The sequence below is a fragment of the Desulfovibrionales bacterium genome (assembly GCA_028715605.1).
GTDB lineage: Bacteria > Desulfobacterota > QYQD01 > QYQD01 > QYQD01 > QYQD01.
Window position 1 is genome coordinate 1 of record JAQURM010000006.1, and the last position, 57,671, is coordinate 57,671.

59 protein-coding genes, 3 tRNA genes and 1 pseudogene (1 of these 63 running past the window's edge) are annotated in these 57,671 nt (G+C 49.9%); 30 read left to right on the top strand and 33 right to left on the bottom strand.

Translation table 11 applies throughout. The annotated features are described in order from the left end of the window. Positions 1-806: 806 nt before the first annotated feature. Positions 807-1,574 (top strand): hypothetical protein, encoded by a 768-nt coding sequence (locus PHT49_07520; protein MDD5451726.1) that lies wholly within the window; start codon positions 807-809, stop codon positions 1,572-1,574. Between the two features lie 100 nt (positions 1,575-1,674). On the opposite strand, the gene PHT49_07525 is transcribed toward PHT49_07520, so the two are convergent. The 19 genes and pseudogenes from PHT49_07525 to PHT49_07615 all read right to left on the bottom strand — a co-directional run bounded on the left by PHT49_07525 (position 1,675) and on the right by PHT49_07615 (position 16,913). Beyond that, the gene (locus PHT49_07525; protein ID MDD5451727.1) at positions 1,675-1,995 is read right to left on the bottom strand and encodes a TusE/DsrC/DsvC family sulfur relay protein; all 321 of its coding nucleotides are present in this window, start codon (positions 1,993-1,995) and stop codon (positions 1,675-1,677) included. Between the two features lie 204 nt (positions 1,996-2,199). Continuing rightward, on the bottom strand, positions 2,200-3,495 hold the full coding sequence (locus PHT49_07530; GenBank protein MDD5451728.1) for a replication-associated recombination protein A: 1,296 nt from the start codon (positions 3,493-3,495) through the stop codon (positions 2,200-2,202). 62 nt (positions 3,496-3,557) lie between these two features. Next, complete coding sequence (locus tag PHT49_07535; protein MDD5451729.1) at positions 3,558-4,274, bottom strand: ABC transporter ATP-binding protein; 717 nt, start codon at positions 4,272-4,274, stop codon at positions 3,558-3,560. Continuing rightward, positions 4,267-5,037: an ABC transporter ATP-binding protein gene (locus PHT49_07540; GenBank protein ID MDD5451730.1), complete on the bottom strand. Its 771-nt coding sequence runs from the start codon at positions 5,035-5,037 to the stop codon at positions 4,267-4,269. The genes PHT49_07535 and PHT49_07540 overlap by 8 nt, the downstream gene beginning before the upstream one ends. A gap of 6 nt (positions 5,038-5,043) precedes the next feature. After that, complete coding sequence (locus tag PHT49_07545) at positions 5,044-6,102, bottom strand: branched-chain amino acid ABC transporter permease (protein MDD5451731.1); 1,059 nt, start codon at positions 6,100-6,102, stop codon at positions 5,044-5,046. Positions 6,103-6,107: 5 nt separating this feature from the next. After that, positions 6,108-6,995 carry a branched-chain amino acid ABC transporter permease gene (locus PHT49_07550; protein MDD5451732.1) on the bottom strand — a complete coding sequence of 296 codons (888 nt, stop codon included), beginning with the start codon at positions 6,993-6,995 and terminating at the stop codon, positions 6,108-6,110. 17 nt (positions 6,996-7,012) lie between these two features. Beyond that, a complete protein-coding gene (locus PHT49_07555) occupies positions 7,013-8,155 on the bottom strand; it encodes an ABC transporter substrate-binding protein (GenBank protein MDD5451733.1) in 1,143 nt (380 codons plus the stop codon). A gap of 134 nt (positions 8,156-8,289) precedes the next feature. Next, the gene (locus PHT49_07560; protein ID MDD5451734.1) at positions 8,290-8,562 is read right to left on the bottom strand and encodes a hypothetical protein; all 273 of its coding nucleotides are present in this window, start codon (positions 8,560-8,562) and stop codon (positions 8,290-8,292) included. A 135-nt stretch (positions 8,563-8,697) separates the two neighbouring features. Beyond that, positions 8,698-9,054 (bottom strand): MerR family transcriptional regulator, encoded by a 357-nt coding sequence (locus PHT49_07565; protein ID MDD5451735.1) that lies wholly within the window; start codon positions 9,052-9,054, stop codon positions 8,698-8,700. A 167-nt stretch (positions 9,055-9,221) separates the two neighbouring features. Next, positions 9,222-9,509, bottom strand: coding sequence for an integration host factor subunit alpha (locus tag PHT49_07570; GenBank protein MDD5451736.1), 288 nt, complete (start codon positions 9,507-9,509; stop codon positions 9,222-9,224). After that, entirely contained in the window at positions 9,506-11,950 is a 2,445-nt protein-coding gene (pheT, locus tag PHT49_07575) for a phenylalanine--tRNA ligase subunit beta (protein MDD5451737.1), read from the bottom strand. The genes PHT49_07570 and pheT overlap by 4 nt, the downstream gene beginning before the upstream one ends. 23 nt (positions 11,951-11,973) lie before the next feature. Further along, positions 11,974-13,005 carry a phenylalanine--tRNA ligase subunit alpha gene (gene pheS / locus PHT49_07580; GenBank protein ID MDD5451738.1) on the bottom strand — a complete coding sequence of 344 codons (1,032 nt, stop codon included), beginning with the start codon at positions 13,003-13,005 and terminating at the stop codon, positions 11,974-11,976. 19 nt (positions 13,006-13,024) lie between these two features. Continuing rightward, positions 13,025-13,369, bottom strand: coding sequence for a 50S ribosomal protein L20 (gene rplT, locus PHT49_07585; protein ID MDD5451739.1), 345 nt, complete (start codon positions 13,367-13,369; stop codon positions 13,025-13,027). A gap of 322 nt (positions 13,370-13,691) precedes the next feature. Continuing rightward, positions 13,692-13,889 (bottom strand): 50S ribosomal protein L35, encoded by a 198-nt coding sequence (gene rpmI, locus PHT49_07590; protein MDD5451740.1) that lies wholly within the window; start codon positions 13,887-13,889, stop codon positions 13,692-13,694. Between the two features lie 38 nt (positions 13,890-13,927). After that, positions 13,928-14,446, bottom strand: a complete 519-nt coding sequence (gene infC, locus PHT49_07595; GenBank protein ID MDD5451741.1) for a translation initiation factor IF-3 — start codon at positions 14,444-14,446, stop codon at positions 13,928-13,930. 44 nt (positions 14,447-14,490) lie between these two features. Continuing rightward, a pseudogene (gene thrS / locus PHT49_07600) lies at positions 14,491-16,206 on the bottom strand (threonine--tRNA ligase). Between the two features lie 196 nt (positions 16,207-16,402). Next, positions 16,403-16,477 (bottom strand) — tRNA-Val (locus PHT49_07605). Positions 16,478-16,718: 241 nt separating this feature from the next. After that, positions 16,719-16,794: transfer RNA gene (locus tag PHT49_07610), tRNA-Lys, on the bottom strand. A gap of 42 nt (positions 16,795-16,836) precedes the next feature. Then, a tRNA-Arg gene (locus PHT49_07615) sits at positions 16,837-16,913 on the bottom strand. A gap of 350 nt (positions 16,914-17,263) precedes the next feature. On the opposite strand from PHT49_07615, the gene PHT49_07620 reads away from it, so the two are divergent. Then, positions 17,264-17,581 carry a TusE/DsrC/DsvC family sulfur relay protein gene (locus PHT49_07620; protein MDD5451742.1) on the top strand — a complete coding sequence of 106 codons (318 nt, stop codon included), beginning with the start codon at positions 17,264-17,266 and terminating at the stop codon, positions 17,579-17,581. An 80-nt stretch (positions 17,582-17,661) separates the two neighbouring features. Here PHT49_07620 and PHT49_07625 read toward each other — a convergent pair whose 3' ends face one another. Both PHT49_07625 and PHT49_07630 read right to left on the bottom strand, forming a co-directional pair. Beyond that, complete coding sequence (locus PHT49_07625; protein ID MDD5451743.1) at positions 17,662-20,037, bottom strand: radical SAM protein; 2,376 nt, start codon at positions 20,035-20,037, stop codon at positions 17,662-17,664. Between the two features lie 264 nt (positions 20,038-20,301). Then, positions 20,302-22,038 carry a YcaO-like family protein gene (locus PHT49_07630; protein MDD5451744.1) on the bottom strand — a complete coding sequence of 579 codons (1,737 nt, stop codon included), beginning with the start codon at positions 22,036-22,038 and terminating at the stop codon, positions 20,302-20,304. 263 nt (positions 22,039-22,301) lie between these two features. Here PHT49_07630 and PHT49_07635 point away from each other — a divergent pair, with 263 nt between their 5' ends. Then, positions 22,302-22,787 (top strand): metallophosphoesterase family protein, encoded by a 486-nt coding sequence (locus PHT49_07635; GenBank protein ID MDD5451745.1) that lies wholly within the window; start codon positions 22,302-22,304, stop codon positions 22,785-22,787. A gap of 97 nt (positions 22,788-22,884) precedes the next feature. Next, positions 22,885-23,064 (top strand): hypothetical protein, encoded by a 180-nt coding sequence (locus tag PHT49_07640; protein MDD5451746.1) that lies wholly within the window; start codon positions 22,885-22,887, stop codon positions 23,062-23,064. A 220-nt stretch (positions 23,065-23,284) separates the two neighbouring features. On the opposite strand, the gene PHT49_07645 is transcribed toward PHT49_07640, so the two are convergent. Continuing rightward, positions 23,285-23,992, bottom strand: a complete 708-nt coding sequence (locus PHT49_07645; GenBank protein MDD5451747.1) for a hypothetical protein — start codon at positions 23,990-23,992, stop codon at positions 23,285-23,287. Between the two features lie 103 nt (positions 23,993-24,095). Further along, complete coding sequence (locus PHT49_07650; GenBank protein MDD5451748.1) at positions 24,096-24,506, bottom strand: hypothetical protein; 411 nt, start codon at positions 24,504-24,506, stop codon at positions 24,096-24,098. Between the two features lie 166 nt (positions 24,507-24,672). Here PHT49_07650 and PHT49_07655 point away from each other — a divergent pair, with 166 nt between their 5' ends. Beyond that, positions 24,673-24,816 carry a hypothetical protein gene (locus PHT49_07655; GenBank protein MDD5451749.1) on the top strand — a complete coding sequence of 48 codons (144 nt, stop codon included), beginning with the start codon at positions 24,673-24,675 and terminating at the stop codon, positions 24,814-24,816. Here the strand turns inward: PHT49_07655 and PHT49_07660 are convergent. Together PHT49_07660 and PHT49_07665 are read right to left on the bottom strand one after the other, a co-directional pair. Beyond that, the gene (locus PHT49_07660; protein ID MDD5451750.1) at positions 24,810-25,373 is read right to left on the bottom strand and encodes a hypothetical protein; all 564 of its coding nucleotides are present in this window, start codon (positions 25,371-25,373) and stop codon (positions 24,810-24,812) included. The genes PHT49_07655 and PHT49_07660 overlap by 7 nt on opposite strands. A gap of 380 nt (positions 25,374-25,753) precedes the next feature. After that, entirely contained in the window at positions 25,754-26,764 is a 1,011-nt protein-coding gene (locus PHT49_07665; protein MDD5451751.1) for a serine hydrolase, read from the bottom strand. A gap of 194 nt (positions 26,765-26,958) precedes the next feature. Here PHT49_07665 and PHT49_07670 point away from each other — a divergent pair, with 194 nt between their 5' ends. Beyond that, positions 26,959-27,876, top strand: a complete 918-nt coding sequence (locus PHT49_07670) for a 50S ribosomal protein L11 methyltransferase (protein ID MDD5451752.1) — start codon at positions 26,959-26,961, stop codon at positions 27,874-27,876. Positions 27,877-28,074: 198 nt separating this feature from the next. Here the strand turns inward: PHT49_07670 and PHT49_07675 are convergent, their stop codons facing one another. The 3 genes from PHT49_07675 to PHT49_07685 all read right to left on the bottom strand — a co-directional run bounded on the left by PHT49_07675 (position 28,075) and on the right by PHT49_07685 (position 30,404). Next, the gene (locus tag PHT49_07675) at positions 28,075-29,214 is read right to left on the bottom strand and encodes an IS630 family transposase (GenBank protein ID MDD5451753.1); all 1,140 of its coding nucleotides are present in this window, start codon (positions 29,212-29,214) and stop codon (positions 28,075-28,077) included. 102 nt (positions 29,215-29,316) lie between these two features. Next, positions 29,317-30,165, bottom strand: coding sequence for a hypothetical protein (locus tag PHT49_07680; protein ID MDD5451754.1), 849 nt, complete (start codon positions 30,163-30,165; stop codon positions 29,317-29,319). Continuing rightward, on the bottom strand, positions 30,165-30,404 hold the full coding sequence (locus PHT49_07685) for a helix-turn-helix transcriptional regulator (protein MDD5451755.1): 240 nt from the start codon (positions 30,402-30,404) through the stop codon (positions 30,165-30,167). Before PHT49_07685 ends, PHT49_07680 begins: the two co-directional genes overlap by 1 nt. 86 nt (positions 30,405-30,490) lie before the next feature. On the opposite strand from PHT49_07685, the gene PHT49_07690 reads away from it, so the two are divergent. Further along, complete coding sequence (locus PHT49_07690) at positions 30,491-31,369, top strand: DNA adenine methylase (GenBank protein MDD5451756.1); 879 nt, start codon at positions 30,491-30,493, stop codon at positions 31,367-31,369. 151 nt (positions 31,370-31,520) lie between these two features. On the opposite strand, the gene PHT49_07695 is transcribed toward PHT49_07690, so the two are convergent. From PHT49_07695 to PHT49_07715, 5 genes are all read right to left on the bottom strand, one after another. After that, positions 31,521-31,898, bottom strand: coding sequence for a hypothetical protein (locus tag PHT49_07695; GenBank protein ID MDD5451757.1), 378 nt, complete (start codon positions 31,896-31,898; stop codon positions 31,521-31,523). A 35-nt stretch (positions 31,899-31,933) separates the two neighbouring features. After that, on the bottom strand, positions 31,934-32,503 hold the full coding sequence (locus PHT49_07700; protein ID MDD5451758.1) for a hypothetical protein: 570 nt from the start codon (positions 32,501-32,503) through the stop codon (positions 31,934-31,936). After that, a complete protein-coding gene (locus PHT49_07705) occupies positions 32,500-32,826 on the bottom strand; it encodes an SWIM zinc finger domain-containing protein (protein ID MDD5451759.1) in 327 nt (108 codons plus the stop codon). The genes PHT49_07700 and PHT49_07705 overlap by 4 nt, the downstream gene beginning before the upstream one ends. Before the next feature lie 277 nt (positions 32,827-33,103). Beyond that, positions 33,104-34,396, bottom strand: a complete 1,293-nt coding sequence (locus tag PHT49_07710; GenBank protein MDD5451760.1) for a metallopeptidase TldD-related protein — start codon at positions 34,394-34,396, stop codon at positions 33,104-33,106. Between the two features lie 235 nt (positions 34,397-34,631). After that, entirely contained in the window at positions 34,632-36,023 is a 1,392-nt protein-coding gene (locus PHT49_07715) for a TldD/PmbA family protein (protein MDD5451761.1), read from the bottom strand. Positions 36,024-36,501: 478 nt separating this feature from the next. Here PHT49_07715 and amrB point away from each other — a divergent pair, with 478 nt between their 5' ends. From amrB to PHT49_07830, 23 genes are all read left to right on the top strand, one after another. Beyond that, positions 36,502-37,302: an AmmeMemoRadiSam system protein B gene (gene amrB / locus PHT49_07720; protein ID MDD5451762.1), complete on the top strand. Its 801-nt coding sequence runs from the start codon at positions 36,502-36,504 to the stop codon at positions 37,300-37,302. A 314-nt stretch (positions 37,303-37,616) separates the two neighbouring features. Then, entirely contained in the window at positions 37,617-39,020 is a 1,404-nt protein-coding gene (gltX, locus tag PHT49_07725; protein MDD5451763.1) for a glutamate--tRNA ligase, read from the top strand. A 200-nt stretch (positions 39,021-39,220) separates the two neighbouring features. Further along, positions 39,221-39,739: a DUF177 domain-containing protein gene (locus PHT49_07730; protein ID MDD5451764.1), complete on the top strand. Its 519-nt coding sequence runs from the start codon at positions 39,221-39,223 to the stop codon at positions 39,737-39,739. Between the two features lie 18 nt (positions 39,740-39,757). After that, positions 39,758-39,937: a 50S ribosomal protein L32 gene (gene rpmF, locus PHT49_07735; GenBank protein MDD5451765.1), complete on the top strand. Its 180-nt coding sequence runs from the start codon at positions 39,758-39,760 to the stop codon at positions 39,935-39,937. A 182-nt stretch (positions 39,938-40,119) separates the two neighbouring features. Continuing rightward, positions 40,120-41,187 carry a phosphate acyltransferase PlsX gene (gene plsX, locus PHT49_07740; protein ID MDD5451766.1) on the top strand — a complete coding sequence of 356 codons (1,068 nt, stop codon included), beginning with the start codon at positions 40,120-40,122 and terminating at the stop codon, positions 41,185-41,187. A 34-nt stretch (positions 41,188-41,221) separates the two neighbouring features. After that, entirely contained in the window at positions 41,222-42,202 is a 981-nt protein-coding gene (locus PHT49_07745; GenBank protein MDD5451767.1) for a ketoacyl-ACP synthase III, read from the top strand. Between the two features lie 27 nt (positions 42,203-42,229). Next, complete coding sequence (locus tag PHT49_07750; GenBank protein MDD5451768.1) at positions 42,230-43,387, top strand: acyl-CoA dehydrogenase family protein; 1,158 nt, start codon at positions 42,230-42,232, stop codon at positions 43,385-43,387. Between the two features lie 225 nt (positions 43,388-43,612). Next, entirely contained in the window at positions 43,613-44,395 is a 783-nt protein-coding gene (locus PHT49_07755) for an electron transfer flavoprotein subunit beta/FixA family protein (protein MDD5451769.1), read from the top strand. Positions 44,396-44,405: 10 nt separating this feature from the next. Further along, positions 44,406-45,602: an electron transfer flavoprotein subunit alpha gene (locus PHT49_07760; protein ID MDD5451770.1), complete on the top strand. Its 1,197-nt coding sequence runs from the start codon at positions 44,406-44,408 to the stop codon at positions 45,600-45,602. Next, on the top strand, positions 45,599-46,345 hold the full coding sequence (gene fabG, locus PHT49_07765; GenBank protein MDD5451771.1) for a 3-oxoacyl-[acyl-carrier-protein] reductase: 747 nt from the start codon (positions 45,599-45,601) through the stop codon (positions 46,343-46,345). The genes PHT49_07760 and fabG overlap by 4 nt, the downstream gene beginning before the upstream one ends. Positions 46,346-46,389: 44 nt before the next feature. Continuing rightward, the gene (acpP, locus tag PHT49_07770) at positions 46,390-46,623 is read left to right on the top strand and encodes an acyl carrier protein (protein MDD5451772.1); all 234 of its coding nucleotides are present in this window, start codon (positions 46,390-46,392) and stop codon (positions 46,621-46,623) included. 98 nt (positions 46,624-46,721) lie between these two features. After that, complete coding sequence (gene fabF / locus PHT49_07775; protein MDD5451773.1) at positions 46,722-47,963, top strand: beta-ketoacyl-ACP synthase II; 1,242 nt, start codon at positions 46,722-46,724, stop codon at positions 47,961-47,963. A 1-nt stretch (position 47,964) separates the two neighbouring features. Continuing rightward, positions 47,965-48,420 carry a ribose 5-phosphate isomerase B gene (rpiB, locus tag PHT49_07780; protein ID MDD5451774.1) on the top strand — a complete coding sequence of 152 codons (456 nt, stop codon included), beginning with the start codon at positions 47,965-47,967 and terminating at the stop codon, positions 48,418-48,420. A gap of 52 nt (positions 48,421-48,472) precedes the next feature. Then, positions 48,473-49,744 (top strand): serine hydroxymethyltransferase, encoded by a 1,272-nt coding sequence (locus tag PHT49_07785; GenBank protein MDD5451775.1) that lies wholly within the window; start codon positions 48,473-48,475, stop codon positions 49,742-49,744. Positions 49,745-49,746: 2 nt separating this feature from the next. Further along, a complete protein-coding gene (locus PHT49_07790) occupies positions 49,747-50,187 on the top strand; it encodes a cytidine/deoxycytidylate deaminase family protein (protein ID MDD5451776.1) in 441 nt (146 codons plus the stop codon). Between the two features lie 23 nt (positions 50,188-50,210). After that, on the top strand, positions 50,211-50,684 hold the full coding sequence (nrdR, locus tag PHT49_07795) for a transcriptional regulator NrdR (protein MDD5451777.1): 474 nt from the start codon (positions 50,211-50,213) through the stop codon (positions 50,682-50,684). Then, the gene (ribD, locus tag PHT49_07800; protein ID MDD5451778.1) at positions 50,685-51,791 is read left to right on the top strand and encodes a bifunctional diaminohydroxyphosphoribosylaminopyrimidine deaminase/5-amino-6-(5-phosphoribosylamino)uracil reductase RibD; all 1,107 of its coding nucleotides are present in this window, start codon (positions 50,685-50,687) and stop codon (positions 51,789-51,791) included. It begins immediately after the preceding gene. A 109-nt stretch (positions 51,792-51,900) separates the two neighbouring features. Further along, complete coding sequence (locus PHT49_07805; GenBank protein ID MDD5451779.1) at positions 51,901-52,563, top strand: riboflavin synthase; 663 nt, start codon at positions 51,901-51,903, stop codon at positions 52,561-52,563. A gap of 19 nt (positions 52,564-52,582) precedes the next feature. Continuing rightward, a complete protein-coding gene (locus tag PHT49_07810; GenBank protein MDD5451780.1) occupies positions 52,583-53,788 on the top strand; it encodes a bifunctional 3,4-dihydroxy-2-butanone-4-phosphate synthase/GTP cyclohydrolase II in 1,206 nt (401 codons plus the stop codon). Between the two features lie 116 nt (positions 53,789-53,904). After that, positions 53,905-54,393 (top strand): 6,7-dimethyl-8-ribityllumazine synthase, encoded by a 489-nt coding sequence (gene ribE, locus PHT49_07815; GenBank protein MDD5451781.1) that lies wholly within the window; start codon positions 53,905-53,907, stop codon positions 54,391-54,393. Positions 54,394-54,525: 132 nt separating this feature from the next. Continuing rightward, a complete protein-coding gene (nusB, locus tag PHT49_07820; protein ID MDD5451782.1) occupies positions 54,526-54,951 on the top strand; it encodes a transcription antitermination factor NusB in 426 nt (141 codons plus the stop codon). A gap of 2 nt (positions 54,952-54,953) precedes the next feature. Further along, complete coding sequence (gene leuS, locus PHT49_07825; GenBank protein ID MDD5451783.1) at positions 54,954-57,452, top strand: leucine--tRNA ligase; 2,499 nt, start codon at positions 54,954-54,956, stop codon at positions 57,450-57,452. Between the two features lie 22 nt (positions 57,453-57,474). Further along, positions 57,475-57,671: the 5' end (the start) of an LptE family protein gene (locus PHT49_07830; GenBank protein ID MDD5451784.1), read on the top strand. It continues 319 nt past the right edge of the window; 197 of the gene's 516 nt are visible here — the first part of the coding sequence; its start codon is at positions 57,475-57,477; the stop codon falls past the right edge of the window.

The following is a 57,671-nucleotide window of genomic DNA, read 5'->3' on the forward strand; positions in this document are numbered from 1 at the left end:
TCAGGAGGCAGAAGAGCAGATCGAAAGCGAATGTATGGTTTTTGAAGAGGCCAAACCCTATCTGGTAAGACGCTGGAGTATTTTGTAGAATAAGCTTTCAGCTATCAGCGATCGGCAAGATGAGCAACATAACCTATGGACAGCGCTTCATCCGGTAATTATGCGCCGGTTCATTCCTGGTCAGGTTCAAGGCTCTATAAAGGAGAAAGAACAGGGGGCCTTCTTTTTAAATAAGGTTTGTTTTTTAGATAAGTTAAAGTATATTACTTATGAAAATTATCCTGACAGGTCTTGACCAATGCGAACCAGTACTAAAAAAGCCGCAATAAAACTTCCAACTAAAATAAGAATAGTATGTCCTACTTGTGGCAATGATACAGATTTCTATGAGGTTGCCGAAGGAGTGATCCTTACCACACGCTACACACAAAATGAGGACGGTAGTTTTACGCCTATAAGTGATGATTCACAGGTATTTGGTGAGATTAAATTCTATTGTGGCGAATGTGATGAGGATTTAACCCAATTTCATAAGCATTTTCTGGAAATGCTCTTTTAACCTTTATCCAAAAAGCGATGAATTCTTAAAAAGTCAAAATTGTGACGGCACAGTAAAAAGCTCCAGTTGCAAGGCGTGCAAATCCTGACGAATGAGGCGTAGTTATAGCTACGCCTCAGTGACGAAGGATGCCGCGCAACGCAGCAAATGGACTTCCAACGAACTCATGAAGTTCGTTGCTCATAGGATGCCGCTTGCGGCATAAGTCAGCTTCTTACGAAGCCGTCAAAAAGCGAGAAAGACAGGAATGCATTCCCGAACGGTTATCACCGACATGAAAACCTTCTCCGAGAAATATTATACCTTAACCAGGGGCGATATAGTGGTTGGACTCCTCAACCTTAAAAAAAATGAGGAGGCAAAATTTCTCCATCTGGTTGAAAATGGGGTCAAGTTGTTCCCGCCGGCCCTCGCTCAGGCTACCAGCCGTTCAAAGGCCGCACAAGTCTATGTCCTGGGCAACGTTATGGTAGGGCATACCTTTGTAGCCAGGGATAAACGAGATTTAATTGAGCAGATTACCAACTATAATGCCCATAACATTAAGGAGGTGGTTACCAAACAAGATCGACTCAACTGCGGCCTGGGCATTAACTTCTGGCCGTCTATTGAGGCGGTTTACAATCATGCGTCATTAGGCCTGATGGAATTTCCCTTTGTTGTCCAGCCGTTTGTTAAAAATGTCAGAGACATCAGGGTAATAATTATCGGTGATTATGTGGAGGCCTATGAGAGGATCAACCCATACAATTTCCGCCACAACCTCTACTTTGGAGGAGAAAGTCGCCCCTACACCTTAAGTAAAAAAGAACGGGCTTTTTGCCTCAGGGTAATGAGAAAGGCGCATTTTCCATATGCCCATATCGACCTTATGCTAATAAACGACAACGAGCTATACTTATCTGAGATAAACCTTCGGGGCGGGCTAAAGGGGTCTCGGATTAGGCCTGATAAGTACATACCATTAATCAACAAAGTCCATCAGGATTTTATTAAAAGACACCTGAGTTCCTGATCTAAAAGCGTCTCCGCAACAAAAAAAAAGGCATAGGCCTGCTTTTTTCCGGCAGACCTATGCCTTTTTTGTCTCTCTTTCCTACAGAAGATAACGCTGGTTATACGCAGCCGGTCGGCTTCGGAAGGCCAGCCATCTTACAGGCTCCCTTACCCGGTCCGGAGGGGAAAAGCTCATAGATCTTCTTAAGTGGATAGCCCGTTACCTTAGAAAATATCCTTACCATTGGGGCAATGCCGTTTTTCTTGTAATAGTCCTGCAAGAAATTGACACACTTCCAATGTTCATCGCCTACCACAGGGATACCTTCTATGTCCTTTACATAATCTACCCAGTTTTCATCCCATGCGCTGAGCCCCGCGGCCAAGAAACCGTCTTCATCTACCTCGTAGGTTTTTCCTTTGTGATCAATCGTTGCCATTTATACTCCTCCTTTTTATCTTTTAGCTTTTAGATGTTATCTCGAATAAAAAATGAACTGTACTTCATTTGCTGAAAGTCTCATTACTATAGCCGGAAAACTTTGTCAAGAGTTAAAAGAGAGAAAATTTACTTCCAGTTGGAACTTTATGTAATTACGTAATTTTTATGGGATATGAATTATCACCCCTATCTCCCTTTAAGTTTATGTTTTGCCACCTCCGGTACTGGGCTGAAATGAGGCCAGATATTCGCGCCACTTTTTTAAGCGCTCACCGATAATCTTCTCCATACCTCGCTTAGTCGGACGGTAATAAATACGCCCTCTTATTTCCGGCGGCAGGTGTTCTTGCGCTACCAGGGCCTCGGGAAAGTCATGGGCATACTTATAGCCGCGTCCGTACCCCAGATCCTTCATCAGTCCGGTCGGGGCATTACGGATATGTAGGGGGACAGGCAGGCTTCCGGTTCTGGACACGTCCTTTTGCCCTTCCAGAAAGGCTATATATACGGCATTGCTCTTCGGAGCCGTGGCTAAATATAGAGCGGCCTGGGCCAGGGCCAGTTCTCCTTCCGGGCTGCCCAGGGCCTGGTAGGCCTGCAAGGCGGCCATGGCTACCTGCAGGGCCTGGGGATCGGCGTTACCCACATCTTCGGATGCAAATCTTATCATCCGGCGGGCTATGTACAGCGGCTCTTCTCCGGCGGCCAGCATCCTGACCAGCCAGTAGAGGGCGGCATCCGGGTCGCTCCCCCGGAGGCTTTTGTGGAAGGCGGAGATGATATTGTAATGCTCTTCCCCGTCCTTGTCATAGGCGAGCGCTTTCTTCTGTACCGCTTCTTCCGCCAGATTGAGATCGATATGGCGAACCCCTTTCTCATCCGGCGAGGCCAGCAAGACAGCTACCTCCAGGCTGTTTAGGGCAAAGCGGGCATCGCCCTGGGCGGCGGAGATGATGAACTCAAGGGCCTCCCCGGATAAATTAACACGAATATCTCCCAGGCCTCTTTCTTTATCCGTAAGCGCCTGTTTGAGCACTTCTTTAAGATCGTCTTCAGTAAGTGGTTTTAAAACAATTAGCCGGGAACGGGACAAAAGCGGGGGGATTATCTCAAAAGAGGGATTTTCCGTGGTGGCCCCGATGAGGGTGATTAATCCGCTTTCTACATGCGGCAGGAAGGCATCCTGTTGGGCCTTGTTGAACCGGTGAATCTCATCGACAAAGAGGATAGTCTTTCTCCCGCCGGCTTTTCTTTGGGCCTCGGCCTCGGCCACTACCGCCCTGATGTCCTTTACCCCGGACAGTACAGCCGAAAAGCTGACAAAATAGGCCTCGACGGCCCGGGCCAGGATATAGGCCAGGGTGGTCTTGCCGGATCCGGGCGGCCCCCAGAAAATAAGAGAAGGTATCTCTTTGGCCCTGAGCAGGCGGGGGATTAATTTCCCCTCTGCAAGCACATGCCTCTGCCCAATGACCTCGTCTATAATCCGGGGTCGCATGCGGTCAGCCAGAGGAGCTGATTTACCTGTGCTATACATAACTTAACGAATGGATAATCGGCCTACATTAATGTAATCTTACCCAGATATGCTTCTTGAACAACGGGATCAGCCCGAAGTTTCTCTCCGCTTCCCTCCAGTATTATCCGGCCGGTCTCCAGGACATAGGCTTGATGGGCCAGGCGTAGGGCGGCATTGGCATTTTGTTCCACCAGGAGGATGGTCGTCCCACGCGCATGAATTTGCCGCATAACCGTGAATACCTCGCTCACCAGTCGCGGAGAAAGCCCTAAAGACGGTTCATCCAGCATAAGAAGCCTTGGTCTGCCCATCAGGGCGCGACCCAGGGCCAGCATCTGTTGCTCGCCCCCGGAAAGCGTCCCGGCCTGTTGATACAGGCGTTCCTTCAACCGGGGAAAGGTGGAAAAGATCCACTCCATATCTTCTTCTACTCCCTCCCGGTCCCGGCGGAAATAGGCGCCCAGCTTGAGATTCTCCGAGATGCTGAGATTGGCAAAGACCCTCCGTCCCTCCGGCACCAGGGTGATACCACACCTCGCAACCCAGTGCGGGGCAAGGCCCTTAATCTCCCTTCCCTCAAACTGGATGGATCCTTTCTGAGTCTTAACCAGGCCACAGATAGTCTTTAAAATACTGCTCTTGCCTGCGCCGTTGGCCCCGATAAGGGTAACTATCTGGCCGGCCTTAACCCTGAAACTTATACCCTTGAGGGCCTGGATGCCGCCATAGCTTACATGAATATCACCGATCTCAAGCAACTTCCGGTTCTCCTAGGTAGGCCTCTATGACCTGGGGATTATTTTGTATCTCTGCGGGAATCCCTGTGGCGATGGTCACTCCATGATCGAGGACGATGAGATGCTCACATAATCCCATCACAAAACGCATATCGTGCTCGATAAGGATAATAGCCAGGCCGTAAGCCTCGCGGATGGAATTTATAAAATCCATCATATCACCTGTTTCCCGTGGGTTCATTCCGGCTACCGGCTCATCTAAAAGGAGCAGTCTGGGATTAGTAGCCAGGGCCCGGGCTATCTCCAGCTTGCGTTGCTGTCCATAGGCCAATGTCCCGGCCTTCTCGTCGGCCACATTATCGAGCCGGACCTCGACCAGGATTTCTCTAGCCATACTCCGCATCTTCTTTTCTTCAGACTTGTAGCGCGGCAGACGAAAAATCGCCTCCCATAGACTGGAACGAAGACGGCCATGGTAACCGATCATTGTATTTTCCAGGACGGTTAGGTCATTAAAGAGACGAATATTCTGGAAGGTGCGGGCAATGCCTCTGGCGTTTATGATATGGCTTTGCGTGCCGGTGATGTCTTTACCCCTGAAATAAATTTTCCCTTCAGTGGGTAACAGGCGGCCCGTAATCATATTAAAAACCGTAGTTTTTCCAGCGCCGTTCGGACCGATAAGACCGATTAGATCCCCTTCTTTCACCGTTAGGGAAAGATCGCTAACGGCCATAAGTCCCCCAAATTTCATGGTCAGATGTTCGGCCTTAAAGAAGGACACGCGCCCTTACCCTCTTCTTTTTCCTATTTTTAGAAATCCGCAGAACCATTCCCAGGAAAACTCGCGGCGGCCCATGAGCCCCTGCCGGGCAAAGATCATAACCAGGATAAGCATTATGGAGAAAACAACCATACGCATCCCCGGTATGCCCGGGATATTAAGGGGCCCGATAGCCATCGGTTCTTCTACGGCCCTGAGCCATTCCCCGGCATAGGTAATAATTACAGCCGCGATAATAGAACCGGTCATACTTCCCAGCCCGCCGATGACGATTATGACCAGGAGATTGAACGTCAGAAAAAAACTAAAAAGGGTAGGAGAAATAGTGGTAATCAGATGGGCCATAAGCCCACCGGCCATGCCGGCGAAAAAGGCATGAACTACAAAGGCCAGCATCTTGTGACGGAATACATTGATCCCCATAGCCGCGGCGGCTACTTCATCCTCCCGAATAGCCTGCATGGCCCGGCCAAAGCTGCTTTTGACCAAGCGGGTGACACAAAAAACAGTGAAGACAGCTACCCCACAGGACCACCACAAGTTCGTATATTCGGGCAGGCCCTTAAGTCCAAGGGGGCCGTTGGTTATACTCTGGGCATTATTGGCTACTACTCTGACCACCTCACCAAAGCCCAGAGTAACTATAGCCAGATAATCTCCGCGCACCCTGAACACCGGAAAGGCCATAACAAATCCCATGAGGGCAGCAAAAACGCCGCCTATCAAAAGGGAAGGCAGGAAGGGCAGATGCAGGACAGAAATCGGCCATATAATGGGTTCGATGATAAAAGACAGTTCCTTTTCAGCCGGGCTGATAGTCAAAAGGGCCGTAGTATAGGCGCCCACAGCCATAAAGGCATTCGGTCCTAAAGAAAACTGACCGGCCACCCCATTTATAAGATTGTAGCTGACTGCTAATGTTACAAAGATGGCAGAGACATTTAAAATGCGGATCTGATACTCATCGGCCTGGTTTTGAACCTGAAGTAAAAAAGCAAACATGCCTGCCAGCACGCCATAGGTACACAGTTTGTATATCCATTCCCGCCGATGTTGGTCGGACATGACTTCTAACCTATCGTATCCTTTCCTGCCAGACCAGTAGGTTTAAAGAGTAAAATGAGTATCAAAAGGATAAAGGCAAACGCATCCCGATACCCGGCCAGAGACGGCAAAAAAGCCACCAGAAGGATCTCCGTTATCCCTAATAATAATCCGCCCAGGACCGCCCCGTGGATATTTCCTATACCACCGATAACTGCGGCCACAAAGGCCTTAAGCCCGGGAATAATGCCCATGAGCGGATTTATCTGGGGATATTTCATGGCCCACATGATCCCTCCTGCCGCAGCCAGGGCCGAACCCACGGCAAAAGTCAGGCTGATAACGCGATTTACGTCAATGCCCATAAGCTGAACCATCTCCATGTCTTTGGCCACAGCACGCATGGCCGCCCCCACCCTGGTTCTATAGAGTAGTAAAAAAACCAGCGCCAGAAGGAGGGCGGTGACTACCGGCACCCATATACTGAGACTGAAGATATGCACTCCAAGCATCTCATAGGTCTTATTCAAAAAATCCGGGCGGTAAAAGGCTCTGGGCCGGCCGCCAAAGACCACGATCCCCAGATTTTCGAGAAGAAAGGAGACACCGATGGCAGTAATTAAAGCCGAGATGCGTGGGGCATGGCGCACTGGCCGGTAGGCCCCAAGGTCAATAAGGATACCGAATAGCGCCGTAAGCAAGATAGCCATAATAACCGAAAGCCACCAGGGAAGGGCATAGACGGATATGCCGAAATAGGCAAAGTACGTGGATATCATGAGGATATCGCCATGGGCAAAATTAATAAGACGGATTATCCCATAAACCATAGTATAACCTATGGCTATAAGGGCGTATAGGCTCCCCAGGGAGATGCCATTCAATAGCTGCTGTAAAAATAAAGAGAGGTCCACGTGAGTAATTGATGCACTTACCAGGGCTTAACTATCGTAAGATATCTGAATTGTCCGCCGCTTACCTGTAAGATAACCGCACTCTTTACTGCATTGCCGTCCGGTCCAATTTTTATTACCCCGGATACACCGCTAAACCCCATGGTTGAGGCCAGAGCGGTTCGGATGGCGTCGCCATCGGTGCGGCCGGCCCTTTTTATAGCATCCAGAAGGACAAAGTAGGCATCGGCGCCCAAGGCGTGGAATCCGCTCGTCTCCTCGTGCCTGGTTTTTTTGAAGAACTTCATAAATTCTTTGGCCAGGGGTGTCGCGGCCCCTTCCGGTGCAAAATGGGCCAGGAGATAAAGCCCTTCTACGGCCGTACCGCCTATTTTTATCAACTCCGGGGCCTGTGCCCCATCTGCGGATAATATGGGTATGTTGAGGCCGAGTTCCTGCGCCTGGCGGGCAATAAGGGCGTCCTCAGCATAATAATTAGGTAAATAAAGGAGATCTGATTGTGATGCCGGGATACTTGTCAGTTGAGCCGAAAAATCCTGGTCTCCGGTCTGGCAATAAGCTATAGATACTACCTTGCCACCTAGACGAGTAAAGGCCTTTTTGAAATAACTGGCCAGTCCAACGCAGTAATCCTGGGCCCGATCCACGATTACAGCCACCCTCCGGGCTTTAAGATTCCGGTAGGCAAATATGGCTGCCGCCTCACCCTGAAAAGAGTCAATAAAGCAGACCCGAAACACATACTTCTTATTCTGAGTCACCAGCGGCAGTGTAGCCGTCGGGCTGACCATCGGAATCTTCGCCTTCTCGCTCAGGGCTACTCCGGCCATAGTATTTGAACTGGTGGCCGAGCCAATAATGGCCTTGACTTTTTCTTTCTTGAGAAGCCGGCTTACGGCATTGGCCGCCTCTATCCGGTCGCTTTTTTCATCCACTAAAACGAGTTCTACCGGGCGGCCCAGAACTGTAGGATGCATTTGATGGGCTGCCTGGATACCAGCCCACTCCATTTGACCAAAGGCCGCCACCGGACCGGTCATGGGGAGATAGACACCGATACGAATCGGCTCACCGGCCAAGCTTAAGGATGGCAAAAATAATGGGAGACAAATACAAAAGAAAACAGAAACCGTGACTAAATAGATTGCCTTTTGTTGCAATTTGTCACCCCTTTCATAGCACTCAGCTATCAGCGTTCAGCCTAACCTATTGTTTAGCTTGGTTTTAGCTGAGAGCCGGTGGCTGAGTGCTGACCGCACCATCCGGAAAGCTTGGCTTTCCGGATGGAAACTAATTAAAACGGCACATTCAGCTTAAGAAGAAAAGACCTTACCCTGTCTATAACCCCGGTAGATTGTTCCGATTCTTCTTCCATCTTTTTGTTGATATTAGATATATCCTCCAGGGATTGCTCCCCTTCACCTGCCCCAGATTTCTCTTGCCCGCTTTCCACTGAAACGGCAATCCCCGAAGAAATACTGTCTCTCCGTTCAGGGGTAGTTGTACAGGCTGCGCCCCCGATAAGTAGAACCAGAGCTAAAACACATATACAGTGACGGCCGATCATAGAAAATTATAAATGTACCAATCTCAACTAAAACCAAGATAAACAATAGGTTAGGCTGAACGCTGATAGCTGAGTGCTGACAGCTCATTCGGAATTTTCGGATTTTCGGATGGACACAAGTTATATCTACCCTTGTTACTTACAAAACATCCGCTGCAGATATGACAGCTCTTTTTTTAACTCTGTCAGCAAGGCTCTGATCTTACTATCTTCACTATCAAGGAAACCTATCTCCAGTTGGCCCCCCTTGCCCTGGGCCAGGGCCTTGCGCGCCCCGGCTATGGTAAAGCCTTCTTCATAGAGCAGCCTCTTTATCTCCATTACCAATTCTAAATCTGACTTCCTGTAGAGTCTCTGGCCGGAGGGAGGGCGATATGGCTTGATTTCACTAAACTCTGACTCCCAGTAGCGAAGCACATGCGGTTCTACCCCCGCAATCTGACTAACCTCGCCGATCTTAAAGTAACGTTTGTCCGGGATGGAGTTATTCATGGATTAGTCAGTGCTGACGGCTTCGTAAAAAATCCATTTGCGGCGTTACGCGGCATCCTTCGTCACTGCGGCGTAGCTATAACTACGCCGCATTCCTCAGGATTTGCGCGCCTTGTAACTGGAGCTTTTTACTGTGCCGTCTAAGCTTTGAGTTCATCAGTGATGATTCATAATTTTTTATTAAGGGCATCTCGCAGCTTTCTACTGGCCTTGAAGGTAACTACAGATCGGGGTGATATCTCTACTGTTTCTCCGGTACGCATGTTCCGTCCCGGCCTTGCCCTTTTCGCCCGAACCTTCAAGATGCCAAAATTCGCAATCTTGACACTATCTCCCTTTAACAGCTCCTCTTTAAAGGCATCAAATATTGATGTAACCAGCTCAGTAGTCGCCTGTCGGGGGAAGCCGATCTTGTTATGAATATGCTCTACAATGTCTTTTTTGGTCAGTGTCATTTTAGCCCTTCCTGCAACTCCGTTATTTTTTGTTCCCTTAATCTTCCATTAAACCTGGATAATATATCACTTACTATTTGTTGGTGGACAGCATTTACTTCTTCATCCTCCAGTGTCTTCTCTGAAGAACGGTAAATCACCCGCAAGGCCAGGCTCTTATATCCTCGCTCAATTTGCCTGCCCTGATAGACATCAAATATAAAAACATTTTCCATTATATTCCCACCCTGCTCATTAATCACGCGCAAAATCCGGCCGGCAGGAACATCTTCGGGAACGATAATAGCCATATCCCGCATCACAGCAGGATAGCGGGGGAGCGGCTTAAAGACCTTTAGGCCTTTATAGGCTTCGACTAAATCGTCAAATGATAACTCAAATATAAATACCTTTTCTTTTACGTCAAAGCCTTCACAGACAGAGGGATCCATCTCACCCACAAAACCCAGCGTCTTTGGGCCAAGTACGATACGGGCAGACGCCTCTCTCCTGAGATAAGGGGCAGATTCCACCGCCTGGTCCAGCCTATAACCGGAGATGCCCAGGGCCTGAAAAACGGCCTCCATACCGCCTTTTATATCAAAAAAATCGACTCCATCCCCGGGAAAATGCACCCCCTCCGGATAGCGCAGACCGGTACACATACCGGCTAAATAGGTCTTTTCTACTGGCTGCCGGCCTTCCCCCTGGTCAATAAAAATTTTGCCTATCTCAAAGAGGCGCAGGTTGCTATTCCACTTGTTAAGGTTACTGCATACGGTAGAAAGGAGATTGGGGATAAGAGAAGTCCTCAGCACCGACTGTTCTTCGGTCAACGGGTTTAAAAGGTTTACGTGTCTATTTCGCTCGTCTGTCCCGGAGATTTTCAAGAGCCTTGTCGCCCGCTCATCCATAAAGCTGTAGTTAATCACCTCGTAAAATCCGAGGCCGTTGAGGACAGAATGGCAGGTATTGGCAACGGTATGACTCTTTATCCGGGCCGGGGTCGTCAACGAAACAACGGGGAGTTTTACCGGTATTTTTTCGTAACCATTAAGGCGCGCCACTTCCTCTATGAAATCGACTTCCCGGCTGAGGTCACCACGGAAAGACGGGGATGTCGCCAGAAGGGTGTCTTTTCCTGCCTCGCGTACTTTGATGCCGATGCTCTCCAGTAACCGGCGTATCTCGCTTTTTTTCAGGTCGCTCCCCAAAAGGCGGTTAACCTGACCTACACGTATGGGGATAGGTTTTCTTTCCTCCGGTCTGGAATAGACATCGATACGGCCTTTTAAAATTTTTTCCCCGCCCGCTTTTGCCATGAGAGAGACAGCGCGATCCAGAGCTGCCCCCACTCCATCCATATCTATGCCCCGTTCGAAGCGGTATGAAGATTCGGTGCTCAAATTTAGCCGGCGGCTGGTGCGGCGGACAGAAATAGGGTCAAAATAGGCGCTCTCAATAAAAACCGACCGGGTTTCCGGGGTTATTTCAGAATTTATACCTCCCATAATTCCGGCCAGGGCGACGTTTTTCTCCCCATCCGCAATCATGAGCATATTTTCGGAAAGAGTTCTTACCACCCCATCCAGGGTGGTGAATGTCTCATCATTTCGGGCTTGATCGACTATAATACGCCTTCCGGCCAGGCGTTCCAGATCAAAGGCATGTAAGGGCTGGCCATATTCCATGAGAACGTAATTGGTAACATCGACTATGTTATTGACCGGGCGGATACCTACCGCCAGGAGGCGTTTACGGAGCCAGAGAGGCGATCCGGCTACCGTCACACCCCTTATGATCCGGCCGGCATAGCGGGGGCATAGATCAACGGCCCTAACCTCCACTGATACTGCCTGGTGGATGTCTTCGCCCTTTTCTGAAATATTTATTCTGGGATAACGCACCTTCTTATGTAAGATGGCCGCCGCCTCACGCGCAACTCCCAAAACGCTCAGACAATCAGCGCGGTTAGGGGTCAGCCCTATTTCCAGCACATAGTCTTCCAGCTCCAGGGCCCGGGCCAGGGGAAGCCCGGATTCCATGTCACCGGGTAAGATATAGACTCCGCTCTTATTCTCACCCAGACCAAGTTCGGCTGCCGAGCAGAGCATGCCCTCAGAATACTCGCCCTTTATAGTGGTCCCGGAGATTCTTAATGGCCCGGGCAGGACGGCTCCCTCTAAAGCCAGCGGCGCCTTATCTCCGATGCGGATATTTTTCGCCCCGCAGACCACACGGTATGTATTTTTGCCGGACACAACCCGGCACAGAGAAAGGTCTTCAGCATGGGGATGCGGGAGAATATCTGTAATGTGGCTGACCACTACCTGACCCAGGCCTGCATCATAGCGCGTCAGGTTTTCCACCTCCAACCCGACCATGGTCAGGCGTTCGGCCATGTCTTCCACGGGGATGTCAATGTCCACAAATTCTTTAAGCCAGTTCAGCGTAACCCGCATAGTATTACAGCCTGATTTTAAGTCTAAAATTGATTGAGAAAACGGAGATTATTCTCGTAGAAAAGACGGATATCGTCAATGCCGTACTTCAGCATGGCTATGCGCTCTATGCCCATGCCAAAGGCCAAGCCGGTAATTTCCTCGGGGTCGTAACCGACCATACGAAAGACTTCGGGGTCAACCATGCCGGCGCCCATGACCTCTAACCAGCCGGTTTGAGAACAAACCCGGCAACCTGAACCACGACAGATCACACAAAGGATATCTATTTCCGCGCTGGGTTCGGTAAAAGGAAAAAAGCTGGGACGAAAGCGGAGGGAGGTCTGTTCATCGAAAATCTGATGGATAAATATGGTCAATATCCCTTTAAGGTCAGCAAATGAGACACCTTTATCGACCATAAACCCTTCCACCTGATGAAACATAGGGGTATGGGTGATATCCGAGTCACAGCGATAAACCTTGCCCGGCGCAATAATTCGCACCGGCGGCCGTTGCCTTTCCATGGTGCGCACCTGTATCGGAGAGGTATGAGTGCGCAAAAGGACGTTTTCAGAGATATAAAAAGTATCCTGCATGTCCCGCGCCGGGTGATCGCGCGGGATGTTCAACGCCTCAAAATTATAATAATCAAGTTCCACATCCGGCCCTTCGGCCATAGCAAAACCCAGTCTTTCAAATATATCGCATACCTCGCCGGTGATCTGGGTTATAGGATGGAGCTTGCCCGGGGGTATAAACCGGCCGGGTAACGTAATGTCTGTCTTTGGACCTGCCTGCCCCTCAGAGGAAACCCTTGTCTGCCAGGTATTAAGGGCGGTCTCTATCTCCTTTTTAACGGCATTGGCCAACTGCCCGATACGCGGCCTGAGTTCTGCCGACAGGCCGCCCATCTGCTTTAACAGCTCAGGCAGGATTCCTTTACGGCCCAGGTACTTAATGCGAAGCGCTTCCCATTCCTCCCGGCTCTTGACCTCCGGGATGGCCTTAAGCGCCTCGTCTCTTATTTTTTGCAGCCTTTCTTCCATCAGATAAGGATCAATCTCAGATTTCAAATTTGAAATCTGAGATTGATTATCGCGCCGTCCTGGCAATTTTTGCAAAGCAGGCCGGATCGCTTATAGCCAGATCAGAAAGGATCTTACGATCCAATTCTATCCCCGTCTTCTTTAATCCACCCATCAGCCTGCTGTAAGAGAGACCGTTTAGCCTGGCCGCCGCATTGATTCGTGCAATCCAGAGGGCCCTGAATTCCCGCTTCCGCACCCTGCGATCACGATAAGCATAGGTCATAGCGCGCTCTACCGCCTCTTTGGCCGTGCGGAAGATTTTGCTCCTTCGTCCCCAATATCCTTTGGCCAAAGCCAGTACCTTATTTCTCCGTCTCCTGGCCTTAAAACCCCTTTTCGCTCTTGGCATAACAGTACCCTTTCTTTAAACTCGTTTTGTTAAATAAATAGTTTCCATCCGGAAACCCAAAGATTCCGGATGCAGCAGTCAGCATGAAGCCGGTTCACCGTTCACTGTTGACCGTTTACCGAAAGAAAATGTCGGACAACGGTTGACGGTTAACGGATAACAAACATGCTGATCGCTGAAAGCGTGAAGCCGGAAACCGAAGTTTCCGGGTGAACACTTAACCACACAAATAAAGTGCGGCATAGCCGCAGCTTCAAAGCTTATTGTCCGTTGCCTCCAGGATACCACTCTTCAGACCAGACTTCCAGAACCCATCCAGATATCAAAGATAGGGTATTATCTGTCGGATATTTTGGGCATTGGACTCATCAAGCACGCTCGAACCGCGCAGGCCTCTCTTTCGTTTGCGTGTCTTCGAGGTCAATATATGGCTGCCATAGGCCTTAAACCCTAAGATTTTGCCTGTACCGGTTACCTTAAAGCGCTTGGCAGCACCCCGATTGGTTTTAATCTTTGGCATCTCTCCCCCTAATCTAATAATCTAAAATTTCAAATGCACTACGTCTTCGGGGCAACTATCATCACCATGTCCCGGCCTTCCATCTTTGGTTCGTATTCTATTTTCCCGACGTCCTCTATCTCGGCGCGAATACGATTTAGTATTTTTACGGCCTGGTCGGAAAAGGCGATCTCACGCCCCCGGAAACGAATGGATACCTTAACCTTGTCTTTATCTTCCAAAAATCGGCGAATATGACGCAACTTAAACTGGTAATCATGCTCATCGGTCTTGGGCCGGAACTTGACCTCTTTTACCTGTATAACTACCTGCTTTTTCTTGGCCAACTGGATTTTTTTGCTCTGCTCGTACTTGAATTTGCCGTAGTCCATAACCCGGCAGACCGGCGGTTGAGCTGTAGGAGCTATTTCCACCAGATCAAGCCCTTCTGCCTCCGCCAATTTCAAGGCTTCGTCAAGGGGCTTAATCCCCAGTTGCGTCCCGTCTGCGCCGATTAACCTTACTTCCTTAGCGCGTATCTGCCAATTAATTCTAACCTTTTTCTCTATACTATCCACCTCCCCTTATGATGCAAATAAAAGTTCTCGGAAACATATCTATGCTACTGATAATTTCTGCATTTATCCTGAACCATGGCCACAAACTGATTTACCGGCATGGCCGAAAGATTTTCCCCGTTCCTGAGGCGAACCGTCACACTGTGCGAGGCGACCTCCTTGTCCCCGATAACAAGCATATATGGAATCTTCTGCATCTGCGCTTCCCTGATCTTTAGGCTCAGTTTTTCGTTGCGGAAATCTCCTTCCGCCCTGAGGCCTGCATCCATAAGCTCCGCCAGGACGCCCCGGGCATAATCAATCTGTCTGTCCGTAACCGTCATGATTACAGCCTGTACCGGCGCTAGCCAGGCGGGAAAAGCGCCGCCGTAGTGCTCTATCAAAACGCCGATAAACCGCTCCAGCGCCCCCAATATTACCCTGTGGAGCATCACCGGCCTATGCCTTTCACCATCTGCCCCTACGTAAACCAGGTCAAACCGTTCCGGCAGGGTAAAGTCGCACTGGATAGTGGCGCACTGCCAGCGCCGATCCAGGGCATCCTTAAGCTTTATGTCGATTTTGGGTCCATAAAACGCGCCTTCGCCCTCATGGACGGCAAACGGAATATCCTTGTCACGCAGGGCGCCCGTGAGGGCTGCGGTGGCCCGCTCCCAGTCTTCATCGCTACCGATGGACTTTTCCGGCCTGGTGCTGATTTCTACCTCATAATCAAAACCGAAGATGCCCATGACATAGGTGACGAAATCGATTACGCCTTTTATCTCATCATTCAACTGCTCCGGCATACAAATAATATGCGCGTCATCCTGGGTAAACTGGCGAACCCTTAAAAGGCCGTGCAAGACGCCCGATTTCTCATGCCGGTGCACCGTGCCCAGTTCAAAGAATCGCAGCGGCAGGTCCCGGTAGCTCCTTACCCTGGATTTGTAAATGAGCATGTGGGCCAGGCAGTTCATGGGCTTGATACCGTACTGCTGACCGTCTATCTCCGTAAAGTACATATTCTCGCGATAGTTGTCAAAATGACCGGAACGCTTCCAGAGATCAAGTTTCAATATCTGCGGCCCCATCACCAACTGGTATCCGCGCTTCAGATGTTCCCGCTTTTCAAAATCCTCAATAATATGTCTCAGCATGGCCCCGCGCGGATGATAAATTATCAGCCCCGCCCCTGCCTCATCGCTTACGCTGAACAGGTCCAGCTCCTTGCCCAGGCGGCGGTGGTCGCGCCTCTTGGCCTCTTCAAGCTTCTCAAGATAGTCCTTGAGGACCTTACGATCAAAGAAGGCCGTTCCGTAGATGCGTTGCAGCATCTTGTTGCGCTCATCTCCCCGCCAATAAGCGCCGGCCACGCCGGTCAACTTAAAGGCCTGGACCAATCCGGTAGAGGCAATATGCGGTCCACGGCAGAGGTCAATAAAGCCCCCCTGCCGGTAAATAGAAACGATTTCTTCGGGTATATCCCGAAGAAGCTCGACCTTATATGGTTCATCCAGCCGCGTAAACAATTCAATAGCGGCTTCCTTAACCAACTCTTCCCGCTGGAATTGCCTGTTTTCAGCGATAATCTCCCGCATTCGCCCCTCAATGCGCTCCAGATCCGCGGGCGTGAAGGTCCCTTCATAATCAAAATCATAATAGAACCCGTGTTCTATAGCCGGGCCGATGGCCATCTTAACCGACGGGAATAAGTCTTTTACCGCCTCGGCCATGATATGCGCGGTGCTGTGCCTAAAGATAGCCAGTTCCTCTCCCGTGGTCGTATCTCGAGGAATAGCCATCTCTCTGCCATCGGAGCTGGTTATGGAAATAAGATTTTTTCCCATTTTTTCAGTTAAAAGGGCATCTTACTGTCTGATGACAACAAAGATGCCCTCTAATCCGCCCGTAAATTTAAAACATATAATTGCTTAGAGGTTGCTCCCGGCTATCGCTTGCGGATGTTTATTCAAATGGTAGGCACGGGCGGTTTCGAACCGCCGACCTCTACCGTGTCAGGGTAGCGCTCTCCCCCTGAGCTACGTGCCTGCATCAAAAACAAAACCAGGATATAAAAACCATCATTTGGTAACAATATTTATGCGGTATGTCAAGGAAAATGTCAAATAATGTTAATGCAATATCCTATATAGTTATAGCCATGGCCGGCAATCAGGCGGCAGGGTGGAGGGGGCGAAGGGAAGGGGGGCTGTTGTAATTTAAATTTTTGGTCCAGGTATCAAAATTAGAAACGGCTATAAGCCAGTTGCTTATAGCCGTTTGATCTTACTGGTGGGCCGTGTAGGAGTCGAACCTACGACCTACTGATTAAGAGTCAGTTGCTCTGCCAATTGAGCTAACGGCCCGGGTTGAACCGCGAAATTTAATAAAAGTAGCAGACTAAGATTTGGCACGCCCGGCCCGACTCGAACGGGCGACCTACGGATTCGAAGTCCGGCGCTCTGTCCAACTGAGCTACGGGCGCCAAGCATAACATTGCCAAGGTGGTGGTTTTTTTAACATCTTTGTCTTGATAAGTCAACCCTTAGTGCTTCTGATCTGGGTTTGGTTGCAAGAAAATATGTGACTGTAGAGGCTCTTGCACAACTCCAAGATTGTCATTCCCGCAACGCTTTTGAGCGGGAATCTGGTTTTATTCATGTAAAGACCATATCCCCGATTAAACCCTCGGGGATGACAGAAAAAAGCGCCTGGAAATGTTTGGATTACCCACTTGAAATGAGAAAGAACTAAAATTTTACTGGAAAACTTAGCACGATATATGCTAAAAATAGTTGCAACAATATCATAAATCTCATCGGAGAGGGATTACTTATGCCGAGCGTATCTTATAAAGACAAGCGATTCGAGGTTAACATAGAAGGCTATTTGAAGACTTTCGATAGCTGGACTGCGGAATTCTCCCAGGCCATCGCCAAACAAGAAGGGATAGAAGATTTAACCGATGAACACTGGCTAATAATTGAATACGTGCGTAACTACTATGCCAAACGTGGCATTGCTCCTATGATTTTAAAGTTGCAACGAGATCTCAAAATTTCCATTTGGCGAATACATGAACTTTTTCCTACCACGTCTGAGAGGGTTATATGCAAGATTGCCGGCCTGCCCAAGCCAACCGGTTGTATCTGAGCATTAATCGCTGGACTGCCCGGCCCCAAAAAATGTCAAACCGTCCTGCCTGTGCGGTGCCTGACTGTGAGCGTTCTCGCTCAGGCAGGCACGCAGACAGGGCTGGCCATTTTAATTCTCTGCTCTTCCCTTAAGAGAGAATACCTGATCTGGCCGTCCAGAAATTTTTCTTTTAATTCTTCCACTACTTCCATGGCTTCGCCTTTCTTCTGGTAGATATCCAGAAGGCAATAAAGGACTCGCAGGTCTCGCTCATTATATATTTTTTTTAAGATCTCCAGCGCCCGATCATAGTCTTTAAGACTCAAATAACAACGAATCTGCTGAATCAGGCCCTCGTGGTCCTGCCGCCCGGTCTTATTTATAAGCTCCAGGGCAAATTCAAATAGTCCGCCATCCATAAGGACGCGGATAACTTTCGGCCCCAGGCCGTCCATCGTAAAAATTTTCTCCGCGACCGTCATGGCCTCGGTAAACCTTCCCAGACAGAGATATTTACTAATAAGGTCCAGACCCCGCTGCGGGCTTTGCATCAATTCTTCGGGGTTAAGCGATCGTAACCAGATGTAGTATAAGGCCTCCTGGGTCTTTCTGAGAGAATCGAGATCATCCGGTTGGTACGTGTTGCAGATGCCGAGAGAAGGGATGTCTTCAATCCCCTGGACAAACACAGGTTCCATTACTTTATGCACCCTTATCATGAAGGTGGCATCTTGTCCGGCCAGCTCCCGGTCAGGATATTCATGAGGAAATCTGACCTGAAATCGCCTCTCTTCTCCGGCCTTAAGTCCCGCCATCTTGCTCTCGAATTCAGGCAGAAAGCGGCCTTCACCGATCACGAGCGGCCAGAACCGCCCGCTTGTACTGGGAATGGGTCTTTCTCCGAGGTACCCGGCAATATCTAAAATTACCTTCATCCCGGATCCGGCTGCAGAGCTTGAGTCCCGGTAAAAAGGCACGCGCCTGATCCATTCCTTAAGCCACGACTGGCCGGCGGCCCTGGCCGTGCTCAGATACCGGTAGAGTAACTCAAACTCCTCAACCTCACATAATAACTTTGTAAGATAGAGATAGAATTCCGGCTCCTCGTCCAGATAATGGGCTTGGTGAACAAGATACGAGAGGAGAGGAAAAATATCGGTCTTTGCCTCGACCTTCTCCTGGAAGAAGGCGTTGTTAATAAACCAGAGGGCCTTCAGCCGCTTTATCTCCTTCGACGTAAGGTTCTCAGTTTCAAAATCATCTCCGATAGATAGGTATCGGGGCTTGTATTGCGGCTGGGGTATGATCCCGAATTTCCTATAATCCCTCTGGATCTCCGTGCCGAAATAGACCTGAAGCTGCTGCGAACAGGAATTTCCCTCGATGCGAACCCCGTGGTTCTTCACAAAACGCACGGTTTCATAGGCATCGGCAAAGGTCTCACCCGGCAGCCCGTAAAGGGTAAATAACTCCACGTTGACACCAAAGGACTGGGCCAATTTGATGGCCTTAGACAGTCTGTCCAGATCCAATTTTTTTCTGATGGTATCGAGAACCCTGGGGCTGCCTGATTCCATGCCATAGGCAATGGTAGCGGCGCCGGCCCGTTTTAGCTTCATAAGAAGAGAGGCATCGACCAGGTCGTAACGCGTTTGACACCAGAACCGGATATCAAGGCCCTGTTCTATGATCTTGTCTAAAAGGCATTCCAGCCGCTCGCGGGAGAAACTGAAGTTCGGATCGGCAAACCAGAACTGTCTAATGCCCCTTTTTACACAATGCCTGATTTCTTCCAGCACCCGCTCGATGGAGTGAATTTTTACCTTATGATGGAACGCCCTGGGCGTATAGCAGAATACGCAGGGATAGACACAGCCTCTGGAGGTAAGTAGAATGGCCGTATCCTTGTGTGATAGATCCAGGACGTTTGTCAGATACGGTGACGGATAAGTATCCAGATCATCCCCGGTTTCTTCGGCCATGGGATTATCATACAGGCGATTTTCTACCTTATAAGATATTCCACGTACAAAGGACAGAGGCAGGCCCTTCTGCAGAGAGCAGGCGAGATCCCGCGCCACTATTTCTCCGTCACCCCGGGAAATGACATCCATATGGCGAAGGTCAAGGAGGGCCTCAGTAGGCATAAACGTCGCCTGCGGCCCGCCGATAACAATGGGTATCCGGGGGTCCAGTTCCTTTATGAATTTAGCCAGAAGGCGGATATTTTCCATGTTTTCCATGTAAGCAGAAAAAGCTACGTACAAAGGACGCCGGTCAAGGATGAACTCCCTGATTTTTAACAGCGACAACGGCCTGTCTTTGAGATCATCCCACAGGACGATTTCAAAACCATTGTCCCTGAGAAAGGCGCCGATATATCCTAGAGAGATCGGGATGGTATCTGATGAAGAGACCGGAGAGGTTCGATTACTGTTGATGAGTAAGACAGGGGGATCGCTTGTTGGATGCATTCATTGTTTCCTTATGTTGACGGCTTCGTAAAAAAGCCTTTTCACCGCTGAGTACGCAGAGCCCGCAGAGAAAAATTTTTGCCACCAAGGCACCAAGACACAAAAGAATAATCTTAGTCTTAGTGGCTGAATAGTTACAAATTCCTTTAATATGTTATCTCGGCGTCCTGCGGTAAAATTTTACTTTTTACGGGTTCATCAACTTTGAGTTTTTTCATTGGTCATTGCCTTCATCTATGAGCTACGAGCCATGTAAGCCTATCACTAAGACAATGCCTGCCTGCTTAGCTTCTCGATGTTTTCACGGGCAAAATCTATAGAGGGGTCGATATCCAGGGCAAACTGATAGTATCGAATGGCCTCGGCTATATGGCCCATTTCCCGCAGGTTGGAGCCGATGTTGGCATAATCTATGGCCGAAGACGGGTCCAGATCTATGGCCTTTTCAAAGCAGGCTATGGATTGCACATGATCTTTGAGCTTAAAATGACAAAAGCCCATCAGGTTATGTATTTCCTTGAGTTCCGCATTACACTCCCGTGCCTTTTCAAGCTCCGCCAGGGCCTGCCTTATATCCCCCAACTCCTTGTAGCACACCCCCCGCTGGCAATAAAGACTGGCCCTCTCCTTGCCCGTCGTATCAAGGGCTAATGCGCGTTCATAGCAGGCCAGGGCCTCATCGTAGCGGCCTTCCCGCTCATAGGTGTAGCCCAGGAAGAAATGGACCTCGTAATGGTCGGGATAGATCATCTTCATCCGCTCAAGCTCATGGACAGCCCTTTGGCTGTCGGGAAACTGTGAGACCAGTTTGGCGGCGTGCAGGCAGAAACTGTTGTCTCTGGTGCGTTCGCGGAAATGGGCCCCCGGCACGATCATATATACGGCCGGAATACGGAGGACAGGATGGGTAATATCCACGGCATAAACGGTAAGCCCCTTTTCAGCTAGGGCACGGGCACACTGTTCCAGTTCCACCCGCTGATTGGAATGCGAGACATCGGGCATATCTCCGATGCAAGCGTTATTCCCGGCTTCCGTCACATAACGGGCGTCTTCCAGTCCGGAAAATTTGGGCAGGCCGCTTTCAGCATATCTGCCCTCGGTGTCAAAGTCCCCGGCAAGCTGAGCTATTTCCGTCAAGGCCCGGATAAGGGCCTTTTCCGGGTGTGTAGCCGTCCCCGCGGTATAGACGATTTCACTCTTCTCCGGGAAAGTGGCGGGGTCCATAGCCAGAGCCGCCACCGTGGGTATCCCCATCTTAAGGGTAATATCTTTTACGTAAAGGTTGATCCTTTTTGAGTCATATTTCGTGATCAATTCTCTCGCCATGGGATCTTTTACCGAGGAAAGATCAATGGCCGGGGTAGGAAGATTTTCGTTTGTGACGACCGAGGATACGTGCCTTTCCACCACCTCACATAATCCCTGGAGGGCGGCCTCGGTCAGGGTATTTCCGGCTGAGGAGCCATTATACTCATTTAACATATAAAACCACTGAAAGGGGAGCCAGACCTCTTTATTATGCGTGAGATCATGGGCCTTGGTCCAGAAAAAGGGGAGGGTGGACCAGAGACCCCTGGCTTTTTCCAATTCATGGGCATTACCCGGGTCATCATGCACGGACTGCATAAGCGCCTCAGGTGGCACCACGTCTCCTTGAAGCGCCCCGGCCTCGGAACAGACAAAAGAGCCATTCATAAAACTAAAAAGAGAGTACCGTTCCATGAGTTCCATAAGGGCGCTCGCTTCTGCCTGTTCAGGCGTCCCTCCCTTACCCATCTGTTTGATGGTGCCGACGATCTCTCTGGCCTCTGCGCCACAGATGCTCATATAAACCGGGATTCCCAGCCTGCCCTTGTCTATTCGGACCACGTCCCTTAGAATCTCGCCCTTGACCTGTTTTAAACGGTCCCTGACCCTGGCCACGGTCTCTCTTGGCGAAACGGCCTTATCCTGATCAATCGTATAGGTCTTAATTGAGTCGGCAAAAACAAGTGACATAGACGGTCTCCCATAATTTTTTGATAGGCGTGTGCGGAGATAGCTTATTGCCTCCGCATATTACCGGAAGTTTTTTATATATCAAGGATTTCTTATGAAATCAATAAGGGGAGTTCTGAGAGGCAGTCGAGAAGACGGATTATATTGGCATTTTTGGAAAATAGTCACGAAGTAAAGAGTTTTTGTGGTAAGGTAATAATCAGAGATTATTTGCCAAAGGCGAGTCTGCCTGTGCGGAAAAGAGGGAATATACGAGGAGAGTAATGTCCACAGAGTTGAAAAGCCACAATAGCCGTCTTGTTGGCGTCATTTCCGATACCCATGGCCTTCTTCGGCCTGAGGCGCTCAAGGCTTTTGAAGGTATTGATCTGATCGTTCATGCCGGAGATATTGGCCCGGAGGGAGTACTTAAGGCGCTTCAGGAAGTTGCCCCGGTTGTTGCCGTGCGCGGCAACATGGACAGGTTCGGCTGGGCAGGAAAACTTTCGAAAACAGAAGTAGTTAAAGTCGGAGAGGCTTTATTATATGTGATCCACGATGTGGATGAACTCGATCTGGACCCGGCTGCGGCCGGTTTCAGCGCGGTGATAAGCGGTCATTCTCACCGGCCATGGATAGAAAAGCAGAATGGCGTACTCTTTTTAAATCCAGGCAGTGCGGGACCGTATCGATCCGCCTTACCAGCTTCGGTGGCCTTGCTTCGTGTAGAGGGGAAATTATTGGGTGCGCAGTTGATTGCATTGAGATGAGATTTCCTTCAGGCTATAACCTGTAACCAGTTATCTGAAATTCTGGGATTTTCAAGAAATACCCGGTGGATTCTCCAGGGAGAGCGGCTGGCATAAGATGGCGGTAAGGGTTAAGGATGGGATGGTGACCGCGTACTGGGACGGGAAGGAGCTTAAAGGAGGGCCGTTTCAGGCTGATAAGATCCCCAGAGGATTTGCCGGTGTCTATGCGAATTATGTCGGCGGGCTAGGGGAGGCGGTAACCAAGGTGGATGGTTTTACATTGAGAGAAGAGTAAGGGAATACTTTGTCTGGAAGTCGAACACTCCGGCCGGGTGTTCCCGATATGGCCGATAAAGCATGATAACCCTGCCGCATTCGAGCAAGTGCCCGTGTAGGTAGGATAGCCAGTTGGAAAAGGACGTCATCGGACTTGAAGGAGGGACTAGAGGGATTATTGTAATTTTTCTTTTTCTGCAGAAGAAGCTTGACTTTTATCAACTAAACGTAAGTTGCTGTTAGAGGTTTTCACTAAATAGTGAAATAAGTGCTTTTTGAATAATGGGCTTAGCCAAGGCGAAACCACGAACAATTTGATCTAACTCGGACAACACGATAAAAGTTTCTGGGTCATTAAAACTTTTCAGGTTTTGCTTCATAATAATAAGATCATATTTGCCAGAGCCCTTCGAGATGTCTATTGCGATATATGGCGAGCCTTCGTGAATGAAGAAATTTCGATGAGCATCAAGATTCTGAAACCAATCAGCTTTTTGGCCAGCGTTTTCAATGACCTTCCTAATTTCAAAACCCACTCTGTTCTTTTTGATATATTTACCTGCATGAGAGTACAGTTTTTCAAATAGGGTAGACATCAACTCGCAAACGGAGTTTAACTCAAAAAGTATAGAATCAATATCAGCCAATAGATTGTATTTTAAATTGTCATCAATCGTAAAAACATAACCCTGTTTTCCAACAGCTGATTCGTATTTAGTTTCGTGGTGTTCGGAAGCAAGAAATAATTCCTTTCCTTCTGTATTTAGACGGGAAACTATGCGAGGCAGAATATTTAATCGGGTTGATATATACAGTCCCAATTCACTTATCTCTTTTGGGACTGGATCAATTTTACCAGCTTTTGTTGCTTCAATGACGGCGTTCCAAATAGGAAGGACCCAAGGATCCCCTCCCATTTCATTTATATGTAGCCACTTATTAATCATTTCTACTCGAGTTATTATTGTTACCCATAACGCTTCGCATAACCAGCTGGCAATGAAGCGGAACGGAATTGCCAGTCCGAGTTGATGCGGTTGTTATGCATTATTAATATACGATAGCTGTATTTTGATTGCTGATATACGTATCTGATCTTGCTTGACCTTGAGTTTTAGGCCCACCAAGCATTTGCCAACCGATACCAACAAGCTTCCCATCGTTGAAAAGATAAGGAACAAACTCATCGTCTGTTGTGAGTCCGTCTGGCTGACGCACTGACCTCATATAATAGATTTCGACTTTTACACCTTCTTTTATGTATTTTTCTGGATTCTTGCGACAGGATTTCGGCAAACCCTCTTGTGTGGGCTGAAGTATAGCTAACACTTTCTCTTTACTATCACCTAATTCTACCTGGTCAGCTACTGTTTCATATTTCGAAATAGCAGAGTCAATCTGCATGCTAATGCAGCCTGTAAGAGCAACCGCTGCCAATAGTACCGCAAATTTTTTGTGCATGGTTACCTCCTTTGATGCATAACGAATAAGAGTTTTTACGGCGCGGAGCCGACCGTAAAAGTACAGTTGAACTGAACCGCGCAATCCGAGCTGTTGCCTGGAAATTTATCGGCTCAGCATAGTTATATGGTTTGATTTTATATCAGGAATTGATCGATATTCCAAGATGAAACCGTATGGGCAGGGAAGATTTCGAAACGGGTTGGCCAAAGTAACTGTCGGGATGGGCATCGTTGTTGGCAGCAGGCCGGGTCTGGTTCGGTACATAACGCAGACCGGCATGACCAACCAATTTCGGCGGCGTTACTGATCGCCGGCGTCGTCTTTATGGCTGGCTCTTCCTGATCCCTGCTCGGTGCCGTACTTCTCCTCCACTTGTCGAAGTGTTTCTTCCAGCACCGGAAGACGCTGCCTGTCTTTGAGATCTCTGGAGGTTCTCTTCAGTTCAACCAGCGTTTTAAGATCGAGGACACGAACAGTGTGGCCCCTAAACTCGATTTCCACTGTGTGTTTAAGAAGATCTTCGTAGTCTCTTCCCTCCTCAATAACAGCCAAGACATCGAGAGGGCCGAGCCGAGTCGTGAAGAGAGCATGGCCCATCCCCGAAATGTCCCCCTTCTTTGGCCTGATAATCTTGTTGTCCGGGCGACGATGAAATGCGTCAATCGACTTGAGAAAGGCAAGCAGCCTGGCGATGTTTTCGGGAGATCGCTTGTGAACGATGTCCAAGTCCATTGTTGTGACGGGCGCTCCCTGCACAACGGCGGCAAGACCGCCGACCAGAATAAACTCGACGCCTGCCTCTATAAGCCCCTCAAGCACTGCGCTTAGGTCTGCGCCCCCTGGTTTTCCGCTGCCGGTAGGCATTCCTCAGCTCCAGAATAGTGCATACTGCGTTATCATTGGCCTGCAGGCGCTCCTCGGGCGACATCCTGAGGAACATCGCGACCAATCCCTTATCAACACCTGTTTGGTCCTTGGTTTTTGTTTCTTTTACCATCTGACGGCTTCTTTCATAGTAAGTTATAGTCCTGTCAGCCGCACGAATATAGTTGCATCGTTTTATATCAGGAATTAATCGATATTCCAAGACGAAACAATATGGGTAGGGTAGGTTAGATTTCGAGACGGGTTGGTCCAAGAAGACGAAATAAGCTACTCGGGTAAACATTGATTATTCCGCCGCAGGCGTATAGGCGAGAGTTACAACTCTAAGATCATTGTAAAGAGGTGTTAGAGACACTACACTAGATAGGTGATACGTCGGGCTTGCCCTTGGCGGCCTGGATAGTTGGTCGCACGTCCGTAAATGCCTTGCGTACCAGGTAACGTACATCACTCCAGAGATTTTCACTGCCCAGGAAGGCGATAACAACGGTGCGATTATTTCTCTTGAACATGCCTACATAAGTTTTCTTGGCGGCGCGGGTAAAGCCCGTCTTACCGCCCTCCGCCCCTTCGATCTGCCAGAGGGCTTTATTGTGATTGACAACCCGTTTGCCGCCATGAATCTCAAACTTCCGGGTTTTGAGAATATCGGAAAATTTTTCATTCCGCATGGCCTTTTTAAAGATAACGGCCAGATCATATGCGGTTGTATGTTGACCGGGTGCGGTCAGGCCGCTGGCCGTACGGCAACTTGTGTTTTTAGCGCCGAGCTCACGCGCGGTCCGGGTCATTATTTGAGCAAATTCTTCCTCTGATCCGGCCATCTTTTCCGCCAGCGCCCTGCTGGCATCGTTAGCGGAGTGAAGCAGGGTGGCATAGATAAGGTCTATAGCCGGATATGTTTTTCCGCAACGAAGGTATGCTTTTTGGCAGGGAGCTTTTGCAGCATAGCGACTAACGGTAACGGGATCACTTGCTTCCAGATTTTTTAATGCCAGGAAACCGGTGACTATTTTGATGGTGCTGGCCGGCTGTAAGGGAAGACCCTGATTCTGGGCAAAGTAAATATAATTGGTATCGGCGTCCAGGACTATAGCTGAACGGGCGGTAAGGGCGGAACAATATTGACGACGATATTTTCTGGATGCCCTGTGCGTTCTCTTCTTATTGTACTTCTTAGCCCTCTTGTGATATTTTTTTACAGAGGCGGTTCGCTTCGCTTTCTTCTTGTGCTTTTGAACCTTCTCGCTGGCGGTGTAGCAAACTTTCTTTTTGGTATTATGACATTTTTTAGTTTCTGCAAAAGAGGAGGCTGATGGCAGGATAAGAATTAGTGCAAGTATAAAAATGAGAATGGCTCTACACCGCATGAATTAACTCCTTTTCTCACTTAATCTTCTTGCTGATTAGATATATACTATATTTTAAAAGCACAAAGCAAGTTTTTTTCAGCGCCTATGCTATTTTTATGGGTCATACTATATCCATCTTTTTTATTTATCGGCATTCTTTTGTGGAACTTAATAGTTTTTCCCGTTATTCTTAATTTTTTAAGATTATGGAAATGACCGAATATACTGTACCCATCGAGTTTTTCAATGAGGATAAGGTCCCGGACTGGCTGGAAGTGACCATTATTGCCCCCGCCCGCCTTTTTCCGTTATTGGAAAAGTTTTTTCATCTGACTACTCCGTATGGAGTCGTCCGCTATTCTGAGCAAGGACTCATCTCAGACTGTGCGCAAACATTCGTTGCCCGTATCCCATATAGTACGGATCCGGACGACGTCCTGAAAAATTTGGATGCATACCTGGGACTTCTGGAGGATAAGTATTGCTTAGATACGCCCATATATTTGGAAACGAGATACATTCATGACGGCAGAGATGTGTTCACTGCTTTCCAGGTTTCTCCGCGCTTTACCGTGATCCCGAAATGGGAAGATACATCGCTGCCGGACGACACAGTTATTCGACTGAATCCGGGCAGGGTTTTTGGCACGGGTCAGCATCCCAGTACCTTGTTGTGCCTGCGTGTCTTAGAGGAAATAGGGGACAAAGGCTTTTTTGCTGATAACCCGACTGTTCTGGATGTGGGCACGGGAACAGGCATACTTTCTATTGTCGCGGCCAAACTCGGAAGCGGGGCGGTCCTGGCGCTGGAAGTCGATGAGGAGGCAGCCGGGATAGCCGGAGAAAACGTCTCTCTGAACCGCCTCGAACACCGGATAGAGGTATCTCTGACTCCTCTTTCTAAGATTGAAGGCAGTTTTAGGCTTATCACGGCCAATCTCACCGCCTCTGTAGCGCTGTATCTGGCAGATGATATCTGTCGCCGATTAATGCCAAATGGATTTTTGATCCTTTCCGGGATAAGACACGCACAGAGTGAGGCTATGGTTGCCCCTTATACAGGCCGGAATTTAAAGCTGGTAAAATTATATAGAGATGGATCGTGGGCAGGCTGTTTATTTACACGGTGAACATGCATAGCGAGCGCATTCCCCGCTGCTTGCAGCGGGGTTAGCGAGCGAATACGATGCATTTTACCTTGCATACGGAGATTCCCCGCAGCTTGCTGCGGGGAGCTTCAATACTACGGGAAGCATATTCATTATCCGACTACGGCCCGATAGGCTTTGCGAACCGCCCCGTGCGGACCCGCATGCTAGTGTAGTGTCTCATAAACGACTGGAGTTATTTCTTTTTGATTTACCGGAACGTGGTAATGTAGAACCCGGCTTAATTTTTTCTAAAGTTTGTCGGCAGCGAGAGAGTTTTTCCACGATTGATTCTATTGTTGCCATCCAAACGAAGGGCCTGGGGTTTGTATTCCAAGCGGCCAAATATTCTTCAATCGCAGCAATAAGATCAGCGACACTGACAAAAGTGCCACGGCGTATGCGTTTTCCCGTCAATTCTCCAAACCAGCGTTCTACTAAATTCAACCAGCTTGAGCTGGTCGGAATGAAGTGAGCCACAAAACGCGGATGGCGTTTTAACCAAGCCTGCACTTTGGGATGTTTGTGAGTTCCATAGTTGTCTATTACCAAGTGTAGTTTTATTTTCACAGGAAACTCTGCATCCAGGCGTTTCAAAAATTTGAGAAACTCTTGATGACGATGCCGGGCATAACACTGCCCAATCACCTTGCCTTGTGCTATTTCCAGCGCTGCAAAGAGAGTCGTAGTGCCGTTACGCTTGTAGTCATGTGTCATAGTTCCACATCGGCCTTTTTTCAAAGGTAGCCCCGGCTGTGTGCGATCCAACGCCTGAATCTGACTTTTCTCGTCCACACAAAGGACTACTGCTTTTTCCGGGGGATTGAGATAGAGACCTACCACATCGGTGAGTTTCTCTAAAAACATGGGATCACGTGATAACTTGAATCCCTTAACCCGGTGCGGCTGTATTCCATGACTCTGCCAAATCCGGTTGACCGTTGCCCTGCTTATACCTTGCTTTTCAGCCATCGTACGGCAGCTCCAATGAGTAGCTCCCGTAGGCCGACTTTGCAGAGTAGCCTTGATAATCTCTTCTATCTTGTCTGCCGTGTACTGGGGTTTACGCCCCCGGCCTCCAGCTACTTCCCAAAGACAGTCCGGCCCCTGACTACAAAAGCGCTGCCGCCATAAAGCCACCGTTTTAAAATTGATCCGCATACTCGCAGCGATATCCTTGTCCTGTTGCCCTTGCGCTGCCGCCAATATTATCCGGCAGCGTTGCGCAACCTGTTGCGGCGTGCGATGGGCGCTCACCCAATGCTCCAATTCTTGCCGATCTGTTTTACTCAATGTAACTTGCATGGCTTGTCGTGACATGCGGATAGTCTATCATACATGGCAATATAAATCCACTTATTTATAAGACAGTACACTAGGGGGAGGGGGGTTAGAAGCTCCCTTTTACCCGAGTCGGTACTCTTATCTTCCTTTCAAAACTTCAAGCCATTTATCAACGAGTTCGGGGAGCCTTTTGACGACCTCCCTGCCAAAAAGAACTTCATCAACATACCCCATATGAAGCATGTCTATCACCCTACAGAGATAAGACCGCCCACATTCCCACCATGTATAATGTGAATCGAGAATGAGATAGTGCTTCACATCAATGGATTCATTCTCCCGGAGTTCTTCAAGTTCCATTCCGTCGAGCAGCGTCTCATAAACACCATCAGCAACGCGACTACCGAATGTTGTCGTGTAATAGTATTCCTTGATCTCCCACACTGCAACGGGATTGAGAGTAGAGGGGAATGCACCGTCGACCCGTCTCGCAAGAGCCCGAAGGGGTAGATCATCTCGTGTTATTCGTGTCAGGGCGCGGGGATCGAAATCGCAGTCGTGTCCTTTGCAGCGGTTGTGAATAATCATGTTGACCATTCCGGTAAGATAGGCGGGTTGTTTCTTCTTGCCTTTTTGCTTATTCATAGGAATGTCAAGTGTTGATTTGAGAGAACGACGGACTGTTGTGAAAAGGGCTTTTGCAGCCTGATAGTCCATAAGCAAAGGCTCAACTGTGCTGTTAAGCACATTGGCCCTAAAAACGAAGTAGCCACCAAGTCGTTGACCAAAATCCGAAGGTCTCCCTAATTCATCCGCGATTTTCCTGTTGGACATGCCGAGAGCCTCAAGCGCCCGAATTTGATCCTCAAATGAGGGAATCTTTATCTGGTGGGTTCCCCGGGCGGTATAGCCGATGTGCTCGCTGATTAGACGGACGTGAGCCCAGAAGTCTTTGGGCAGGCCGAGAAAGCGTTTATCAGGTTTCACTATGTTGACTCGTCGAATCGTTTCACAAAGGATAGCAGGGGGATTCCTAACGCCTTACAGATGTTGCGAAGTTCGATCAGATCAAGCCTGCGCTCCCCTGATTCGTATTTACTGACAAATGATTGATTGACGCCGAGGTGTTGGGCCAACTCCGCTTGCGTCAGACCGGCTTCCACCCGTGCTGTTTTTAATAGCTTCTGCAGACGGCTTTGATCTTGACTGTATATAGCTTTTTGCACGGCTGCATATTACACGAAACGCCCATAATATCCCAAAATGGAATATTCATCTTGCATCGATTGCGCGATTGGTGTAGTCTGCCATCATGCAACTTGGATTGTTCAAGGCTTACGACAAGACGGCTGTTGAGGCCCCAAGCGGGCAATTGCTGAAGTGGATCGGCAACAAACAACGGTTTGCCGCAGAAATCGTCTCCTGCTTCCCTCGGAGGTTCGGACGGTATTTTGAACCATTCCTCGGGAGCGGGGCGGTTTTGGCGACTTTGGCCCCTTCTGACGGGCTTGGTTCTGACGTCTTTAGTCCGCTTGTCGAAATCTGGCAGGCACTTGTTCACAACCCGGAGTCTGTGAAAGCATGGTATGAGGAAAGGTGGAATCGCCTTCAACACTTGGACAAGGTAAGCGTTTACGAGCAAATCAAGGCCAGCTACAACAGCCGTCCTAACGGAGCCGACCTATTATTTCTCTGCCGTGCATGCTACGGCGGTGTGGTACGATTCCGTAAATCGGACGGGTACATGTCCACGCCGTGCGGAGTTCATCGGCCAATTTCTCCGAAGGCTTTCAAAGCCCGCGTTGATGAGTGGTATCGGCGCGTAAGGGATTGTTCCTTTGATGTTCTTGGTTACCGGGAAGCAATGAATATGGCGAAAGAAGGGGATCTTATTTATTGTGATCCGCCATATCGCCACAGCCAGTCTATTCTGTACGGCGCTCAAGCATTTGACCTCCTGGAGCTACTTAGCGCAATATCAGACTGTAAACAGCGCGGTGTCTTCGTTGCGCTCAGCATTGACGGAACCAAGAAATCCGGCGGTCTGTTCTGCGACCTTCCTATTCCGGCTGGTTTGTTTGAACGCGAGGTGTATGTAAATTGCGGTAGATCGATGTTGCGCCGATTTCAAATGAACGGCAAGACGTTGGAATCAGAGCAGGTATCAGATCGGCTTCTGCTCACCTTTTGAGTCCCATATTTCCTCGTAACACCGAACGCAGAGTTAATCGGCCGAGGTCCCGCGCTAGCGGAACCACTCCGGTTGAACGACCTGAAATCAAGCAGAACTCAATCAGCATCAATATGCACCGCAAACAAGGGTCAATATATAACGTTGTTTCTTACATTGCTTTTCTTTTGATTTGAAAAAGAGTGTAAAAGGAGTAAGCTTCGTTAGTATTGTACAAGCGTTTGGATAGAAGACGGATAGGTGTTATGCAACGTAAGAAACAACGTCCCCATCGGTTTCTCCCCATCGGTTTCCATTTCAGTTGTTGCTTAGGAACCCAGTGGTTCTGAAAGTAGACCTCGATTTTCTGTGCTTTAGTCATGTTGGTGAGAATGGTTGATCCAAGTGAAGTATCATCCTTCCAATATACCTCGTCTCCAACATCAACGTTATCACTGGCCAATAGTTCAAATACCGAGAAATCACCATTTTCTGTCTGGACAGCAACCGTGCCCCGCCGGTTATTTATCGCGTAAATCGTACCTCTCATAATTCCTCTCTATTCATTGTGTGCCCAACGTGAAATTAACCTGCCGGGTGCTTCGGACAGTCAGGTTGAATTTCAGTTGAATTTGTTGTTGGGGCCTCTTTTAATCTGGCTGCGAATCCTTCCGATGGCCCCGCGATGAGAAAACGAACAAAGTCGTCTTGCGACAAGGTGTAATAACCGTTTCCCACGAGTTTGCTCCGACGCTTGTCGGGTTTCAGTATCTCGAAGGTTACCGAACCCGGTGACCGGCCGTTACCTTCCGAGGCAGCACCTGCCGCGAGGGCCTGTCTGACCTGCACACCCAACGAAATGCTCTTGAGTGCCTCCGACCACACCTTGTAGGCATTGCGGGTATCGTAGAGAATGTCTCCTTCACTGAACGAGAACGCCGATCCCTGTGTCCAGACCAGGGCCAAATGGCCATCAACGATACGTTCCGTGAGACGAATGTCGAGGGAATCGTTGAAGCACTTTGGCACACACATAAACCACCCTTCAGCGTATTCAGCTTCGGCTGGTTTGAGCAACTGGGTCAGTCGCTTCTGGCGGCGGATTGAAGCATCCTCGGTGAGACGTTGCAGGATATCAAGTGCTTCTTGGTTCATGTGATCCTCTCCAGAAGAACCCTTTTCAGTTTTTTGACTTTCTCTTGGGCGCGGGCCACTTCGCTCTGAGCCTCCGCAATCTCTTTGCACGCCTGATGTATTCCGGCCTGTTTAGCCCATTCGGCAACGCGCTGCATATCTGTAACTTGCTCTGGGTTTGCGAGCATCTTGGCGTCGCCTGCAAGCAAGGCAATTCGGTGCTTGCAGAGGTTCCCCATTATCCCCGCTTTGCACGTACAACGCGCGGAAAATCTTTCTCCTTCCATTGCAAAGGTGACCTGGTAGGTGCCCCCACTACTACTCTTTGCCGTCAGTGTTACCATCGTTTTGCGTCCCCCAACGAATAAGAGTTTTTACGGCGCGAAGTCGACCGTAAAAAGTATAGTTGAAATGAACCGCGCACGCTGCGTTGTTATTTGGAAATTTATCGGCTCAGTATAGTTGTATGGTTTGATTTTATATCATGAATTGATGGATATTCCAAGACGAAATGGTATAGGTAGGGAAGATTTCGAAACGGGTTGGCCCAAGAAACTGTCGGGATGGGCATCGTTATAAGCAGGAGGCCATGTCTGGTTCGGTACATTGAGCGACCGGACTCTATCGACCAGCTACATTCAGATTGCAGACCTTAACAGCCAAAGGGCCACTGTAGGATTCCCGCTTGGTTGTTTCCTTAGAAAAATAAATCTCTTTCAGGGCCTGAGACATGGTGCCGGAGATTGATCCTCCTTTGATCGGCACGCGTTTATCCCCATCAATCAGATACCCCACGCGAATCTCTCCGGAAAAGGCCCCGGTGACCGGATTGGGTTCAAAGGTAGAAAACTTAAGAAGGTAAAGCACCGGGGAAGGGGACATGAGGTCTTTCAGAGAATAATCCCCGGGTGAGACCACAACATTCGCAAAATCTCCGGTAGGTTCTATTCCCAGGTAATCGGCGTATCGTTTATTGGCAGTACGATTTCTGAAGATGTTATTCTCGATCACCAAAACCCTTTCAGAGGCCAGCCCATTTTCGTCAAAGGATTTGCTCTTCATGCTGCCCGGCAAAAAGGGGTCGCTTATGAGCGTGAGCCTCTCGCCTTTGGGGTTACTCATTATAGGCTCGTTTTCTTTAAACTGAGACCATCCCTGATAGGCGGCCAGGCCGCCGGCCTGGGCGATGAAATAATTAAAAAAGGTATCCAGGGCCTCTTCCGCAAATATCACATCATACAACCCCGTAGGCGGCGGCTCAGCCGTCAACAAATCCCGGGCATAGGCGGCATATTGATTCAGGGTGGGAGCCAACTTGAGGTCGGCATAAAGGCGGCAGCGCTTCAGGCCGTCGATCTCACCCTCTTTATCCTTATTCCCGGCCAGGAGGACAAAATCGAGCATGATTTTTGTCTCTTCACGCTTGGCTCGGAGGCCGGTAGAGTTGAGAAGTGTATATGTGCTTTCCGCCACGAATATCTCAGAAGAACTTAATTCGATTCCCGGATAGCTGAAAGTGATCAACTCCCCGTGAATCTGCTCAAGATAATATGCCGGATCAGATGCAACCTTTGCGTCAAAGGCCTTTACGGCGGAGTAGGCCTGTCCGGATTCGGGCAGGGAGAAGGGCCGGTTGGCAATCAGCCGGGCCATCTCCAGGGCGGATTCAATCTTCGGGCGCGGGAGATCGTCTCCGGTCAGCACAAAAGATGACTCTCCCAGAAAACTCTGACCATCTCTTTCGTACGTAAGATATACTTTTATCTGAAACTCTTCGCTCGTTACTTCCCGGATGTTTTCTACGTCCTGAAAGATAGTATAAAGCTGGGACTCACGGCGCTTCAGTTGGGTTACTTCCCACGCGGTCAGTTCTTTTACAGATGATAGGTAGTCGGCAATATCAGAAAGATACATTTTTATCCTTTCTCAAACCTTATACGTATCTTCATTAATTAGACTTATTTATTGAACTCTTTCGTCTCTGAGCGAAATTTGCTGAAGCAATGGGGTATCCATTCGAGAGCGAGCAGGAAGGGGAAAGTCCGCCTCAGGTGGAAAGGGGCAAAACATTCCCTACCTGCGAGCTCCGAAAGGGTCATTGCGAAAGTTATGGAGCGAAGAGATAAAAGAGTTCATCAGAAAAGTTCAATTATCCTAATCTCGCCTTCAGTCTCAAGTACGGCCCGCCGTCTGTTACTTTAACCCACTCCTTATGCCCCTTGCCGCACATACCCAGGCCCCCGATCTCTATTTTATCGCCAACCATGGTAATGGACTTGAGAAGTTCCGGGACATAGCCGGTTACGATGACCGGGCTGTAAACCTTGCCGGTCAGTCGGCCGTCGCGTATTTCCTCGGTATAGTATCCTTCGAGCTGAATGCCCCATCCCTTGGGATCTTCCATGCCGTTTGAGGGGTGGTCAAGAAAATAGCCGTAGGGGATATCTCGTACCATCTCCTCAAAGGAATTTCTTCCTGGGCCAAAATACGTATTGGTCATACGCGCATAGACCTTGTTCGTAAATGACTCACGCCTCCCGTTGGCCGTGCGGCGCAAGTTTAGCCGAAGGGCAGAGTTAAGGTCAGTCAGGCCGGATTTTAATATGCCGTTTTCAATTATCTGCGTTTCGCTCGCCGGTTGCCCCTCGTGGTCGAAGAAAAAAGAGGCGGCCTGGCCGGGGAGGGCAGGGGAATCGAACATGTTCACCAGAGGGGAGGCCACCTGTTTATTAATGTACTCGGCGCCTTTGGCCCTGCGTTTAAGAAACATATCTGTCTCCATGCCGTGGCCGAAGGCCTCGTGGGCAAACATGCCGGCAAACGCCGGAGAAAAAATACAGTCATAGTGGCCGGGATTAAGACGCTCCGCATAAAGGATGCGGGCACAATCCGTAATGAGCTTGTCGAGCTTTTCTTCAGGCAATGCCGCATGTTCGTAGCCGCCCTGATAGGCGTGTCCGGTATGGAGTTGGGAGGCCCTTTCACCATTACACATCACAACAAAGGCTACCGCCTGGGTTCTTTTCAGGTCCTGATAGAGCTTTTTGTGACGGTTCACGAAAAGTTCCCGTGTCCTCACAAAAAGGTATTGGCAAAGGGCGCTGGTTATCCGTTTATCGGCCCGTTCCACCCGGTCTTTGCAGGACCGGCAGAGGTCTATTTTCCGGGCAAGAGGAATATCTTCGTTTTTTATCTGACGCTGGACGTAAAATTCCTGGTCCGTCATTTCTCCAGGGTCGATTACAGGGCCATCGTAGCGAATCAGGTCTTCTGCTTTTTTGACGAGATCCTGCGCCGTCTTTTTCAGTATCTCCGGCCTAAGGTCGTTTGTCGCCGCTTCCATGAAATGACGTCCGGTGAAGACCGTGAACACTACCCCCCGCTGGGGAGGCAACGGCTCAGCCTTCTGTTCATGGGTCTCTACGGTGACCTTTTCTCCTTCCGTCTCCATAGCCAGGGCGGAGGCGTAAGGGACCTTTTTCTCCATGTCAAAGACGAGATCGGCCAATAGAAATTTAAGCGTCTTAATCATAATTACCATAATACTCAAAGGGCGGGCTGTTGCCAAGAGCAAAAAGCTTGTCCCTGATCTGCCATCAAGACATCATCTGCGGCGTTGCCTTCGATCGCTCCTCCTTGCGGCGTATTGCTCCATACGCCTCAGTCGTCGCTCCTCGGCGCCTTGCATCTAATATCTTGCCGGTGATCAGGAATACTCCATAACCGGATGATGTTAATCTTGATAGCTAAGCTAGACGGTGGATTTGGGTTGTAACGACTATTGTGCACATGCTATTATGGATCATCGTGAAAGAGTGTGGGTAACTTTCTCTTAAAATAAGACAGGCTTTTTATTATCCCCCCTTTAGCAAAGGGGGGCGAGGGGGGGGATTTGAAGGGCAATCAATTATAAAATCTCCACTAACCCCTCTTTTCCAAAGAGGGGAATAGAGAAGGGTAAAAAATTACCCGCTCGATTACGCGAAGCCCCGCTATTACAAATGCAAGAGGTAATAAATATGGTAAGAAAACCAGCCGTAGCCGGTCAATTTTATCCGGGGTCGGCGGCAGCCTTAGAAAGGGAAGTGCGGTCGTATCTGGTTCCGGGGGAGAAGAAGGAAGTCCTGGGGGTTATTTCCCCTCACGCCGGGTATATATACTCCGGCCACGTAGCCGGGGCGGTCTTTTCCCGTATAGCCGTTCCCGATGATGTGATTATATTAGGTCCCAACCACCGGGGCATGGGCGATTCTTATGCCGTGATGGCCGAGGGTACATGGCAGATGCCTAACGGCGAGGTCTCTATCAATAAGGAACTCGCTTCCCTGATACTTGGGCATTCACGCCATATTACAGTTGATTACCGCGCCCATGCTTATGAGCATTCACTGGAGGTGCAGGTTCCTTTTCTGCAGGCGTTAAATAAGGATTTCAGGCTGGTGCCAGTCGTCCTCGCCCATGCGGGCTGGGAGGTCTGCCGGGAGATCGGCGAATCTATAGCCAAGGCCATCAAGGATTACAGCCGGAAGGTGCTTATCGTGGCCAGTTCAGATATGACCCACTACGAGTCTGACAAGTCCGCCAGGCAGAAAGATAAGTTGGCGATTGACCGCATCCTGGCCCTTGATCCGCAGGGCCTTTTAGCCACAGTCCTTAAACACGATATCTCTATGTGCGGGGTTGTCCCGGCAACGATTACCCTGACAGCCTGCAAAGAGCTAGGGGCTACTCATGCTGAACTGGTTAAGTATGCCACCTCAGGTGATGTCAGTGGTGATTACCTGCAGGTGGTCGGGTACGCCGGACTTCACATAGAGTAACCCGGCGTTCAGCTCTCAGCCTAGGAGCAAAACCTTGGCAGAAATGGAATCCTTCGTTCCTTCGCTTCATGGCTTCCGCAGTGACCCTGTCGGGGTTCGCAGACGGAGAACACCTGAATCCTTCTCGCTCATCCTCGATGGGTTCCCTCCTGCTCCAGTAAATTTCGCTCAGGAACATCGGATTCCATAAAAGTGGGGAAAGTTCGGATGTAGTTACGCTTGCTAAAAACAAGAATGTTTATTACATTGGCGGGGTCTGCGGCCCCGTTTTATTTTTTAAGGCGGTTAATTAAGCAGGGAAGGAATCTATAATTATGTCTGAGGTACGCACGCGTTTTTCGCCCAGTCCAACTGGTTATCTCCACATTGGCGGGGCGCGCACCGCCCTGTTTAACTGGCTTTTCGCCCGGAGGCATGGCGGGACGTTTGTCCTGCGGATTGAAGACACAGATGTAGCCCGCTCTACAGAAGAGGCGACCCGGGCTATTCTGGACGGCCTTAAATGGCTGGGTATTGATTGGGACGAAGGCCCGTATTTCCAATCTCAGCGTCTGGATATCTATCAGTCTTACATTGACCGCCTTGTGTCGGAAGGAAAGGCATATTATTGTTCATGTTCGCCGGAGGAATTGGATGCCAGAAGGAAGGCCGCTATGGCCGAAGGGAGAAAGCCAAAATATGACGGCACCTGCCGTAATCGGCGTCTTGAGAAAGGACCGAATACCGTCGTCCGTTTTCGCGCCCCGGAGCACGGAACAACTGTAGTACATGATCTGGTAAAAGGGGCAACGGTTTTTGACAATGCAGAACTGGACGACCTGATTATACAGCGCAGCGACGGCATGCCCACTTACAACTTCGCCGTGGTGATAGACGACATCAGCATGGAGATTACCCATGTTATCCGGGGCGACGATCACCTGAATAATACCCCTCGTCAGATATTGCTCTATGAGGCCTTGGGCTGGCCGGCGCCGGAGTTTGCCCATGTGCCTATGATTCTGGGCGCAGATAAAAGCAGGCTCAGTAAACGCCACGGAGCCACCTCCGTACTGGCTTATAAAGAGATGGGCTACTTACCCCAGGCCATGCTTAACTATCTGACCCGGCTCGGCTGGTCTCATGGAGACCAGGAGATATTCTCGCGGGAAGAATTGATTGAAAAGTTTTCTTTAGAGAATGTGGGTAAGTCTGCGGGCATCTTTAACCCGGATAAACTTCTCTGGCTGAACGCCCATTATATTAAGGAAGAAGACCCGAATAGATTGGCCCGGCTTGTTCTCCCATTTCTGGAACAGCACGGCATTAAGGTGGAAGATGTGTCTTATCTGGCCAAGGCTATTCCTGCCCTGCAGCCGCGCAGCAAGACGCTGGTAGAGATGGCCGGGGGCATGCCCTTTTATTTTAAAGATGAATTGGACTATGAAGAAAAAGCCGCCCGGAAGTTTCTTACCCCGGACATTAAAGGACTCATGCAGCAGATTTTGGAAGAATTAAAAGGGCTTCCTCTCTTTCGACAGGAGGATATGGAGGCTACATTTGAACGTTTCTGCGCCGAAAAAGATATTAAATTTAAACAAATAGCCCAGCCCCTCCGGCTCATACTTACCGGCAAAACAGTAAGCCCGGGCCTGTTTGAGTTGATGGAAGTCCTCGGCCCGGAAAGGGTAGTAAAGCGCTTGGAGCGAGGCATTAAGTACCTCGCCTCTACGGTATGAGAGCGCCTGCCGCATTTTCTTGAAATCCGTATTAGGCCACCATTTAATCTTGACATGACCGGTTTTTTGTATATATTTGACAAGCTATGCATTTTTTATGTGTAGTTTTTAAGTCGCAGATATTACAGGATAAAAATTAGTAAATTATCTCTGATTCTTCCGGGACTCTGCGGCAATTTTAAGTTTTTAAAGGTCCGGCCTTGAAGATAAAGGTACATGACATCCCCCAGGAAGGGTTAAGCTGCCGTGTCGAATACGGGGGAGAGATTCTACAGGATATAACTCAGGTACAGGAGCCGATCGCGGTTAACATAAAGATTGAACGGATGGGACGCGATATCCGGGTCAGGGGCGATATTAAGGCCAGGCTATTACTTAACTGCAGTCGTTGCCTGGAGGATTTTGCATGGGCGCTGGCGGATGAATTCGATTTCCTGTTGATGTTACCCCCCGGAGAAAAGGGTTATCCCGAAATTGAGCTTTCACCTGAGGATATGGACGTCTCTTTTTTTGACGGGGAGACCGTGGATGTGGCGCAGATCGCGGCCGAGCAGATATTCTTGCAGATGCCTGTCAAACCTCTCTGTCATGAGGAGTGTAAGGGGCTGTGTCCGCATTGCGGCGTCAATCTGAATCTTATCTCATGTGACTGCCGGGCAGAGGCGACTTCCTCGGCATTTGAGACGTTGAGAGATATAACACTCAAGGATAGATCATAAAAATAAGGAGAATTTAATATGGGATTACCAAAAAGAAGACATTCAAAGTCAAGGAGGGGAAAACGGCGGGCCCAGCAGGGCTTGGCGTTGTCCGGTCTTTCTCTTTGCCCGCAGTGCCAGGAAACCAAGTTGCCGCACCGTGTTTGTCCTCACTGCGGCACTTATAAGGGCCGGACCTTAATCGAAGTAACCGAATAATAACTAGCTTCCATCCGGAAACTCTAAAATTCCGTATGGAGCACTCAGCAATCAGCGTTCAGCATGAAGTCGGTTCACCGTTCACTGTTGACCGTTTACCGAAAGAAAATTTCGGACAACGGTTAACGGATAACAAACAAGCTGATAGCTGAAAGCGTGAACCCGGAAACAGTGGTTTCCGGATGAACACTAACCATATAACCAACTATGATATGATAAGAGTAGCTGTTGATGCCATGGGGGGCGACCATGCCCCCACCGTGGTCATAGAAGGGGCCGCTCAGGCTGTAAAGGAAAGGCCTCTTTCCATCATTCTGGTTGGCCGGGAAGATCTATTAACTCAAGAAATTGAGCGTCTCGGGGCCGGATCGGGTCATTTTATCATACAAAATGCCGCAGAAGTTGTGGGCATGGATGAATCTCCTTCTGAGGCCTTAAAAAAGAAGAAGGATTCTTCTATCCGGGTGGCGTTTGAGATAGTGGGCCAGGGCCGGGCCGACGCAGCCGTCAGCGCCGGAAATTCCGGCGCCACGCTGGCTACGGCCAGTTTTGTGCTGGGAAGGCTGGAAGGGGTGGAACGGCCGGCTATTGCCGGTGTCCTTCCTACTCTAAAGGGACCGACGGTGATGATTGATGCCGGGGCCAATGTGGACTGTAAGCCCCATCATCTTCTCCAATTCGGTATAATGGGCACGGTGTTTTCTCAGGGTATTTTGGGGGTATCCAATCCGCGTGTAGGTCTGATGAGTATAGGCGAAGAGGGCGCCAAAGGAAATCTGGTGGTAAAAAAGGCGTATGGGCTTTTTTCCGCGAGTTCACTCAACTTTATAGGTAACGTGGAAGGAAGGGACGTCTTTAGAGGCGACGTAGATGTTATTGTCTGTGATGGTTTTGTCGGCAATGTCTCGTTGAAGTTAAGCGAAGGTCTGGCCGAGGCCATCAGTCTTATGCTCAGGGCCGAGATAGAAAAGAGCCTTTTTGCCAGGGCAGGTTATTTGTTATGTAGTAGCGCCTTCCGAAGGTTTAAGAAAAAGGTGGATTATGCAGAGTACGGAGGAGCCCCTCTTCTGGGTATAAATGGCATCGGAATTATTGCCCATGGCCGATCTTGTCCCAGGGCCATCAAGAATGCCATTTTGATGGCTGCTGAGTTTGTATCACAGAAGCTGAACGAACACCTCCTTTCCAATTTAAGAAACAGCGGTGACTTGCAGGCCCTGGGCAGGCGGCGGGTCGTATCTGACAGGTAACACAGGAACAGGAAAATCTGAGGAGAATTTTATTTTGGTACGCACGGTTATTGTCGGCACAGGTTGTCACTTACCGGCGAGGGTATTGACCAACCAGGATCTGGAAAAGATGGTCGATACCTCTGACGAATGGATTACTACGCGTTCGGGAATAAAAGAGCGCCGCATCTCCTCTAAGGATGAACCCTGTTCCTTCCTGGCCACGCAGGCGGCTAAGAAGGCCCTGGATATGGCCGGGATTAAGGCCGCAGAACTGGATATGATCATTGTCTGTACCCTTACGCCGGATATGCTCATGCCCACGGCCGCCTGTCTGGTACAGAAAAATCTTGGGGCAGAAAGGGCAGCGGCCTTTGACCTGTCTGCGGCGTGTTCCGGTTTTCTCTATGGTCTGGCTACCGCCGACAATTTTATCCGGAATAATATCAAGTTAAAAATACTGGTTATAGGGGCTGAGGTTCTCTCCTGTCGCGTCAATTGGAAGGATAGAAATACGAGTGTCCTTTTCGGGGATGGGGCCGGAGCAGTGGTGGTAACCGGTCGTAACGGAAAACGAGGTATCCTCTCCAACCATCTGCACGCCGACGGCGCTCTCTGGAAACTTTTACATATCCCGGGAGGCGGTTGCGTGTCGCCACCCTCCCGCCAGATGCTGGACGACAATCTGCAGTACATTCACATGCAGGGCCGTGATGTGTTTAAGCTGGCCGTAAGGGCCATGGAAGAATCCGCCCGGGAGGCCCTGGAGGCCAATAACTTATCTCCGCAGGATATAGACCTTTACATTCCTCATCAAGCCAATATACGAATTATTAACAGCATCGCTGAGCGCCTGCAACTGCCCAGGGAAAAGGTCTATGTTAATATCCATAAATATGGCAATACATCGGCCGCCACCGTTCCCATTGCCCTGGATGAGGCCAACCGTGAAGGGCGCATCAGGGAAGGAGATTTAATAATGCTCAATGCCTTCGGTGGAGGTTTTACCTGGGGGGCCTCGCTGATTAGATGGTGAAAGATATTAATGAAAGGGTGATTTTCTATGGATTATTTCCTGACTGATGAGCAGAAGATGATTGTGGATCTGGCGCGTAAGATAGCCGAAGAAAAGGTTGTGCCCGTGCGTGCGGAACTGGATGAAAAAGAGGAATTTCCCTGGAAGATAATGGAAGACCTAGCGAAGGCAGACCTCTTCGGAATCTATCTTCCGGAAAAATACGGTGGATTTGGCGGGGGATGCTTTGAAAACTGTCTGGCTGTGGAACAACTCGGGCGCGCCTGTATTGGCGTAGCCACAACCTTCGCCGCCAGCGCCCTGGGGGCCCTTCCCATCCTTTTCTTCGGCAGCGAAGAGCAAAAGCAGAAATATCTGCCGGAGATCGCCAGTGGCCGAAAATTGGCGGCCTTCGGCCTGACGGAGGCCGGGGCAGGAAGCGATGCCGGAGGTATCCGCACCACGGCGACGAAAGACGGCGACGCCTATATTCTAAATGGAACCAAGCAATGGATAACCAACGGCGGTGAGGCGGAAATCTATACGATAATCGCTCTAACGGATCGAGAAAAAGGGGCGCGGGGAGCAAGCGCCTTCATCGTAGAGAAAGGGGATGCCGGGTTTAGCTTCGGGAAAAAGGAAAAGAAGATGGGGCTTCGGGCCTCATCTACACGGGAACTTATATTTGACCATTGCCGCATCCCCAAAGGCCGGCTTATCGGCCGTGAAGGCATGGGCTTTATAATAGCCATGAAAATCCTTGATCTGGCCAGGCCGGGCATCGGATCCCTGTCCGTCGGCCTGGCGCAAGGGGCTTTGGATGCCGCTGTGCAATATGCCAAAGAGCGGGTGCAATTCGGTCATCCCATAATCTCGTTCCAGGCCGTGCAGCACATGCTGGCGGATATGGCTACCCAGACGGAGGCGGGCCGGGCCCTGGTCTATGCCGTAGCCAGATATATAGACAGTAACCCCAAAGATATAAGTAAGGTCTCGGCCATGGCCAAGCTCTTTCCCAGTGATGCGGCCATGCAGGTGACCACTGATGCGGTCCAGGTCTTTGGCGGCTATGGTTACATGAAGGACTATCCCGTGGAGAAGATGATGCGGGACGCCAAAATACTTCAGATTTATGAAGGAACCAACCAGATCCAACGCAGTGTCATTGGCCAGGCACTGAATAAGGAATATAGCCGCACTAAGTAAAGCTCAAAGCTGAAGGCTGAAAGCCAAAAAGAATGACAAAGTTCAAAGCTCGAAGTTCAAAACGTCACTGGTCATTGGTTAAGTTGGAGGATGGATCACTTTTACCAGTGACAAATGACTATTGACTAATGACTAGTTCCCGCCGCGCTGCGCGCGCCGGGAACGGTCTTCGGCGTATCCGGCTTAGGATTCAGAATTCGGGATTTACTTTAGGAGAAATATTAAATGGACATCGTAGTCTGCATAAAACAGGTTCCAAATTCGGCCCATGTCCGTATTGATCCTGAGACCAAAGCCCTGGTACGGGAGGGGGTAGAAAGCATTGTCAATCCCTATGACATGCACGCCCTCGAGGCCGGATTGAGTCTTAAGGAACGTTATGGAGGAAAGGTAACGGTATTAACCATGGGCCCGCCCCAGGCTGAAACGGCGCTCAGGGAGGCCCTTTCCTGTGGCGCTGATGAGGCCGTGCTCCTTTCCGATCGGGCCTTTGCCGGTTCTGATACCTGGGCTACTACCTATATCCTATCTCTGGGCATTGAAAAGATCGGCCATTTTGATTTGATTATTTGCGGAAAACAGGCTATAGATGGGGACACAGCTCAGGTCGGCCCCGGTCTCGCTGAGCGTTTAAATCTTCCTTATGTTACCTATGTGCGGCGGATAGAATTCGTGGAAAACGGCGCCATGCGTGTGCAAAGGCTGATGGACAGTGGATACGACGTGCTTGACCTGCCCCTGCCGGCCCTTTTAACCGTGGTCAAAGAGATCAACGAGCCTCGTCTTCCTACGCTTAAGGCCAAGATAAGGGCCAAGAATCAGCAGATTCCCGTTTATGGGGCCAAAGAGCTTGGCGCTGATGAAAAGAAGATCGGTCTGGCTGGATCATTTACCGAGGTAACCGAGATTTTTGCCCCGAAATGGGATAGAAAGCGCCTGATGATCGAAGGCCCGGTCGAGGAACAGGTAGAGATTTTGCTTAAAAATATTAAACAGATTAGGTATTAAATATCAATATATGAGCATAAGAATAGACCAGGATAAATGCACCGGTTGCGGAACTTGCGTTGAATCCTGCCCCTATGAGGCTATTACCCTGGAAAATGGCATAGCCAGAGTCGGCGATGCCTGTGTCCTTTGTGGAATCTGTGCGGATAACTGTGAGGCCGGAGCTATTGTTATTGAACGGGCCCGGGATATGGCCGGGGAAGACCTTAAGTCCTACCGTGGCGTGTGCATTTTTGCCGAGCAGGGATATGGAAAGATGCACTCCGTCTCCTATGAACTTCTTGGTGTCGGTCGGCGCTTGGCTGACGATTTGGGGGTAGAATTAGTCGCAGTCCTGTTGGGTCACAATGTCACGAATATGGCGGATGAACTGGCCGCCTATGGAGCTGATAAGATATATGTGATCGATCATCCGGAGCTGGCCTGTTACAGCGACGATGCCTATGGCAATGTCCTGGTGGATGTCATCCGGCAGTGTCGGCCGGAGATCTTCCTGGGAGGGGCTACAGCTATCGGCCGTTCGCTTATTCCCCGCGTGGCTACCATGCTCGGCGTCGGCCTTACTGCAGATTGCACAGAACTGTCTATACGTAAGGAAGACCGGTTATTGCTCCAGACCCGGCCAGCCTTTGGCGGGAATGTTATGGCTACCATTGTCTGCCCCAGATCGCGGCCCCAGATGGCCACGGTCCGGCCCAAGGTGATGAAGAAGGGGGATTACACCCCCGGTCGGAGGGCCGAAGTCATTTCTGTTACTCCCGGTTCGGACCGGGTGCGTTCCCGTGTACGCCTGGTAAATTCGGTTAAGGAAGAGACCGATCTGGTCAATGTGGCGGAGGCTGATGTTATAGTCACCGGGGGAAGGGGCCTGAAAAACGCGGAAAATTTTGCCTTGCTGCACGAACTGGCCAGACAACTGGCCGGCGCTGTTGGAGCCACACGGGCCGCAGTGGATGAGGGATGGATATCTTATGCCCATCAAATAGGACAGACAGGGAAGACCGTCAGTCCCAAGCTTTATATCGCCTGCGGGGTGTCGGGAGCGGTACAGCATTTGGTAGGTATGCAATCTTCAGATATCATCGTGGCTATTAACAGTGATCCTGGCGCCCCTATTTTTGATGTAGCTACCTATGGGATAGTCGGGGACCTCTTTGAGATTATTCCGGCGTTAACCAAGAGACTTAAGGAGTCATCAAGCTCATGAGCTTCCAGGGGAAGGTGGCGATAGTCACGGGTGGATCAAGAGGTATCGGCCGGGCCATAGCCCTGCGTCTGGGAGGCCTCGGCGCAAGGGTGCTCATAAATTATACGGCCAATGAAAAGGCGGCCATCGAGGTTAAAGAGGCCATTGAAAAGGGTGGCGGCACAGCCAGCATTCATTGCTTTAATGTCTCTTCTTATCAAGCGGCGCAGGATTTCTTCGGCCAGGCGCTTGAGGAATTGGGACGTATCGATATACTGGTAAATAATGCCGGGATTACCTGCGATGGACTGTTGGTACGCATGAAGGAAGAAGACTGGGACCGTGTCCTGGACGTCAACCTGAAGGGCGCCTTTAATTGTATTCGTGCTGTGGCCAGGGCCATGATGAAACAACGGACCGGCCGCATAATTAATATTTCTTCCGTGATCGGGGCCATGGGTAATGCCGGACAGGCCAATTATGCCGCTTCCAAGGCCGGGTTGATGGGGCTCACCCGCTCCGTAGCCAGGGAGCTGGCCCCGCGCGGTATCTGCGTGAATGCCATAGCCCCGGGTTATATTGAAAGTGATATGACCGCAGCTATACCCGAGGAGATAAAAAAGTCTTTATCCGCCCAGATACCTTTGGGCAGGCTGGGCACACCCGAAGATATAGCCGATATAGTGGAATTTTTGTCCTTAGATAAGGCCGGCTACATAACCGGACAGGTCATACATGTGAATGGCGGCATGTTTATGGGATAAATTTATCCTTATTAATATTCGAAAATACAGGGAGGAAAAATAATATGTCTGTGCAGGATCAGGTAATAGAGATTATTGCTAATCAGTTGAGCGTAGCCAAAGAGGAGGTTACCCCTAAGGCCTCTTTTGTTGACGATCTCGGCGCTGATTCATTAGACTTGGTAGAGTTGGTAATGGCTATGGAGGAGAAATTTGGCGTCGACATCGCGGACGAAGATGCGGAGAAGATGAAGACTGTCCAGGATGCCGTCAATTATATCCAGGCACAGCAGAAATAATAAATTAGACGGCCCGGCAATCAGTGGTCTTTTGGGGCTTCTTTGCCTTGGCTGACCGTTGGGGACGATGGCCGAATACTTACAGGTGGAGTGGTGTCTTGAAGCGAAGAGTGGCGGTTACTGGTTTGGGGTTGATTACTCCCCTTGGCATCGGGGTAAAAGAATCCTGGCCGGCGGCATTGGCAGGAAAATCCGGAGTAGGGGAGATCACACGCTTTGATACCAGGGATTTTTCGACAAAGATCGCGGGGGAAGTCAAAGGCTTTAATCCTGAAGACTTTATACCCAAGAAACTGATCAGGCGCATGGATCTGTTCATCCAATATGGCATTGCTGCGGCCAGTATGGCCGTTGAAGATGCCAATCTGGTCATCAGTGAAGGGAATGCAACCCGCGTGGGGGTGCTCACCGGCAGCGGACTCGGCGGATTAGGGACAATCGAAGAATATCACGGCGTCCTTTCAAATGAAGGCCCGCGGCGAGTCACACCGTTTTTTATTCCCATGGTTATCCCTAATATGGCCTGTGGCCACATATCAATACTCTATGGCGCCAAAGGGCCCAATATCTCTGTGACTACGGCCTGCGCGGCCGGCTCGCACGCTATAGGCGAGGCGTTCAGGATAGTTCAGGGCGGTGCGGCAGATGTTATGATCTGCGGGGGTGTGGAGTCGGTAATTACCCCGCTCACGGTGGCTGGTTTTAGTTCTATGAAGGCCCTCTCCGCTCGAAATAATGACCCTGCCGCAGCCTCCAGGCCTTTTGAAAAAGACCGGGACGGATTTATTATCGGCGAGGGCAGCGGTATGATTATCTTGGAAGACCTCGATACTGCCTTAAATCGCGGGGCGAAAATATATGCGGAGATCGTCGGATATGGCTTAAATAGCGATGCCTACCACATGACCGCGCCTGCGCCGAGCGGGGAAGGCGCAGCCAGATGTATGCAGCTCGCCCTGGATGATGCCGGCCTTTCTCACCAGGACATTGATTATATCAACGCCCATGGCACATCGACCTCCCTTAACGATTTCATGGAAACTTTAGCTATAAAGAGCGTGTTTAAGGAGCGAAGCCAAAGTGTCCCGGTCAGTTCGACTAAATCTATGACCGGCCATCTTTTAGGCGGGGCCGGTGGCGTTGAGGCGGTTTTCTGTGTCTTGTCTATTGTAGATGGCGTAGTGCCCCCGACTATAAACTATGTAACGCCGGATCCGGAGTGCGACCTGGACTACGTGCCCAACCAGGCACGCAAGGTAGAAGTCAAGACAGCCATGTCTAATTCCTTTGGGTTCGGAGGCACAAACGCCGTTATCATCTTTAAAAAATTCGAGGAATAAAATGGAAGTGGCACTGGGTTGTGACCATGGCGGCTACGCCTTGAAAGGGCCGATAAGGCAATATTTGGCGTCAAATGGCATCTCTTGCTGTGATGTAGGCGCCGATAGCGAAGACTCGGTCGACTATCCTGTTTATGGGATGAAAGTTGCTAAACTGGTCTCCAGCGGCGAATGCCAGCGCGGAATTTTGCTCTGCGGCAGCGGAATAGGCATGTCTATTGTGGCCAATCGCCTGCCCGGGGTTCGGGCCGCCCTGTGCCATGACATTTACACGGCGCGCCTGAGCCGCCAGCATAACGATGCCAACGTATTGGTCCTGGGGGCCAGGATTATTGGACCGGGGCTGGCCATGGAGATCGTTAAAACGTGGTTTGAAACGGAGTTTGAGGGTGGCCGGCATAAGAGACGCATTGATTTGATAGATAAGCTTGCCGGGGAAGAGAAGCTTAAAGCTTAAGGCGAAAAGTTCGTCCGCTTACAGCGGACGATGGTTAGGGGTTATAACGAGCATGTCGTATTTGAAGAATACCGATCCTGAGATATTCAACGTCCTCCAACTTGAACTTGAGAGGCAGACTCATAAGCTGGAGATGGTGGCCTCAGAAAATTTTGTCAGTGAAGCCGTCCTGGAGGCACAGGGAAGTATTTTAACGAACAAGTATGCCGAGGGTTATCCGGGCCGGCGGTATTACGGCGGTTGCGAGTACGTAGATGTGGCCGAGAATCTGGCCATATCGCGGGCCAAAGAGATATTCGGTGCTGAATACGTTAATGTCCAGGCCCACTCCGGCACTCAGGCCAACATGGCCATCTATTTCGGGTTTCTTGAACCCGGAGACACCGTGTTAGGTATGGATCTGGCGCATGGCGGCCATTTATCCCATGGCAGCCCGGTGAATTTTTCCGGCCGATTTTATAACATAGTCTCATATGGGGTAAGCAGGGAAACCGAGACCATAGATTATGAAGAGGTAAGAAGACTGGCCCTGCAATACAAACCCAAAATGATTATTTCCGGGGCCAGCGCCTATTCGCGGGTAATTGATTTTGCCGCCTTTCGCTCGATTGCGGATACAATTGGGGCCTATCTGATGGTAGATATGGCCCATATCGCCGGCCTGGTCGCGGCCGGTGTGCATCCTTCACCGGTACCCTATGCCGATTTTGTCACCTCGACTACCCATAAGACACTGCGGGGGCCGCGTGGAGGTCTTATTCTGGCCAGGGAAAAATATGGGAAAAAACTTAACAGCCAGATATTTCCGGGTATCCAGGGCGGGCCGCTTATGCACACTATTGCAGCCAAGGCGGTGGCCTTCAAGGAGGCGTTAAGTCCTTCCTTTAGATCCTATCAGGAACAGATTGTGAAAAATGCCCGGACCCTGGCTACGGTTCTTCAGCAGGATGGTTATCGTTTAGTCTCCGGAGGTACAGACAACCACCTTATGCTGGTTGACCTGACTGTCCGGGGAATAACCGGTAAAGACGCAGAAATAGCCCTGGATGAAGCCGGTATTACGGTGAATAAAAATGCCATACCCTTTGATACAAAAGGGCCGCAGATAACCAGCGGCATACGCGTTGGGACGCCGGCCGTAACCAGCCGGGGCATGAGAGAAGAAGAGATGACTGCTATAGGTCGTCTTATGACGCGTGTCATGGGCAATCTGGCCAGTGAGAAGGTGCGCCGGGAGGTACGGCACGAAGTGCGCGGCCTTTGCGAGCGGTTTCCATTATATCCGGGCCTGTGGTCCGCATACGGCGGACAGAAAAAGGGCTGAAGATGAGCAGGCCGTCATGGGAAGAATACTTTATGAACATTACCTATCTTGTGGCCGAACGATCCACCTGCCTGCGGCGCAAGGTAGGCGCAGTCCTGGTTAAAGACAAGCGCATCCTGGCCACGGGTTACAACGGAGCACCTTCCGGGCTTAAGCATTGCCTGGATATAGGTTGTCTGCGCGAAAAAGAAGGCATCCCCTCCGGTGAACGGCACGAACTCTGTCGCGGACTGCATGCCGAACAGAATGTGATTATACAGGCCGCATATCACGGCATATCCATCGCTGACTCCGCCATCTTTTGTACGAATCTCCCCTGCGTTATCTGCACCAAAATGTTAATCAACGCCGGCGTAAAATGTATTTTTTACCGTGAAGGCTATGCGGATGCCCTTTCCCGTGATATGCTGGCGGAGGCCGGCATTGACTTGATTCAAATCTAACAGATCACGGAGGCCTTTCCAAAATGAAATGCCCCTTTTGTGGACACGCGGAAGACAAGGTAATCGACTCCCGGGTCAGCAAGGATAATCTGGTTATCAGACGCCGCAGGGAGTGTTTTCGCTGCCAGAGCCGGTTTACCACCTATGAGCGGGTTGAGGAATTCATGCCCCTTGTAGTAAAGAAAGACGGGCGGCGGGAGCCTTTTAATCGTACGAAGGTTGTCGAAGGACTGAAAAAAGCCTGTGAGAAAAGGCCGATCAGCATTAATCTAATCGAAGAATTTGTGGATGGCCTGGAAAAAACCTTGCAGGAAATGGGGGAGAAAGAGATCCCATGCTCGGTTATTGGAGAAAAAGTCATGGCCAAATTGCGCGAATGGGATGAGGTGGCATACGTTCGATTTGCCTCGGTCTATAAGCAGTTTAAGGACTTGGACGAGTTTATGACCGAACTAAAGGGCTTGCTGGCTACCCGCGAGGAAAAAGAGGAAAAATAGTTGGCAGAAAACGCTGACGAAAAGTATATGCGGCTTGCCCTGACCCTTGCCTCAAAGGGGCGGGGACGCACTTCGCCTAATCCCCTGGTCGGAGCGGTTATTGTCAAGGATAACAGGATAGCCGGCCAGGGATACCACAAAAAGGCAGGGGAACCCCATGCGGAAATCAATGCCATTTCCGCTGCGGGCGAACTTACGCAGGGCAGCGCCCTGTACGTAAATCTTGAGCCATGCAATCACCATGGCCGCACGCCTCCCTGTACGCAGGCGATCCTGACGGCAGGGATACGGCGCGTGGTCGTCGGCATGCCTGATCCCAATCCCGATGTAAAGGGGGGCGGAATCGGGTTTCTGCGGTCACACGGGGTGAAAGTAGAATGCGGCATCCTGGAAAAAGAGTGCCTTCGGCTGAATGAGGCCTTTATCAAGTATGTCACTGTGAAAAGGCCCTTTGTTATCATGAAGGCGGCGGCCAGTATGGACGGCAAGATTGCTACCCGAAGCGGGGATGCCAGATGGATTACCGGTGAAAGGGCACGCCGTTTTGTGCACCGTCTGAGAAATGAGGTTGACGCCATCCTGGTAGGCGCTGGAACAGTTATAAAAGACAATCCCATGTTGACTACACGGCTCGGACAAAAAAGAGGCAGGGATCCGTTGCGGGTAATACTGGACTCCGGGCTAAAAATTCCCCTCACTGCCAGGATATTTAACCTGGACTCATCTGCGCAAACTCTCGTAGCTACACTTGACAATGCCTCCGATAGCAAAAAGAGGCGTCTTATAGAAAAAGGCGTAGAGATAATGGCGGTTTCTACCAATCAAAGCGGCCTGGACCTTGCAGAGTTGTTGAGTAAATTAGGCAGGAAAGGTATATTAAGCATACTCATTGAAGGCGGGGGGACCGTCTTTGCCTCAGCTATACAGTCCAGATTGGTGGATAAATTTTATCTCTTTTATGCGCCGATTATTATCGGAGGCACAAAAGCCGTGGACATGGTAGGCGGAGAAGGTGTAAATCATATAGCAGGGGCCTTTCGGCTTAAGGATATGAAGACAAGAAAGATAGGAGATGACCTTTTAGTTGAGGCCTATCCGGCTGGTTAGCGCTCAACGATCAGCGTTTAGCGATGGGAAGGCAAAATACAAATCCATCCAGAACCTTTTGCGTTAGGGATGAAAACCAATATAAAAGTAACGAATTATAGGTTGAGAAATGTTCACTGGAATCGTAGAGACCCTGGGTACCGTAAGAAAAAAGGCCTCTTCCGGCGAGGGGTTGAGACTTACGATTGAGGTCGATATAAAGTGGTCTGACCTGATGCCGGGAGAAAGTATCAGTGTGAACGGGACCTGTCTGACCGCAACAGATTTATCCGGTCCGGTATTTACCGTAGATGTCTCTCCGGAGAGCATTCGCCGGACTACCATGGGCCGGATCAATATAGGCGATAAGGTAAACCTGGAAAGGGCATTAAGGCCCACAGATCGCCTGGGCGGTCATATCGTGACCGGACATATAGATGCGACCGGAGTTATTCTGAGCCGGCAGGAGCAGGCCGCTTTTACCCTGTTTTCTATCCGGATTCCAAAGGAATTCGCCGGATACGTGATAGAAAAGGGCTCCATCGCCATAGATGGTATCAGCCTTACAGTAAACGATTGCCATGATTCTTCGTTCTCTGTATCCATCATCCCTTTTACTGCCCGGCACACCACTATAGGCCGGCACAAAGTGGGCGATGCCGTTAATATCGAATTTGATATTATCGGTAAGTATGTGGAAAGATTGCTCTCAAGGGGCCGGAACGATAAGGCCGGGGATGTAGAGAAGGGCAGGATCAGCCGGGAGTTTCTGGCCGAACATGGGATTGTCTAAGCAAGCTAAGGAGAATAAAATGCCTGTAACTACCATTGAAGAGGCCCTGAAAGATATTAAGGCCGGAAAGATGGTCATCCTGATTGATGATGAGGACAGGGAAAACGAGGGCGACCTGACCATGGCAGCGGAAAAGATTTCACCGGAGGCCATTAATTTCATGGCCCGTTATGGCCGGGGTCTGATATGCCTTTCTCTTACTCAAGAAAAGATTGAACAGTTGCAAATTCCTATGATGATCGGCCATAACACATCTCCTTTTCGAACTGCCTTCACTGTATCCATAGAAGCAAAACGGGGGGTAACTACCGGAATTTCTGCGGCAGACCGCGCCACAACCATACTTACCGCTATTGGCGACGATGCCGGCCCTGATGATCTGGTCATGCCCGGGCATATTTTCCCATTAAGGGCACGTAAGGGCGGTGTCTTGGTACGCACCGGCCAGACCGAAGGCTCGGTTGATCTGGCCAGAATGGCCGGGTTGAAACCGGCCGGCGTCATCTGCGAGATCATGAAAGATGACGGCACGATGGCCCGTCTCCCCGATCTGGAGATATTTGCGGCGGAATATAACCTTAAGATCGTTGCCGTCCGTGATATAATAGAATACCGGCTCAGAAACGAGAGCTTTGTGCATCGGGCAGCAACGACGGTTCTTCCTACCCTCTACGGCGGGGAATTCACGGCCATAGCCTTCACTAATGACATAGACGATAGCGAGCATCTGGCCCTGGTTAAGGGCGAGATTAACCCTGAAGACGAAGTTCTGGTGCGCGTCCATTCCGAGTGTCTTACCGGAGACGTGTTAGGATCCCTGCGTTGCGATTGCGGCAAACAATTGCAAGCCGCCATGAAAATGGTGGAACGGGAAGGGAAGGGGGTTATACTTTACATGGCCCAGGAGGGTCGGGGCATAGGCCTTGTCAATAAGATCAAGGCATATGCCCTGCAGGATCAGGGAAGGGATACGGTAGAAGCCAATTTAGAGCTGGGCTTTAAAGCCGACCTCAGGGACTACGGCATAGGCGCACAGATACTGCACGATCTTGGTGTTCGCAAGATGAGACTTCTGACCAATAACCCCAAAAAAATTATTGGCCTGGAGGGATATGACCTTAAGGTTACAGAAAGGGTGCCCATCGAAGTCCCTCCTGGCAAAGAGAATATCCGTTACCTCAAGACCAAAGAAAAAAAGATGGGGCATATATTGAATCTTGATTAAAATGGTGAGCATTCGGCAGTCAGCTCGCCACAATACCGGCGAATCTTCGACCGTCAGCGATCGGCAGTGAGATTGGTTGAAAAAAATCAATAAATTTTAAAAAAGAGGGAAGAAACATGGCCAGAGTATTCGAAGGCAAGATACGGGCCGAAGGGCTCAAGATAGCCATTATCATCAGTCGATTTAATGACTTTATCGGTGAACGGCTTATGGGCGGGGCCATGGATGCCTTGCTGCGTCACGGGGCAAGCGAAAAGGATATCGATATATACAAGGTTCCGGGGGCCTTTGAGATTCCACTGGTGGCCAAAAAGGCGGCTAACGCCGGTAAATATGATGCTGTAATTTGCCTGGGCGCGGTCATCAGAGGGGCAACGCCACATTTTGAATATGTCAGCGCCGAAGTCTCCAAGGGAATCGCCCATGTATCCCTGGATACCGGTGTTCCCCTAGCTTTTGGTATCCTTACCACGGACACTATCGAGCAGGCCATTGAACGTGCCGGAACTAAAGCAGGCAACAAGGGGTGGGACGCGGCCCTGGCCGCTATTGAAATGGTCAATCTTATTAAGGCTATTCACCGCAAAGACACAAAGGAAACCTAAGATAATAAAAATAGTTGATGTTCCTTAAGGCCTCGCGTTTTTTGCCTGCTCCGTAGGGAGGAACCGACCGTATCGGGGCGCCTTGGCAGCGGACTGTTAGGACTGCCGGAACCTCTTTGAAAGACTTATCGTATGGGCATTCGCCGGAAGGCACGAGAAAGCGCTCTCCAAATATTGTACGAAATGGACCTGACCGGGTCGGGGGCAGAAAAGGCGACGTCCGCCTTCTGCGCTTCATTTAAAATTCCGGAGCAGGCACATGATTTCTGCTTACGACTGGTCAAGGGTGTCGAGACCCATCGGGGACAAATAGATATTTTAGTTAATGGGCATTCTGAGCACTGGCGGCTGAATCGAATGTCGCGGGTGGATCGGAATATCTTGCGGCTGGCTGCATTTGAACTCTTGTATTGTGACGACATCCCTCCTAAGGTAACTATCAACGAGGCAGTAGAGCTGGGTAAAAAATTTGGGACCGACGATTCCGGTCCTTTTATAAATGGAATACTGGACGCCATCAGCCATCAGCTATGTCGGGGCGGGAGTGATAAAACTTAGCTATGACGGAAGTACAAACGAATAACTACGCCTTTCAAGAAATAGAGACGCGCTGGCAGGCGTATTGGAAAGCGAATAAGACTTTTAAGACCGCAGCAGACGGTACAAAGGATAAATTTTATCTCCTTGAAATGTTCCCTTATCCCTCAGGCAGGATTCATATGGGCCATGTCCGCAACTATACCATAGGGGATGTCTTTGCGCGCTACAAGCGGATGAGAGGCTATAACGTACTCCACCCCATGGGCTGGGATGCCTTTGGACTTCCGGCAGAAAATGCGGCCATAAAACATAAAATTCATCCTGCCCGGTGGACATACGAGAACATCAATTATATGCGTTCTCAGTTGCAAAAAATGGGATTTAGTTATGACTGGGATCGGGAGATTGCCACCTGCGATCCCGGCTACTATCGTTGGGAACAGCTATTTTTTATCCAGATGTACGAGAAGGGGCTGGCATATCGCAGGGAATCTCCGGTTAACTGGTGTGAAAAATGCGGCACGGTCCTGGCTAACGAACAGGTCGTGGGAAGTGGTGTCTGCTGGCGCTGCGATACGCCGGTTACTACCCGCCGGTTGAAGCAGTGGTTCTTTAGAATCACGGCTTACGCCGATGAGCTGCTGGCGGAATGTGACCGTCTTACCGGCTGGCCTGAAAAAGTGGTTACCATGCAAAAAAACTGGATCGGTAAGAGCGAAGGGTCCGAGATCCACTTTCCTATTGAGGGTTCTGATGAAAAGATAACGGTATTTACCACCCGGCCGGACACCGTATTTGGAGCCACTTTTATGAGTCTGGCGGTTGACCATCCATTAGTCCTTGAGCTTTCCCGTAGCGCTTTCCGGGAGGCCGCTGTGCTGGCCTTTGCAGAAAAAGAAAATCGTGAAAAAAGATCGCGTATCGGGGGCGAAGACTTTGAGAAGGAAGGCGTCTTTACGGGGGCCTATTGTCTGAATCCCCTTACCGGCCGGCGTATGCCCATATTTGCGGCCAATTTTGTTTTAATGGAGTATGGGTCCGGCGCAGTCATGGCCGTACCGGCGCACGATCAGCGTGATTTTGAATTTGCCCGCAAGTACGGTCTGGAAGTTGTGGTGGTTATTCAACCGCCGGGAGATAAACTCTCCCCTGGAAATATGACTGAGGCCTATGTCGAAGAAGGCGCAATGGTCAACTCCGGTCAATTTGACGGCATGAACAGCAACGAGGCTAAAAAGGCCATCATCCGCCATCTTGAAACAACCGGCCTGGGTAAAAAGGCGGTAAGTTATCGGCTGCGGGACTGGGGGATATCCAGACAGCGCTACTGGGGCGCGCCGATACCTATTATTTACTGTGATACATGTGGCGCTGTGCCCGTACCGGAAAAGGATCTGCCGGTTGTACTTCCTCTGGATGCCGAAATAGATGAGACCGGCCGCTCACCTCTTCCCCGGCTCAGTTCCTTTGTCAACACCACGTGCTCTTCCTGCGGCCGGGCCGCCCGCCGGGAAACAGACACCATGGATACTTTCGTTGAGTCTTCATGGTACTTTGCTCGCTATGCCTGCCCTGACTACACGGAAGCCCCACTTGACCGGGCCGGAGTCGATTACTGGCTGCCGGTTGACCAATATATAGGCGGGGTAGAGCATGCCATACTCCACTTATTATATGCGCGCTTTTATACCAAGGTGCTGCGTGATCTGGGCTGGCTTAATATAAACGAACCGTTTAGAAATCTCCTTACCCAGGGGATGGTCATAAAAGACGGGGCAAAGATGTCGAAGTCCAAGGGCAATGTAGTCGATCCCGATGACCTCATAAATCGCTACGGCGCGGATACAGTACGCCTTTTTTGCCTGTTTGCCGCTCCTCCGGAACGCGACCTGGAGTGGAGTGACCAGGGCGTGGAAGGCGCCTATCGTTTCTTGAATCGGGTCTGGCGCCTTGTAACTGAAAACCGGGTTACAATAGCCCAATCTCCGGCTGTAATCAATGTATTCGAACTAAAGGGCGAAGCAAAGGCGCTGCATCGTAAAATCCACCAGACCATTAAAAAGGTCGGCGCAGATATTGAGGACAGATTCCATTTCAACACCGCTATAAGCGCCGTAATGGAACTGGTCAATGATGCTTATGGTGTCATCGGCTTAGGCGATAAAGATCCGCAGACCCTGGCCGTCTTGAAACTGGCGATAGAGACCGTCATCATATCACTCTCACCATTCGCGCCCCATATTGCGGAAGAGCTGTGGCAAACCATGGGGCATAAGGAACTGCTCTCGTCAGTTTCCTGGCCTTCCTATGATGAAGAAGCAGCCCGCCAGGAAAAAGTAGAGCTTGTTGTCCAGGTCAACGGCAAAGTACGCAGCCGTGTCGAGGTGGATGCCGGGCAAGGAGAATCAGAGATCAAGGAAGCTGCCATTAGCGACCTGCGTATCAAAGAATGGATTAAGGAAAAAGAGATTAAAAAGGTCATCATAGTCGGGAATAAATTGGTAAACATCGTGGTTTAGGCTTAAAAAAGGTTACGTTAAAATGAAGACATACGCTAAGGTTATCAATTCGTTACTGCTATTTTTTTTCATTTCCGCCTGTGGTTATCACTTCAGCGGACAAGGCAATCCCTTTTCCGAAGATATAAAGACCATAGCTGTTCCGGTATTCAGTAATCAGACGGGAGAGACAGGTTTCGAAAACTATTTAACAAACCAGTTGGTCTATGAATTTACAAG

Coding starts and splice junctions, on each gene's coding strand:
- PHT49_07520 (MDD5451726.1), top strand. CDS start 807: ATGCATTCCCGAACGGTTATCACCGACATGAAAACCTTCTCCGAGAAA.
- PHT49_07525 (MDD5451727.1), bottom strand. CDS start 1,995: ATGGCAACGATTGATCACAAAGGAAAAACCTACGAGGTAGATGAAGAC.
- PHT49_07530 (MDD5451728.1), bottom strand. CDS start 3,495: ATGCGACCCCGGATTATAGACGAGGTCATTGGGCAGAGGCATGTGCTT.
- PHT49_07545 (MDD5451731.1), bottom strand. CDS start 6,102: ATGTCCGACCAACATCGGCGGGAATGGATATACAAACTGTGTACCTAT.
- PHT49_07560 (MDD5451734.1), bottom strand. CDS start 8,562: ATGATCGGCCGTCACTGTATATGTGTTTTAGCTCTGGTTCTACTTATC.
- PHT49_07565 (MDD5451735.1), bottom strand. CDS start 9,054: ATGAATAACTCCATCCCGGACAAACGTTACTTTAAGATCGGCGAGGTT.
- PHT49_07570 (MDD5451736.1), bottom strand. CDS start 9,509: ATGACACTGACCAAAAAAGACATTGTAGAGCATATTCATAACAAGATC.
- pheT (MDD5451737.1), bottom strand. CDS start 11,950: ATGCGGGTTACGCTGAACTGGCTTAAAGAATTTGTGGACATTGACATC.
- rplT (MDD5451739.1), bottom strand. CDS start 13,369: ATGCCAAGAGCGAAAAGGGGTTTTAAGGCCAGGAGACGGAGAAATAAG.
- rpmI (MDD5451740.1), bottom strand. CDS start 13,889: ATGCCAAAGATTAAAACCAATCGGGGTGCTGCCAAGCGCTTTAAGGTA.
- PHT49_07620 (MDD5451742.1), top strand. CDS start 17,264: ATGCCGAGCGTATCTTATAAAGACAAGCGATTCGAGGTTAACATAGAA.
- PHT49_07625 (MDD5451743.1), bottom strand. CDS start 20,037: ATGCATCCAACAAGCGATCCCCCTGTCTTACTCATCAACAGTAATCGA.
- PHT49_07630 (MDD5451744.1), bottom strand. CDS start 22,038: ATGTCACTTGTTTTTGCCGACTCAATTAAGACCTATACGATTGATCAG.
- PHT49_07635 (MDD5451745.1), top strand. CDS start 22,302: ATGTCCACAGAGTTGAAAAGCCACAATAGCCGTCTTGTTGGCGTCATT.
- PHT49_07640 (MDD5451746.1), top strand. CDS start 22,885: ATGGCGGTAAGGGTTAAGGATGGGATGGTGACCGCGTACTGGGACGGG.
- PHT49_07645 (MDD5451747.1), bottom strand. CDS start 23,992: ATGATTAATAAGTGGCTACATATAAATGAAATGGGAGGGGATCCTTGG.
- PHT49_07650 (MDD5451748.1), bottom strand. CDS start 24,506: ATGCACAAAAAATTTGCGGTACTATTGGCAGCGGTTGCTCTTACAGGC.
- PHT49_07655 (MDD5451749.1), top strand. CDS start 24,673: ATGAAACCGTATGGGCAGGGAAGATTTCGAAACGGGTTGGCCAAAGTA.
- PHT49_07660 (MDD5451750.1), bottom strand. CDS start 25,373: ATGCCTACCGGCAGCGGAAAACCAGGGGGCGCAGACCTAAGCGCAGTG.
- PHT49_07665 (MDD5451751.1), bottom strand. CDS start 26,764: ATGCGGTGTAGAGCCATTCTCATTTTTATACTTGCACTAATTCTTATC.
- PHT49_07670 (MDD5451752.1), top strand. CDS start 26,959: ATGACCGAATATACTGTACCCATCGAGTTTTTCAATGAGGATAAGGTC.
- PHT49_07675 (MDD5451753.1), bottom strand. CDS start 29,214: ATGTCACGACAAGCCATGCAAGTTACATTGAGTAAAACAGATCGGCAA.
- PHT49_07690 (MDD5451756.1), top strand. CDS start 30,491: ATGCAACTTGGATTGTTCAAGGCTTACGACAAGACGGCTGTTGAGGCC.
- PHT49_07695 (MDD5451757.1), bottom strand. CDS start 31,898: ATGAGAGGTACGATTTACGCGATAAATAACCGGCGGGGCACGGTTGCT.
- PHT49_07700 (MDD5451758.1), bottom strand. CDS start 32,503: ATGAACCAAGAAGCACTTGATATCCTGCAACGTCTCACCGAGGATGCT.
- PHT49_07705 (MDD5451759.1), bottom strand. CDS start 32,826: ATGGTAACACTGACGGCAAAGAGTAGTAGTGGGGGCACCTACCAGGTC.
- PHT49_07710 (MDD5451760.1), bottom strand. CDS start 34,396: ATGTATCTTTCTGATATTGCCGACTACCTATCATCTGTAAAAGAACTG.
- PHT49_07715 (MDD5451761.1), bottom strand. CDS start 36,023: ATGGTAATTATGATTAAGACGCTTAAATTTCTATTGGCCGATCTCGTC.
- amrB (MDD5451762.1), top strand. CDS start 36,502: ATGGTAAGAAAACCAGCCGTAGCCGGTCAATTTTATCCGGGGTCGGCG.
- gltX (MDD5451763.1), top strand. CDS start 37,617: ATGTCTGAGGTACGCACGCGTTTTTCGCCCAGTCCAACTGGTTATCTC.
- rpmF (MDD5451765.1), top strand. CDS start 39,758: ATGGGATTACCAAAAAGAAGACATTCAAAGTCAAGGAGGGGAAAACGG.
- plsX (MDD5451766.1), top strand. CDS start 40,120: ATGAACACTAACCATATAACCAACTATGATATGATAAGAGTAGCTGTT.
- PHT49_07750 (MDD5451768.1), top strand. CDS start 42,230: ATGGATTATTTCCTGACTGATGAGCAGAAGATGATTGTGGATCTGGCG.
- PHT49_07755 (MDD5451769.1), top strand. CDS start 43,613: ATGGACATCGTAGTCTGCATAAAACAGGTTCCAAATTCGGCCCATGTC.
- PHT49_07760 (MDD5451770.1), top strand. CDS start 44,406: ATGAGCATAAGAATAGACCAGGATAAATGCACCGGTTGCGGAACTTGC.
- fabG (MDD5451771.1), top strand. CDS start 45,599: ATGAGCTTCCAGGGGAAGGTGGCGATAGTCACGGGTGGATCAAGAGGT.
- acpP (MDD5451772.1), top strand. CDS start 46,390: ATGTCTGTGCAGGATCAGGTAATAGAGATTATTGCTAATCAGTTGAGC.
- rpiB (MDD5451774.1), top strand. CDS start 47,965: ATGGAAGTGGCACTGGGTTGTGACCATGGCGGCTACGCCTTGAAAGGG.
- PHT49_07785 (MDD5451775.1), top strand. CDS start 48,473: ATGTCGTATTTGAAGAATACCGATCCTGAGATATTCAACGTCCTCCAA.
- PHT49_07790 (MDD5451776.1), top strand. CDS start 49,747: ATGAGCAGGCCGTCATGGGAAGAATACTTTATGAACATTACCTATCTT.
- nrdR (MDD5451777.1), top strand. CDS start 50,211: ATGAAATGCCCCTTTTGTGGACACGCGGAAGACAAGGTAATCGACTCC.
- PHT49_07805 (MDD5451779.1), top strand. CDS start 51,901: ATGTTCACTGGAATCGTAGAGACCCTGGGTACCGTAAGAAAAAAGGCC.
- PHT49_07810 (MDD5451780.1), top strand. CDS start 52,583: ATGCCTGTAACTACCATTGAAGAGGCCCTGAAAGATATTAAGGCCGGA.
- ribE (MDD5451781.1), top strand. CDS start 53,905: ATGGCCAGAGTATTCGAAGGCAAGATACGGGCCGAAGGGCTCAAGATA.
- nusB (MDD5451782.1), top strand. CDS start 54,526: ATGGGCATTCGCCGGAAGGCACGAGAAAGCGCTCTCCAAATATTGTAC.
- leuS (MDD5451783.1), top strand. CDS start 54,954: ATGACGGAAGTACAAACGAATAACTACGCCTTTCAAGAAATAGAGACG.